This is a genomic window from Paenibacillus apis (assembly GCF_018333295.1).
Lineage (GTDB): Bacteria > Bacillota > Bacilli > Paenibacillales > Paenibacillaceae > Fontibacillus > Fontibacillus antibioticophila.
The window spans coordinates 288,357-346,027 of the sequence record NZ_BORS01000003.1; the positions used below are offsets into that span (position 1 = coordinate 288,357).

Consider the following 57,671-nt stretch of genomic DNA (forward strand, 5'->3'; position numbering starts at 1 on the left):
CCATTGTCGTCTCCCGGATCTGTGATATGGAGCATAAAGGAGCAACCTGGAAAATGCTTGTTGCTACCAATGTGAGCCGCAGCCATCTCTACGCAGCGAAGTATATTTGCGCGAATAGTCTTCTCCTATACGGCATCCTTGCCCAGGGCGCACTTATGATTGTGTTCGGTTTGATAAAGGACTTTCCCGGCGCCCTCCCTATCGAATTGCTGAGCCGCTTCATTGGTGGCAGCCTGCTGACGACTCTCGCTATTACGGCTCTTCAGCAATGGATTTCTATGGCCATCAAGAATCAAGCCTTTGCACTGTGCCTGGGGATGCTGGGCGGCTTCATCGGCATGACCGCCGGTCTGTTCCCGGATGCTGTCAGACATATTTTTATCTGGTCTTATTATTTGGATCTCAGCCCGGTTACTTATCTATACGCTGAGCCTTCGGGCAGCTATATGGCACAGCTTGTAAGCCCTGGCATCGTAGTGGCTGCGCTAATCATGACCATCTTGTTCTATATCGCCGGAAGCATCCATGTCACCCGGCAGGAAATTTGAGGAGGGAATCTGATGAGACGAAGTATCTCTGCTGAATTGCTCAAATTGCGGCATTCCCGGATAGGCCTGGTACTCGCTGTACTTCCTGCCATAAGCCTGCTGATCGGATGTGCAAATTATTATGTGAACCAAGGAGTCCTGCAAAACGGCTGGTACAGCTTGTGGACCCAGGTCAGCCTGTTTTACGGGGAGTTTTTTCTGCCTATCCTGATCGCCATCTGCTGTTCCTATATATGCAGACTGGAGCATCAGAACCGAAATTGGAATATGGTGTTGTCCTCTCCTGTAAGAGTCGCTAGTGTGTATTTTGCCAAATTAATTGTCGTTAGCATTCTAATCTTGCTCGCACAAGCACTGTTCATGGGACTATACTGGCTTGCAGGTACCCTGTTCTCCTTACCCGGTCCTTTCCCGCTAGAGACTATAGGCTGGACGTTACGCGGGTGGTATGCTTCTATATCCATTTGCGCTCTGCAATTGGGGCTGTCGCTGCGGATCCGTAGCTTCGCTACGCCTATCGGCATTAGTCTGTGCGCAGTTTTTATCGGGCTGGGTATGTATGTTGTCAAAGCGGGTGTATTTTTCCCGTTCTCGCTGCTCACCATCGGCATGAGCGTGCTGAGTCAAGATAAGCTGAGTAGCGTACAAAATATTCTGTTTTGGTTGATGAATATGGCTTTCATAATTCTTTTTGCGACCATGTCTATTCGACGGCTAAAGAACAAAGATATTGTCACATCCTGATTGCGCTTAGGAGGAACTTTGGATGAAAAAAATATTGCTAGTGTTAGGGCTCATTATCGTGATTGCAGCATGCTTGTGGATGATCTTCTTCACCCCGGAGAAGCTAACACCTGGAAATCCTGCGGGAAAAACCGTCTATTATTCGATGATAATCGGCCCCGGCGTACATGATGGTAATGAACGTTACAATTATGAGATAACCGCCTATAATGATAAAGGACAAGAAAAGAAGCTTGATTTTTCGGCTGGGAAGCAACTGAAAGAAGGAGCTTATATCCAGTTGTACTACACCCTGATTCGAGGCGTCACACACTGGGAAGAGATTTCCTTCGAGGATCTTCCGGAGGCGGTGCGGCAGCAGTATCAAAAATAAACTGTCTGAACATCGGCAAAAGTTCACTGTAAAGTTATATACCTGTGGGGACCGCTGGGATAGGATTAACAATCGAGGAAAAGAAGCAAAAATCCACAACCGGGATCGGTTGTGGATTTTCTGTGTGGAGGCGAGGGAAGTCGAACCCCTGTCCGAAGGCAACGCCACATGGGTTTCTACGGGTTAGTGACAGTTTTGATGTCACCCGAGAGACTCCCTGTCACAAGATTCCCTTTGGGTCAGCCTGATTGTCTTCTCAATATTATAACTGTATAATTATTATAACGATTGAATATGATGATAAGGAGGAAACCTAATGAACAGGATGATGGAGATGGAACGGAAAGTGACCAAATTTGGCAACAGCCTCGGTATAACCATGACGGATGCTTTGAAGCAAATTGGACTGGATCAAGGTGACACCGTCACCATTGATGTTAGTCCAGCCACAGGAGAAATCATTATTAAGAAGTCAACAAAAGTCTCCTTGCCTGAAGGAATAAGTGCGGACTTCATGGATACATTGACGGATGTCATTGAAGAATACGATCAAACGCTTCGAGGACTTAAAGACAGATGACATCCATTCGTTATTTATCCGTCCAAGAAGTTATAGCAATCAATGTTGCCATGATTCAACGATATAGCCCGGGGGAACACATTGGAGTTAAGGAACCTGGATTGCTCGAATCGGCTGTCCATCGACCTCAATCTTCCGCTTTTGGCGAAGATGCTTATCCTACTATTTTCGAAAAAGCCGCAGCTTTGTTTGAATCCCTCGGCCAAAACCATCCTTTTCACAACGCAAACAAACGGACCGCTTTTACAGCACTGGTTGTATTCCTACGTTTTAATGGCCTGCACTTCAAGATGGACATAAAGAAAGCCGAAGATTTTACTGTAGATATGGTTAATCATCGTTTTGATTTTCAAGAGATGGTTTCGATTATTGAGGCTCACTGCATCACGGTCCCTAATTCATAAAGTACAAAACACTATCCTTTTGCGGATGGTGTTCATAATGGTGAGCCTTATTGAAGTGTATCTAATCATTCTCGTCAATGCGGCTATCACTTCCTGATGAATTCAAAAGAATATTATCTCTTAAATCAAATCCCCTATATCTGAGCATCATACCAGCTTCAATAGATAATATTCTAAATTCATCTGTATCTGTACCTGTAATAATCAAATGCTTCTAAACTATACATTTTTTCTAGTGCCCCTACGAATCCTCCACCCGAATCCCCACCACTTTCTCGGCTAATCCACATCGATACCCCGGAGCCATCTGCAGGACCTCGCCATGCAGGCGGAGCTCCTGCTCCGAGAGGTATATAGGATGTTTTAACAAAAAGTCACCCTTTCAGGTGATTTTTTGTGTCTATGATTTCATTACGCGAGGGTTCCCCATCATAACTTGATAATTCACTTAGCATCTTCTCGTACTTATTAAGATTCCTTTGTGCTTCATACTTACTGTATTGTAGTACTTCCCTCTTTGATAGGTATAACAATGTCCACCATTTACTCCTGTCGCGAGGTTCCCATATTATCGCAAGCTCTACGGGACTAGCTGTGTTTAGCTCCTCATCATAGGCATCCAATTCAAGCCTGGCATCCACGATCAAATTTTCTAGTAAAACTCTTTTGACCCAGACATCATGAACATAGGGCAGCAAATGATTGATATGTCGTTCAACTTCGAGTTCCTTTTCTTCCGAATTTGGACCATAGCCATAAATGGGGCCAACGATCTTTTGGCCTTCCAAGTAAATTTTCACTTTAAACAAATCGTCTGCGTATTCATCATAGAATATGGCTCCACCTGGAATGGAGTCTATAGTAATCTCCATCAATGCTGCCATCCTATACGAAAGATACCGACTAGGGACCAAAGATAATTTGGGGTGCAACGAGGTGTTCTTTCTCATTTGTATTACCAACCTTTTGTACTTATAATTGTATCATAATTAAATTACAATTTGTATTCGTTTTATAACATAAATTGTGTTATGTTATAATCCCTCACTTTCTTTCTATACTGATACGTGAGGTGATTCATATGAGTAATGACGAGTTCATCATAACTCCAAGGGAAGACAAGACTGTAACGATGTCGATCCGCATTGAAAAAATTCTTCAAGAACAATTAGATGAGCTTGCCCGAAAGAGCAACCGTTCCCGAAACGAAATCATAAACATGGCATTGGAATATGCCCTTAAGAATGTAAAGTTTATTGATTCTACAAATGATTAATCTATATATAAAAAAGGTGCCTTGTTAGGCACCTTAACTTATCTATTCCATTTTCAGAGTTTATCTGAAACTGACCGTTTTTTTCATGAAATAATACGTTCATGCTTCTTTTGGTGAACTGATACTTTTACTTTTTCAAAACATCCATTAACTCTCCTCTTGTTAAATTAGCCTCGAAGTCCCATTTTCTTTATCTAAATTTAATGGACATCTGACGCCATATCATTAATTCCAATACTGTCCATTTATTACTCAATCGACCCCCGGTTCAAGGGAAAGCATTTCAGTAGCTTTCCTGCGAAAGTGCGTGGATTGAACTCCACTCTGAACAATGGTTTGGATTCTCGCCTGAACAACGGCAAGCATTGGAATTTGCTTCGATGCGGAAAAAGGTCTTTACGAAAGATTTCGCTGATTTTATTGGCAGAACTGCAAAGTTAATCTTGGAAACACTCGTTGAGGAAGGATATTTAGAGCGAATCGGATCGAAACCAACCGATCCAAGACTACATTATATCCTGAGCTCTAAAGATACTTGAAAGCAGCTCTCCTCTCGATTGCCTCTAACAGCAAAGGGCCCTCGCCCAATTCCTTGGTCGAGGGCCCTTTCTGCGTCTCTTATGGAGGCGAGGGGAGTCGAACCCCTGTCCGAAGGCAACGCCACATAGGCTTCTACGGGTGTAGTGACAGATTTGATGTCACCCTAGAGACTCCCTGTCACAAGATTCCCTTTGGGTCAGCCTGATTGTCTTCTTCCGTCGACCCCAGGCGGAGACCGATCGGCGTATCCCACTATAGGTTAGCCCCTACATCCGGCACATGGGCGATGCAAGAGAGGAGCACGCTCACAGGTTATTAAGCTGCGAAAGCGTAGTTGTTTTGTTGTTTGCCATTTAATAGGCTTTAGCGTTGATAAAGCGGCCGCGTCCCCACTACCCGCTACCCATGCTCGATCTACCCCCGTCGAATCCAAAAACGCCCCCGTAATAAAAGGTGGTTCCCGGTTAACGGTCAAGCCAAGCATGAATGCTGTGTTCTTTCCTTAACCTTCATGTAGTATACCACATATGACGCGGAATTTGCCTGGTGAATCACTGGCAGCCGTGCCAAGCGGTAGAAATAATTGTAGCAAGGCGCAAGCCGAAAAGCAAATTCACCCCTATAAAAAGCCGAGAAAATCTCAATAACTGTATAAATATTCCTTCATTCTGCTGTTCATTCATGGTAAGATCATAGCATTCCATTTTCCTATTGGAATAATACGTTAATAATGGGGGTAAATTATGATTTCCAGCACCAAGAAGCATAAGCTGCCGAGGCTTTTGCTATCCTGCGTAATCCTGCTCAGCTTGTTTGCGATGCCTTTCGCCGCGGCGGCTGAAGCTGTGGAGCCTGAATTGAACTGGATTGAGGGATCCGGTCAGAAGGTTCGGTTGTCCAATATCGCCGAGCTGACATTACCGGAAAATTACTTTTTCCTTGATGAGGACGATACGATTGCGTTCATCGAAGGCTTTCAGGATCTTCCTTCATACAGGGAAATCGGATATGTAGAGCCTGCGTATGAGGATACGATGTGGAGCGTGTACTTCGAATATGATGAGACCGGTCATATCGAAGACGAGGAGAAATCCGACATCGACGCCAAGGCCCTGCTCAAGAGCTATAAAGACGGGCAAGAAGCGGCAAACGAGGAGCTGCCGGAATACAATCATCTCTTCGTGGATGGATGGTTCCAGGAGCCGGCCTATGACGACTCGCTTCGCAGTCTGACTTGGGCCCTGCTGTTGCACGATATTGATGGAGAGCCGCTGATCAACTACAATGTGCGTGTCCTTACCCGTGTCGGATACATATCCGCTATTCTTGTCTCTGACCCGGAGAACCTGGCCGCGGACCGCAGCATGTTTGAGAGCGAGATCCTCCCTAATCTGACGGTAACCTCCGGCAATACCTACGCTGATTTCGATCCTTCCAAGGACAAGAAATCTTCCTTAGGTCTGACGGGGCTCATTCTGGGCGGAGCAGGCGCTGCTGTAGCCAAGAAAACAGGCCTCATCGCACTGATCACCCTGATCATCAAAAAGTTCTGGTTCCTGATTTTTGCACCCTTCCTCTGGTTCGGGAAGCTGTTCAAGAAGAAGAACAAGGACACAGGGCCGGTGCAAGACACCCTGCCTGCCGATCACTCTGGTTCCGGCCCGGATATGGCTCCGAATGTGCAGAACTATCAGCAGCCATCAGCCGAGCAGCCGGATCAGAATCGCTTCCGCTCCAAATTCGAGGCGGAGAACGATCCGAACAACAAGCCGCCAACCTCGATGTAACGGCTGCTGCCTGCAGCTCTTCAATAAATGTTTCAACACACAATAGCTTGAAAAAATAATAAAACCGGGGGCCGCTGCATGGACTCCCGGTTTTGTTGTATACAATTATCGGCCTTATTTTACCGTTTGAGAGAGTCCCTCCTCCCTCTCTTCTGACACTCGAACCCACAGCGAACAAGCAAAGGCCGCCATTAAAATACCGGCGAAGACAAGGAGCAGCAGTGCAGTCTGCCCGCTTCCGAGCAAAGTTGCGGCTAGTATCGGACCCACGCTGGCCCCGGCAAACAAGACAAAGGTATAGACTGAGGTCGCCACGCCCCGATTCTCGTTGCCAAGTTCCCCGATCAGGGATATTAGCGCCGGCACCACCACGGCAATTCCTGCCACAAATACCACGCTCATCGTCACATACAGCACCAGATGCTGCACCAAGGACATGACGGTCAAAGCCCCCAGCGAACCCGCTAATCCGGCGCGAAGCACCTGAAGCCTGCCCCATTTTCGGCACATCCCGCCTGCATAGAAGGACAAAACCATCCCAACCATCCCGAGAGAGCGAATCCCCAAGATATCCATATCACCAAGCGAATACGGAGCCTGACTCAGAAGTGACCCCAACACACTGTACATCCCCACAAAGCTAAGCAAAATAGTCAAAGTAATGCCGTAGCACAGCAGCAGGTTCCGCCGCGATAGCACAACATACCAGCGCGGAGTTCCTTTCATTTGCCCCTGCCGTGCCAAGCCTGGCTGTACGGGAGAGGACGGCAGCCATAACGCCAGAAGCAGCAGCACCAGCAGATACAATACAGCTAGGCCTTTGAATACCCAAGGCCAGCCGACCAGCGAAGCCAATGAGCTGGCCCATACCTGCCCGAAGATTCCGGCCATTAGAAATCCCGAGCTGATGAAGCCGATGGCCGTCACTCTCTGCTCCGGAGGGAAAGTCTCCCCTGCATACGTCAGAGCCACCGGCGAGAACGTGGCCGCCGCCGCTCCCTGCAAGGCTCTAAGCAGCACCAGCAGCTCAAAGCTGGTTGCGTAGCCAACACAGGCTGTAGCAACAGTTAATACGGCCAAACCTATGACCATCGTGCGTTTGCGCCCTACTCTGCTGGATAAGGGGCCATAGACCAGACAACCTGTAGCGAAGAACAAAGAAAATGCACTTCCCGACAAAGCCGCCTTGCCCGCCCCAATATGGAATTGATCAACAAATACTGGAAGCAGCGGCACCGTTACATATAGAGAAGATAAAATAAACAAGGCCGCTCCAAACAGTAAAAGTCGGATCATTAAATAATTCGTGTGCACCCACGGAAGGCTGCTTAGTCTAGTTTCCATCCTGTCTCCTGTCTTCACAAAGAAGTCTTGCCCTAGCAGCAAGCCCCTTGCAACCTCATATTATCCTTACTTTTACTCCTATAACATCAATCATCAGATGTTTCCTTGCCATTTAGAATACGCCCATTTCAAAACTTATGTCAAGTTTATATGTTAGGTTACCTTACATAAAAATAAAAAAATAGCTTGATTTTTTGAAAACAGCCCCCTATACTGTGAAACATCACATGAAAACGAGTTGAAAAATCGCCAAAGGTGATAAAACCTGACATGAGAGGAGGCCGACAATGGCATATCCGGAGTTCAAAGCCATTCCACGTCGCAAATTGGTAGATGAAGTGCTGGATCAAATGCAACGGCTCATCCAGTCCGGCCAATACAAAAGCGGGGACAAGCTACCTCCTGAACCCGAGCTCATGAAGCTACTGGCGGTGGGGAGATCCACCATCCGAGAGGCCGTAAAAGTATTAACCCATGCCGGACTGCTGGAAGTGCGCCAAGGAGATGGGACCTATATCCGGTCGGCATCCTCCGATCTTACAGGCGTAAGTCAGGCGATTACTCCGAAGAACAATACTCAGGTCATGGAGGCTCGCCGGATTTTAGAAATTGAGCTTGCTGGCCTGGCTGCCTTAAGAAGAACTACTTCCGACCTCGCTCTGATGCGATCCGCCCTGGATCTAAGACAAGAAGCCCTGGAGAAAGGCCACTACGCCGAGTATGTAGAAGCAGATATCTCTTTTCATATCGCAGTGGCTGAGGCTGGGAAGAACGAGGTCTTGCTCGAAATGTACAAGGTCGTAGCGGAAAGCCTGAAGGAAATGCTTAGCCAACTCCTTCTGGATACCCGGCAATATGAAGACAATACGGCTTATCACGAAGCTATGTACCGCTCTATCGTGAACAAGAGCAGCGAGGAAGCCAAGCAATTCGCCGCACAGAACATTGATGTTGTAAACATCGGATGACCTCGCCTTTTCCCAAACATCTGATGATATGTTGAATATTTATCCATTTATATTTTAAAGGGGGACTAACCATGAATCACGAACACGAAGACAACCAAACCCTGCAGGTCGGTATCGAGGAGAAGCTTTCCTTCGGCGCCAACGTCACTTATGGATTTCAGCATTTATTAGCCCTAACCGGCATCTTCCTGTTCCCGGTCCTGATTGGTCAGGCACTGGGCCTTGATTTTGAAGTCGTCGGTTATCTGATTCAAGCCTGCTTTCTGACGACGGGACTGGTGACGATCCTGCAATCGGGCAAAATGCTGCGACTCCCGGTGGTTCAAGGTCCTACCGCTGCCTTCTTTGTAGCTATCCTTTCGGCTAGCGCCAGCGTCGGACTGGGTACAGCGTTCGGCTCCATGGCTGTAGCAGGCATCATCTTTATGCTGCTGGCCATTCCCATTCGCAGATTTGGTCTCATCGGCCACATCAATAAATTCATTGCCCCGCCGATCGTTTACGGCACCCTGCTGGTCATCATCGGTGCTCAGCTTGCAGACATCGGCCTCAAGAACTGGTTCGGCAGCGCCAACATCGGCATGAACTTTACTGCCTCCCTCATTACCGTGGTCTGTGTGCTCGTCTGCATGATCTTTGGGGGTAACACCATTATCCGCCGAGGCGCCCTGCTTTGGGGAATCATTGTAGGCACCCTCTTCTTCTCTATCTTCGGTTCGGTCGACTTCTCAGCCGTTGCTTCCGCTGGATGGTTCCGCCTGCCACAGATTTTCCCCTTTGGATTCGGCATCTCCATTCCCGTCGTCATCCTAATGCTGCTAGCCTTCCTGCAAGCCTCCGCCGAAGCGGTCGGCATGTATACGCTCCTCACCAAATGGGGCAAGCAAGAGCTCGATAGCTCCCGCGTCAACCGCGGCCTGTTCGGGGAATTCCTCGGCTGTACCATAGGCGCCGTGTTTGGCGGGCTTGGAACAACCTCTTACCCTGAAAACATCGGTATCATCCGCGTTTCAGGCATCGGCAGCCGTTATGTCACCATGACCGCCGGGGTGATGGCCGTCATTTTAGGACTCATCCCTAAGGTAGGTTTGTTCATCGCCTCACTTCCCGGAGCCGTCCTGTCCGCCGCCTCCACCATCCTGTTCGGAATCATTGCCATTAGCGGAATCCAGATGGTGAGTAAAGTCAAATGGGATGAATTGAATCTGGCTGTGGCCGGTTCTTCCTTCATCATCTCCCTTGGCACCATGTATCTCCCGGCTGAACTGACTGCCGGACTCCCGCTCGCCATTCAGAGTATCGTCACTCAACCTATGCTCGTCGGCGTTATTATGCTGATCGTGCTGAATACAACGATCAACGTGTGGATTCGTCCTATGTTGGAACGTCGCGAAGCGACACTGAAGCCACAAGACCCTATGCCAACGGAAGCCGCCTAACCAGGCAACCCGTAATCAACCAACCTATTAAGGAGAGTGTTACCGATGAGCATCAAGAATAAAGTCAGATGGGATATTGACCCGAAGCGTACGGCCGTCATTGTCGTGGATATGCAAAATGTGTTTTGCAAGGAGGATGAAGCGCTATACGTACCTCGTACCGCAGGCATTATTGAGAACATTCAGGAGCTTAACGCAGCCGCCCGAGCAGCCGGTATGCCGGTAGTCTATCTTCGCCACATCGTCCGTGGTGACGGAAGCGACACAGGGCGATTCCTGGATATGTACCCGAATGCCAATGAAATTCTCAAGCGGGGTATCCCTGGAGTTGAAATTATCGATGAACTGGCTCCGGAGCCGCAGGACATTATTGTAGACAAGCTATTTTATAGCGGCTTCCACGATACGGATCTGGACACCATATTGCGGGCCAACGATGTGAACACGATCATTATCTGCGGGACCGTCACCAACGTATGCTGCGAGACTACCGTGCGGGATGGAGCCCACCGGGAGTACAAGATTATTTTCCTGAGTGATGCCAATGCCCCGATGGATTACCCGGACATGGGCTGGGGAGCAATCTCTGCGGATGAGATTCAACGCACAACACTCAGCGTGATTGCCTACGAATTTGGCCAAGTTAGTCCAACGAGCGAAATTGTTGATGAGATCAAAGCCAAGACAGCACTATAATCTTCTAGTGCGAGTTCAAAAAGTTGGGGTTTACAGGACCGAGAAGGTTGGATGAAGCTGGGACTGAGTAGCGGAGCGTAGACAGATCTACGTGAGCAACTGAAATGTTTCTGCAAGAAACATACTACGGAAGCATACGCTAGGCCCAGCTGAATTCAAGATTCGATGTCGAATTTACTCCATGAACAACTCCGTCCTGTGAAGACGACTTTTGAACAACCTCTTCTATAGAAATGAACTGTGAACGAACCCATTACTCAATAACATTTTCAACACTTTAGCTTGAAAAATAATAAAACCGGGGGCCGCTGCATGGACTCCCGGTTTTGTTGTATACAATTATCTGGCCACCTTCTGCTTCTCCCGCAATACGCGCTGGATATCGCGCTGAGCATCGCGCTTTGCGGCGGCATCTCGCTTGTCGTACTGCTTTTTCCCCTTACCAAGGCCAAGAAGCAGCTTGGCATAGCCGTTGCGGATGTAAATCTTCAGCGGCACAATGGAATATCCCTCCTGCTTGGCCAAGCCGAGCAGCTTACTGATCTGTGCTTTATGCATCAGCAGCTTGCGCGTCCGGGTCGGATCGGTCGGATTGTGCCGATTCCCCTGCTCGAACGGACTGATATGCATATTGTGTATGTGAATCTCGCCATTACGAATGGTAGCAAAGGCATCGCCGATATTCACCCGGGCGTTACGGATCGATTTGATCTCCGTCCCCGTCAGCACCATGCCCGCTTCATAGGTATCCTCGATAAAGTAGTCATGGGAAGCCTTCTTATTCTGGGCCAGCACCTTGCCGTTGCCATCATTTTTCTTCGCCATGTCATCCTCCTTCTCCCGAGTGCCCCGAGCCTCGAAACCTTAGTCTATCTATATAAATTGAACTATTGAATTTTACGTTTTGAGGGCAACGTGTGAAGTGTGCTTACGATCGCTGTTGTTCGCGGATTTCTCTAATTGAACTAAGTTATTATAAGGTAGAAATCCACTCACAAAGGCGAACGCTTTCGCTTCTTCAGCACACTTCACACTTATGCCCTTTCTACGTAGTTTATATAGTTCTACTTAGTCTTTCACAGAGCTTAATTGTATCAACTCGACTGGGCAAAAGCAAGAAAGCTCTTTCTGCTGTCCCTTCTGCAATCGGGTTTGCCGGGCAATGGATTTTGTTCACCGGATAATCCCGATCAGGCCCAAACGGAAATTCCCTCCCCAGGAAGCGGAATCGTGACTGCGTATGACCTCCAACTCGCAGAGATGCTCGCCCATCGGCAAATCCTCTGCCAGTATGCTCAAGCGCAGCCAACCGTCCTTTCCCGCCCAGTCAGGGCGATCCCGCTGCTCCTCCATCCACTCGCCGCCATCGAAGCGATATCTGAATTCAGCAGAGGACTTGCCGAAGTCAAAGGCTAACACTGCGCCGCGTCCCGTAAATTGAAAATGCAGCTTGGCTCCCATGGTGCTCGTCTCCAACACTTGATCAAACCACTCATAATAGAGCCACCGCTTGGTAACCCAGTGACCCTCTAGCCTTACCTCATTCAGGGGTAACAGAGACACATCCTGCCAGTGGCGGGCGCACAGCGGTTCAGGCAACTCATGTTTTACCTCTGCAAACGGTATTGAATTCACAGCAATGCTATCCCTGCCCTCATTGATATGAGCTGATTCAAACCCATTGCCCAGCTGCTGCTCCAGAAAAGCTATCACACTCTGCGCATAACTGTAGCTGCCCCTTAAGGTGGGGTGCAGTCCATCTGGCAGCCAGTCCTCCCAGGACATCATTCCGCGTTGCACCTCCTCAAAGGCATGCAGACCCATCCAGACTGAATTAAGCCGATAGCGGTCAGCAAGCTGCTCAAGCTCAGCCACGGAAGCAGGAATCTGTCCGGACAGCACTCCTTCATACATTTTTTGGCAGATGGTATGCACCAGAACAATATCCCGCACAGGCTCATCCATGGTCTGCTTTCCTTCACCTTTGGCAGATTCACCTGCCAGCAGCTTGCGAATCAGCCCTTCTCTTGTTGCCATTCGCCGCTCGGTAGGCAAGTCATTATCATTAACAGCGTATTCGACAAAAATCAGATCACAGCCCCGATCAAGCAGATCCCGCTTGGCGCGCAGTACTGCCAGATCACTCCCTGTGGCGCCGATCGCTGCATTCTCAACGCAAATCCTGACTCCCTTGAATCGGTCCACCATCCATGCGGTCACTGGTTCAGGCCAATTATGTCTTGGCCTCCCGTCCGTGATAGAGCCTCCTATGAAGCCGATCGTCAGTTTCCCTTCCCTCAGCCGCTGCCCTGTACGGTTCAGTCTGCTGCGATGTTGACATACCTGCTGCCCTGTCCTCATCTTTTAACCTTCTTTCTATTTGATGCTTTCATCACAACGCCAGCTTCACTCGTCCTGATCTTGTTCTGCGTGCGCACCTCCCAACAAGGCGGTCTCGTGTCCCGCGCAGCCTGCCTTATTCCAAGTGCTTCAGCATATATGCAATATCCTGCTGTTCATAACCGGCTGGAGCCTGCAGGCTCAGTTGTCCCTCCGTATCCGGCTGAACCGTCTGTTTCGTCATTACTTGACCCTTCCAGGGATCGTACCAGGTAACTTCCGCCGCAAGCATTCCCCAATTCTCAAATACAATCTGCTGCTCCGACAACACTTCCTCTTCCGAGATTGCCCATCCATAAGAGGTGGACTCTCCTTGCATCATGAACCCTTCCAGCAGCTTGACCTGCTGCACGGGCGGATTTGAAGCAGTCAGCCTTACATTGCGCACGCTGACACGGACTGGCGCGGCCTCTGCGTCTGAGTCAAGATCAAAAATTTTGACCCCCATGCGCCCCATCTTCTGCAAATGATCCTTACTGACCTCCCCGTCCTGCCAATAGGAGCCAGACAAGTTTGAACCTAAAGGAACCTTCAGATTAATCCACTTGCCATGTTCAAGAGCTGCTGCCTGGTCATCTGCAGCTTCACGCCATTGTCCATCTGGATGAAGCACGATTTTGGCTTTCAGCCTATTCACCGAAGAAGGCTCGATCTCCGATTCTCCTTCTACCTTAAGCTCAAGCTCCAAATAGTCGTACCCCGACCAGTTAGGATCTGCCGGAATTCCCTCCAGCACCCCTTGTGCGTAAGAATCCGTTGCAAAGCGCATTTGTGTCTCAATCGTCAGATCACTTCCCTCACCAGATGAGTTCAGCGGATAGACGATCCCCTTCTCGTCCTTGTTGGCCTCTGCCCAGTCCGGGAGAAGCCAGCTGGAATACGTGTCGAATTGCAGCAGATTCACAGAGGAGAGCTTGTTCTTCTCTCCCCACTTCGTCACAGCCAGGCGAGGGGACCGATTCTCCGTATAATCCATCTGCTCGGCGAAGCGCGCAGCGTATTTCATAGACTCCAGCATGCCTTCATCCATATGCTCTTCCATCCACCAGGTTGGAAAGCCCGCCAGGCCATTGCTGTACGCAGCCCAAATCGCCTGATGAAATACTTTACGATCCGTGATATTGCCTGTCTCTCCAATCCAGATCGGCTTCCGGTATGACTCGAATCGCAGTTGAACATCCTCTGCATAAGCAGAATAATGAAGATCATAGTAATTTTCGCGGTCCGCAATATCTACGGTTTGATAGGCATAGTCCCAGTAATCCTCGCGATTCCCCGCCATGGATGCCATGGTAGGATGACGGTAAGGATCATTTTCTTTGAAATAGCCATCTACCCGCTTCAACCAGTCATCTGCCTCAGCAGGATTGCCAAGCATGTGGCCGTCTGTGCCATTCACCTCGACAATTAAATCCCAGATGCCAAGCGACGGGCTATGACCCCATCGGGCAATCATATAGCGGTACAGCTTCTCTTGATAATTCCACATTTCCTCGCTGTTATAAAAATCTACCGCTTCTCCTAATTTTGAGTAAGCACTTTGACTCCACGTCGCCGGCCAGTTGATCTTATGAGCCAGGGAATCGTGCGGCCAGACCGCGAAGTTCATCTGCATATCCCGTGCTTCCAGCCAATCCAGCACCTCGTCGATTCGATCAGCCTTATTCATATCATATCGTCCCGGTCCGGTCTGGAAGGACTCCAACTGCTCACGGCCTCCGCCATTGCCTGCACCATCATAATTTCCATTCCAATACGTGATAATATTGACTCCAGCCTCGGAGAGCTGATCCAGTCTGTCCTCTGTCACCTGCCAAGGATAGGCCACGGGAACAGCAACGAATGCCGTCCCGTCACGATATTGAAGAAAACGGCCGCCCTCCTCTGGAACGGTTAGCCCCCCGCGGATCTTAAAGGAGGGTTCCACTGTAAACCCAAGTTGCTTATACTCCGATCTTCCTTGTTGTGTAACAAGGTGCGCTTGATAAGCCCAGGCACCTGGTTCATCAGGGGCAAATCGAATAAGCCAGCGTTCCCCGTCATAAAAGCCGTTAATATTCCACTCTGCCCCGGAGGGAGAGGTAAACACAGCACCCAGGTCTACCTCACCAGGATCATACGGGTTCTGAAATGTTCCTGTCAGCTCCAACACGATTTCATACTTTTCATATTGACCTACCGACTCATTATCGGCATATATGCGTTTAATACCTGTATCTGACTGTTCCGCAATCGGCTGATTCGCGTTCACTTCAGCACCTCCATTCTTCATCTCCGAGACGATCAGCAAGGCTGCCCCCAGAATAATGACGCCAATAACTCCGCATATAATCCAGAGCTTTATCTTGCTCCCAAATACCGACATCACACCACCCGCTTCCTTCAAGCGGCGGAAACCACGCAGAAATCGATTAAGACGGATTTCCTCGCATTTTCTTAGCCGACAATACCGCTGCGTTCAACACTTTCAACAAAATAACGCTGAACAAACATATAGAGCACAATAAGCGGTGTAATGACAAGTAAAATACCCGTATCCACGATCATTGCAATATAGTTCGGATCAATCTTGACGTTCGGATCATAGCCGCCCGGCAGCATCGACTGAATTACCGTGTTGGCATTCGCTGAAATCGATGCGATCATTGTCGGCATCAGATTCATCTGGCTCATATAGAGCGAGGTATAGAATGAATCGTTATATTGCCAGACGAATGAGAACAACAGCACCGTTACGAGCGGCGGTACAGCATTCGGGAGCATAATGCGGAAAAAGGTTTTGAAGCCGCCAGCGCCGTCAATCAATGCTGATTCCTCGATCTCCTTAGGCAAGTTGCGAAAAAATTGACGAAAAATATAAATGAATAGTCCTGCCTTGATGCCATTCGCCGTCAATGCTGAGATCGTCGTTGGCCAATAGGTGTTGATCAGATTGACCCCGTCCTTGCCAGTAAGTAAATGAATAAGACCCAGGAAATCAAAACTGCGGAAATGAAGATACATCGGCACCATCAGCGTGTTGGCAGGAATCAGAATTGTGAGCACAGCCAGGGAGAACAAAATGTTTTTCCCAGGAAAATCAAATCTCGCAAACCCGTACCCTGCCAATGCACACGACATCGTAGATAACAGCATCGTTATTGTAACGAACAGCAGCGTATTGCCGAGTGTCGGGAAGTAGTCCAGCACCTTGACCGCAATCTTGATATTCTCCCAGGTAAAATGCTGGGGAATCAAGAAAATCGTCGGGTTATAAATATCCTGCTTATCCATCACGGCGACAGATATTTTCCGGATAATTGGATATAAAATAATAAAGCAGATGCCGATCACAATCGCGTATCTGAACAAAGACCAGAGTGCATTCTGCAGCTTGCTTCGCAACCGATGTCCCTGATTTCCTGTCACCATGGACTGTGTATCGGATACCCATTTTTGCAATTGCATAACTGTTCTCCTCTCTGGAACACCACCATTTTAGTTGTAATAGAATACCCTGCGCGAAACCGTGATTCCAACAACAATCAGCATGATGCCGATGACTAGCGTATACAGCCAGGACATAGCCGCACTCAGTCCGAAATCCTGGGTCGTAAATGCCGTCGTGTAAATGGTGCGTGTAATTGGGCTGGTTGTAAAGGAATCGATAATGGTATAAATCATATTTGTCAGGATCAGCGGACTGACCATAGGAAACGTGATTTTCCAGAAGGTCTCATAGGCGGTCGCTCCCTCGATCTTGGCAACTTCGTACATGGTCCCTGGAATGCCTTGCAGGGCCGCCAGGAAAATGATAATCTGCACCCCGGAGCTGCTGACAATATCGTAGATACGCATGATCGCTTCGGTTAAATAGTCAATGAACCCCGTCGGAATACCCAGATCCAGCAGCATCATCACAATAAAGTCGCTGTTAAAGCTGGACGCGGCATTGCCCATCTCATTAATGGCATTGCTATCTCCAATCAGATTGATCAGGCCGGAAGCCTCGGCTGCCGCAATCGCATTGGAGGCCAGAATAACCGGCAGGAAGAAGATCGCTCTCGCTGCCAATCTCCCTCTGAATTTCTGATTAAGCAGGGTTGCCGAGAACAGACTGAAGAACAGGATCAACGGCACATTCACGATCATGTCCACAATCGATTCCGTCAAAAGACGATTAAAGGTAGGGTTGATCATTAATGCATTTTTGAAGTTGCCCCAGCCGATTGCCGCAAGCTCATAGCCGCCCTCCACAATGGTCAGCTTGCTGAAGCTGAAGCGAACCGATTGCAGAAGCGGATACAGGAATAAGAATATAAAACCGATCAGCCACGGGGAAATAAATGCAATGCCCAGCAGGGACCTTCTTCTTGCCAATGTCCAATGAAAGTTCTTCACCGCATGTTCCCCCCTGCTACATAATCTTTTGCTTCAATGACATGTCCGTCTGTCTGTACCTCATAATCGTTATAGTTAACGATCGTGTACGCTCCATTTTCGTATACCGTCTTATATACACCCTCCTGCAGCATCTGATGGTCAACCATATTCACGGATTGCAGCGGGCCGAGCACCTCATTGGCTTGCTTATACATTTCAGCTGCTGTCTCCAGCCAGGAGGTATATTGGGTAGAGTACAGATAATCAAACGCAGTGAACTTCACTTCCGATGAATCCGCCTCTGTGAACACAAAGTACGGTGCGGCACCGTATTCAATAACTTTAAGCAGAGCCCGTTCCTTGTCTTGATCAGCCTGCAGATTCACTGGCTCTCCCGCATAACCGATATACCCGTGCAGCACCATCTGATAGAATGGAACCTCTTCATCCAAAATATTAAATCCGCTATAACCGTCAGGCGCCCTGACTACATAATCGGCATAAGGCAACGCATAGCTATTGCCGCCTTCAATAATCAGACGCTCCTGCTGATGATGAAGCTTCGCAAGCTCTCCTTCAACAATCTCTTTAGCCAACTGCCGATGAACCGGACGGCTTACCCGATAGTCTCCATTTAGCTCATCCCCTAGGTCACGCAAGGCAATACCGCTTACCTTCAGCTTGTCAGCACCCTTCAGAAATTGATCGATAAAATAGGGGAGCTTGGCCGGAGATAGCAGATAATAACTGCCATACAGCCCTGAGCTCATTCGGTTCACATCTCTGCGGTAAGGGGACTGCTCCGCCACTTCACGGGTAATAAAACGCGCCGCGTCCTGAGATGGAGAGAAGCTGAGCGTATCATGATACACTTTCTGGAAGGCTACATCCGCATACAGCCCGCCGCCTTGTTCCTCCAGCCAAGAGGTGAGCTCCGCCAGCTCCTTCTTGCTTCCGACCTCTCCCTGTAAAGCCGCAGCGGATGGCTTGTGATTCATGCCTCCCTTGGACCAGCCTAACAGGCGCATTTGCAGATTGGATATGCCCGCGGCATTCAATTCCTCACCGATCTGCCTTGCTTCCTCTAATGTCGTTAATGCCGTAATATCACTATACGGGACTCCTAGGAAGGAGGACTGTCGTGTAATAGCACCTACTACATCCACGTGAAAAGGCAGATCCGGGCTGTCCGATGAAGCCTCTTCCACGGCAGCATCCATCGTACCCGATTCATTGCCTGCAAGCAGCTTCTCCTGATATCGCTTGGCCATGCCGGCGTAGCTTGCCTCGTCACCCTGCAGGAATAGATATTCCACCTGCACGTCGCCTTCATACTTATCATTAGAGGTAAGGCGGACCTGTGTCAGCTTATTGCCTGACATCATCATCAGATCATCCTCGGCTCGAATTTCGAAGCTGGAATAGACATGATTAAAAGCGTTCAGTTTGCCGCCGATATCCGCATTCACACTGGAAATTGCATCCCCGTCCTCAATGACAGCGAACCATGCCGCCGCTCCATTCTTCAGACCATATACCGGCAAACGGGCACTCTGCGCCACCTGGAGCCGATTGCGGCTGCTCTGGGTATGATCTCCTCCGTACATCGCCTGCGAATACCGATCATCGGTCACTTTGCCGTTATTGAGATAAATCAGAGCTCCCGAGCCATCCGGAACTAACATATAGCCTGAAGCCTCCGGACCTGCTGCTCCGAAATATTCCAAGAGATGAATCCTGTGCAGCGGATAAGCCGGGTTCTCCTCTACCTTGGACATGGGAATTCTCACTTGAAGCCCGTTACCGCTCAACCGATACTCCAGCGGCACGACAAAAGCAGGCTTCGAGGACATCGTGCTGTATTCCACCTCGTTCTGCTCATTATCAATCGCCAGTTGCTCCTCGTCATATCCCGCCTTTTCGAAGGCCGCCAGCATTTTGTTCAATACGAGCTCCTTGGATACCTGTTCATCCAGCCTCTCCAGCAGATTCGGGTTATCCTTCACCTTGTAATACCGGAGCGATACATATCTGGCTGTCTCTTCATCCAGCTTGCTTAGCACCGCTTCTTCCAGACGATCCACGGTAATATATTTGGGCAATTGATCCAGCTTGTTGGAGGTGTCCCCCAGCGTGTAGATCACTCTTACCCCGTTATCAATGGCCTCTGCGGTGAACTGTCCGTTCGCGGCACTGTCCGGATAACTGCGGAACTGGAACAAATTCGTCCGGGCATCCCTGTACTCCAGACTGAATTGAGACGATAGGGATTCCTGCTCATAAAGGCTTGCTGTAGTATCCTCCCCCCGATTCAGCGGATTGGAATACCAGATGCTGCCGCTCTCGTGATCCTTGACAGCAATCTCTGCCGTTTCCGGTGAGTAATACAAACCCAGACTGCCCTGAACCGCCGTCAGCTTCATGCCTGCCACCCCTCCTGCCTGATCTGGCAGGAAGGTCAATTCCTTGCCTTCTTCATAGGATTTGGCTGACGGAGTCTGCTGCAGCTTTGGAGAGATTGGAGCGCCGGAATACAGAACGACAAAGAGTATCATCGCAGCACCGGTCAGCGCAGCTATACCTCCCCATAACACACCCTTTTTGTTCTTCATATTCTACTCATCCCTTCTACTTCCGGAAGATCAATTCAGTATAGATGTTGGCCGCGAAATCTATAATTTGCTGAAACAGGGAATAAAGCAGCATCATTAGGAAAATCACAACCGCTGCCATCAGAATCGTAAGGAACATCGTCACCAGTGTCTTGCTTACCTTGTATTGATGCACCGTCATCATCCCTACAATTAACAGGCATACACTCCAGATCAATGCGATTGAATTCAGCAAATAATAGAACGCTGACTCTTCCTGCGTAAGCACATTGCTAAGCAGGGTTGTCGGATAGTAGATAAGCACAATCGGAACAAGAGAATAAGCCGTTGCCATCATAATGTCCTTAAGCTTTCCTTCCCCCTCCACCAGGGTACATACGGACCAGTTGGAGATGCTCCAGAGAAAGAAGGCGAACAGAATCTGAGTGATATCACTCAGGCTGTTCAAAGTTCTCGGATCAATAAAGTTCACCAGAAATCCCGCATATTGTTTCTGCAGAATGAACGCGCCAATCACAAGCGCAACAATTAACGCAACTACTCGAAGTTTGCCTTTGTTCTCATATTTCATATCCCAGAAGCCGTCAAAGGGATGCACTATAACATGCAGGGGAAAAGTTAAATCCTCCTTCTTCATGAACTCAACCCCCCTTGTCTTCTTTTTCTAACTATCTTCAGGGCTAGGGTACCCGCCGCGAGCAGCGCAAGAACGGTTAGAACCGTGCTGAATGACTGCTGCATCAAGTCCTTCCTGTGTCTCTTGAAGGCAACGGAGTAGTAGTCGCGATCCATTCCGAGCTTGAAATACTTCATAGCCGCCTTGTTGTTCTTCTCCAGCAGCATCGCCTTTCCAATCCCGATGTAGGCAATATCATAATTACTGTTAAGCTTAAGGACTTCTTGCCATACAGCCACTGCCTCGTCCTCATCCCCGGCCGCATGCAGCTTCACAGCTTCATTCACTTTTCTGCCGAATTCAGTCGTTCTGAACAAGGTAATTTGACCATTCGTTCGATCCAGCAGGATCAGCCGATCCCTCCATTCATCGATGGCCGTCACGGATTTAAAGGTTCCTGCCTGATTCCCTTTTCCTCCAAAAATGTACAGCAGGTTGCCCTCTCCGTCATAGGTGAACACCCTGCCGCGCAAGGAATCGATCATACTGAACATATCTCCGTCGCGCACCTTCACATCAATAATCTTGGACGGTCCGGCCTCTGTGCCCATACCAGCCATTCTGAAATAGTTGATATCGCCCTTCACATCAAAATAGCCATAGCGTTTCAGAACATCATGACCCGACGGACTAAGACGTTTGATCGGTTCCTTGGATTCCACATCTATATTCGTGGCATACAGGAAGCCCTTCGCGTCAATATCCAGATTAGAGAATTCTGTCGGTACAAACAGCGCCATCTTGGCTCGCTGCTCCTTGGTTGAAATCATCTTCCACATATAGTCGGCGGCGCTAGGATTGACATTGATCGTCCCGATGTACCCTATGAAGCGGCCCTCGTTATCAAACTGCATAAGCCCCTCATATACACCCCTGGCTACAATATAGACCCGATCCGCGTTGTCCACCGCCAGCTTGGTGGGATTAAATACGAAGTCGGCAGCAAGCAGGTCAGATTCAGGATTCTGAATGATGGCATGAAGCTCGCCCTCTTTCGACAGTACAACAACGCGGTGGTTATCCGTGTCTGCGATATAAATCTCACCATCTCCGGTAATAAACATTCCTTGCGGATTATTAAAGTGCTCCTGCTTGCCCTCCAGCATGAAAGAGGAGATAACACCGGCAGAGCGTCCCTGATCATCCACGATAACAATCCGGTTATTGCCGCTGTCCAGGACGTATACGTATTGCTCCTGACTAACTACAAGGTCAGAGGGGGTCTTGAAATCTCCAACCCCAAGGCTGCGTCCCGACCACACCTGATCCGGCAAATAGGCAGCTGGAGCAGGCACCGGCTCCTCCCAGTAGTTATAGTTGTAGCTCTCATAAGGAACGTTAGCCGAGGCAGGGACAACAGGGCTCATAACCAACAGGGCAGCCAGTATGGCGAACATCACTTTCGTTCTTAATCTCATTGTTCTCATCCGACCCTACTCCTTCATCCCGGACGTAGCCATCGTCTCGATAATCTGGCTTTGCGAGAAAATAAATACCGTGATCGGCACACTCATCAGCATCAGCGCCACCGCCGCTCCTACACCGGCACGGGCAATTCCGCCGAGCACGATCTGATTAGCTGCGTAGTTCAAGGTCTTTAATGCTTCGCTATAAATAAACGAGCTGTTATCAGCGCCCCACAGCATCTGGAACAGCAGAATAATTAATGTCATCCATGCTGGCTTCACATTCGGCATAACAATGGACCAGAAAATGCGATATTCGCTCGCACCGTCTATTTTGGCGGCCTCCAGCAAAGCGTCCGGAATTTGCTCCATAAATTGCTTCATCAAATAGAGTCCAAGCGAATAGGCAAATGCGGGAATAATGATCGCCCAATACGTATTGACCAAGCCGAGCCACGACATGATCATATAGTTAGGAATCGCCGTGACCGCTGGTGTGAACATCAGGGATAATACAACCACCTGAAACATGGGGCCTCTGCCTGGAAAATTATGCTTGGCCAAGGGGTACGCTGCAGCGGAGGCCAGCAGCACATGCCCGATAATTCCCATCCCGGTTATAAATACCGTATTGAAAATGTATCTGCTGAACGGAACCCACGAATCTCCCAGCAGCTGAAACAGATCCGCGAAGTTATCCATCGTCGGATTTCGTACAAACAGCCTCGGCGGAAAGAGAAAGATTTCATCGAGCGGCTTGAAGGCGTTATTAATAGCATAGACAAGCGGCAGGGCCATGAAGGCGCCGACGACGGCAAGGAAGCCGAACATCGCTATGTTGCCGCCCAGAGAGCGATTTATTTTTCGATTCCGTCTCGGCAGCTTTAGCTTCAATGGAAGCTCCATCCCTATTCACCTACCTTCCGCAGCATTTTCTGTACGAATAGGTTCGTACTCAGCATCAATATAAACAGGACCGTTGCAATCGCCGATGCAAAGCCCATCTCAAAGCGAATCGTGCCAAAGTCGATCAAATGCGTGACGATCGTCTCTCCGGCATAGTTCACACTCGGGAAACCCGCGAGATTAATCGAGACATCAGCTACGGCAAATGCCGTTGTCAACTGAATCACTGCACCGAACATCAACTGCGGACGCATCGAAGGCAAGGTAATGTACCACAGCTCCTGCCACCGATTGCGAATCCCGTCTACCGCACCCGCTTCGAACAAGGTTCTGTCCACGGTCTGGAGGCCGGCAATAAAAGCCAGGAAGCCTGTTCCCAGACTGAGCCACAATTGAACGATGATAATAATGGGCATAATATATGCTTCTGTCTTGAGCCACAAAATCGGTTCAATAATGATGCCTATCTTCATCAGCAGCCCGTTAATAATGCCATACCTGTCGCCCGAGAACATGATCTGCCAGATGAAGAAGATGTTCCCCGAGATGGACGGCGCATAGAATACCAGTGTCATAAATGCACGCAGCTTTGGTGACAGCTCATTAATCAGCCAAGCAAAAATGAAACACGCAATATAGCTGATCGGACCCGTGATCGTCGCCAGAAGCAGCGTATTTTTGACAGCAATCAGAAAGATATCATCCTCAAGAAATAAACGGGTATAATTCTGCCAGCCCACAAATTTTGGCATTTCAAGCATATTAAAGTGAGTGAAGCTGATCAGAATCGACATCAATACCGGCAGTACAGTAAACATGGTGAATAAAATAGCATAGGGTGCCAGCAAAATATAAGAGTGCCGATGTATAACCAGCGCACGCTTGAATCTGGAATATAAGGATGTCTTAGGCTCCTTGGAAGGATAAAGGACATCCCCTTTTTTCTCATTCATTAGCGGTGAATGTGCCATAGATATCCCCCATCATTGTCCACTGGAATTAGATAGCCCGAATTCTTTACGCTTCAAGGTAATCTCATCCTGGATGTATTCTACGTAGTCCATGATCGCTTCCCGGGCCGGCACATCTTCATTTACCGCCTGATAAAAGGCATTGACCAGATGTCTTCCCGTGAAGTAACCCCCCGGAACCTCGGGAATCCCCCGCACGTCCTCCAATTGCTCCGTTAAACTCTGATAATCTCGAATCGGCCAAGGCAACTGCTCCAGCGCGTTGATATTAGCCGTTGGATAACGGGCCGCGGCCCCCATAAGTCCTTCCATCTCCCTGCCGAATCTCGTCTGGATCTCTTCGCTGGTCCACCATTTCATGAACTCCCAGCCCGCTTCCTCATCCTCAATCCCCTTGAGCATAATGAGACCCGTGCCCGAGGCAGGCGTATCGCGGTGAATAGCTCCATCTTCGCCCACCGTGCCCGGAATCGGCACGAACTCCCATAGTCCATTGATCTCAGGCGCAAAGACGGATAACTGGTTGTACATGGTGTAGTCGGCGATGCCTATGGGCATTTCGCCTGTACGGAAGCGATTGGCAAAGTCAAATTCCTTATCCAGCTTGTAGTCGGTGTAAAATTCAGTCCAGGTCTTGAATACCTCAATACCGGTCTTGGAATCCAGATCGGACTCCTGCCCCTGATTACGGTAAAATTGCCCGTTATTCTGGAACAACAGCGAGCCGTAGATCGGATTCGGCGGAATATTCTGGCCGGCATATTGCGGCTGCAGTGTTAAGGGCAAGCCGAATTGCATATGGCTTTTGCTCAACACGGACAGCATGCTGTAGACATCGTCCCAGGTAATGGGGATCTCCAGGTTCAATTCCTCCAGAATATCCTTGCGATAGAACATCATATTGAAGATTTGCTGCTCCGGCAGAGCGTATACCCCTTCGCCATAGCCATAAGGAACCATGGCGCTCTCCCTGAAACGCTGCGCAACCTCATCAAAGTCATCAAATTTGGATAAATCCTTCACTGCATTACGCATCGCATAGTTCACAGGGATATCGTTGCCGACACCCATGGCAATATCCGGACCTTGTCCTGCCAGTGTAGCCTGGAGCAAGGTATGCATCGGAACGAGCTCCAGGTTCACCTGAATGCCTGACTCCGGAGTGAATAACTCATCAATCATCGCCTTTAGTGTCTGGGACTGATCTCGACCCGAGCCCACCCAGACTGTGATGGTACGAGCGTCGCTGCTCTCGTCGCTCACATCGCCGATTCGGTTATAGTCGATGAAGAACGAGTTGAAGAAAGTCGCCATTTCATGCTTCGCCTTCGCAAGCCAGGAGTTGTTTGACTCCGGAAGCTTCTGATCCGGCGACACAATGTAAAGGGCATCCAGTTGCAGCGGCTGCTCTCGGGCTGTTAGCATCCATGTCCCCAGCCCCCCGGCATTTGTCTTCAGCGAGGTTAACTGCTGCGGAATTTTATCCGGCCGATCGACCATCTCGTCCAATTGATCTCTCATTGTGAGAAGGAGCGCTTCTTGGCTTCCTGTGTTATTAGAAATCTGCTTCAGGCTGTCAATAACTTGATCAAGACGATCCCGTTCTGTCTGTAATTTCTTGATGAGATCAGGGATTTTCTTCTCCAGTTGGTAATCGCGATAGTTATCCGGACTTGAACTCGTGATCATCAGAATTTGCCGGTAGAGTGCATTAATATTGAGCAAGCTTTGCTCTACATCGTTAATCATGGGAGCCATGCTGGCTAGATTAACCTCCAGGGATATTTCGTGGCGCCCTTTGGTGAGGTAAAACAAGTAAGGCTCTCCCTCTCCCTCTTGTTCGCCCAATACCTCCATACGCCAGTTGCTCTTGTATTTGAACTTGACCTCGCTCACTTCCTGAAAGGGCGTGACGCCGTCAATCTTCAGTTTTCTTGCAGAATAGGTTCCTCTTACGAAGCTCTGCTTCGTATGCATGCCGATGTGATAGTATCCACTTTCAGGAATCTCGATCTCCCAGGTAATCCATTGGCCAGGCAAGCGCCAGTTATTGCCGCCAATCGTATTCATCTTCACTACGGCCGCACTATAAGGCGATATCGCAGAACTGGAGCGGTCTGTCAGCGGATAGAGCGTCGGGGAAGATTTGTAAGTCGCATCCTCCGCCTGAATTTCGAGCATGACTCCGCTGGTATTCTCTGCTCCTGCAGCTTGCCAATCTGCGAGCACCTCTTGATAGGAAGAAGGTGTAGCCTCCTGAAACCACTTCAAACTCTTGAGCATAACAGGCTCGCGTTGGGATACGAACGTAAGCTGGTGCCGCCCAGCCGACAAGTATATCCGATACGGATCCGGATACTTGCCATCCGTGTCAGCCATAGTCAAGGTTCGCCACATCGGCTTCTCAATTTGCTGCGGTCTAAGATCATTGCCTTGATTATCTACCTTGATCTCATCGTATCGATTGCCCCATACGCGAGGCAATTTTAAATAATTCGCTTCAAAAAAGGGCAGCTTGCCATCCAGCAGGATGGTGCGTTGGATATCTGTGCTCTTGCCGGCAACAGGATAATATTCTACGGAAAGGTTATACAGTCCCGATTCAGCCACATCAAATTCCCAAGAAATCTCCCCCTCTTCGTCAGTAAGCACTGACCTGCCGCTCATGCCTTCGTAATCATTCTTAATCACCGGCACCATTCCGTCAGCAGACACATATTCCGCCGCCTCAATAATGATCTCTGCATCAGGGGTCTTTGCTCCCTCAAAATTCTGCAAGTAAGCGGCATACAGAACTCGATTGCTAAATTGGTCTGCAGCAGGCAGCTGTTCCAATAGCTCCTGTGTCTTGCCTGCCTCTCCGGCAGCTTGCACCAGTACGCCTTTGGTAGAAGATAACGGGGATATAACGAGCAATGCCGTCAGTGCAGCAATCCCCCATGTTCTGATCTTCATTCTCAATGTCAGTCCCCCAGTCCTTAACCTAACATGACCTGCCGGCAACCATATTCCCGGTTCATATGCATGCGTCCTGACCACAGGCTGCCCGACAGCAATGAGGAATCCCGCCCTTACATAGGCAGGATTCCTCATCACAACACAATCATTGGTTGCCTAAAGCATCCACTGCTGCCTGCGCTTGCTGTTTGTATTTTTCCACCGTCGATGTCACTGAAGCATTCTTGGAGATAATCTCTTCAACCACAGCGTAGTAAGGGAAATCCGGATAGGCATCTTCCAATACCGGCATGCCCTTGTTAGAAATGTGCTGCAACAGCATATTGATATCTTCCTCGTGCTTGTAGATTCCTTCCAGCCATACCTGCCCCGGGAAATCTTCTAACGGAGGGATGGTGAACATTTCTTCGTAGATCTTGTATACCAACTGCGGATCTTTTACACCTTTCGGAATGAACAGCCCCTGCCCGGCAGAATCTGCGTATGCATATTCATCGCTGCCATTCGGTCCTTTTGGAATTGGAACGATCCCGAAGTCGAATTGCAGGTCGCTGACCATCCACTCCGCCGCAATAAACATCGCTACATCGCCGTCTTTAAAGGTTTCGGTCTCAGTCCATTCCATGCTGTTGCCCGTCTTCACCTTAACAACCTTATCTACGTTATATAGCTTGTTAACAAATTCCATAGCCTCGATCATCTTGGGATCACTAAGCATTTCTTTCCCGGCAACCTCATCAACAGCCTTGGCAGCGTTACTCGCAGCAAAATGACGAACAATATCCAGTCCCCAGCCGGAGAAGCCCCAATAGTCATTCTTGCCATCGTTGTTCGTATCTTTGGTAGCCTGCTTGGCAAGCTCCTCAAATTTCTCCCAGCTCCATTCTCCGTTACTGTACAATTCCTTCGGATCAGGCAAACCAAGCTGCTTGAAAATTTCACGGTTGTACATCAGCGAAGTACCGGTGTTGCCCGGACGATTAAAGGAGTAATAATCGCCGGCCAGCGGCGCATTTTTCTTCACCACGTCCTGTGCATTATTGATATTGCTGTCCGCATCTGTGAACTCCTGGATCTTGAGGAGCTGCTCCTTCAAAATGGCAGGCAGCGCAGATTTGTTCTCCAGCATCACAATATCGGCAAACGGCTCACCGGCCAGCGTGGTTGTCGTGAACTTATCCATATAGTTCTCAAAGGGCACATTCACGAACTCTATGTTGACGTTGTATTTTTCCTTTACAGTCTCAATCTTCTCCAGCTCCGCCTTACTGGAAGCCGAATCGCCTAATGGAGTCATATCCCACCATGCAGAGATACGAATGGTTCGTCCTCCCATATCGATGACCTCTTCTTGCTCTTGCGGCTGCTCTTCCGCTTGCTGGTTGTTTGCAGCATTCATATTTGAGCTCGTATTGTTAGTCTTATTGTTGGCTTCGCCGCCAGAACATGCACCCAATATAACGGTCATCAGAATAATCAGACTTAATGACAGCGCTTTCTTTTTCTTGATTAACATAGACATCCTCCCGTTTTTCTTTGAGTATTTTTTGATTCCAAATTGAAGTTTTAAAATGGGAATAACAACTTAAATAGAATGCATAACAAACAAAAACAAAAACAAACAAATAAAAAATAAACCATGAAAGTAAGCGCATACATTATATCTTTTAAAAAACCGAAGTCTTCCACTCACTCCCCTTCTTCAAAATACCCCTCACTGGACAATACATCGTGTTAAAAGCTTACTCTGTATAAAATTTATATGACGTATATAGGGATATATTACTACTGCCTGGAGAAAAGTCAATATACTGTTTGGCTAATTTAAATAATTTTCAATAACAAATACATAACAAAAAAATCGAAAATTAAATTACCTTATATCTCAAAACCAACAAAAACAAAAAAACAGTGGAATTCTACTCCACTGTTTTTGGCTTTATTATCCTGATATTAAAGAATTGACTCTCTTACAATCACTTCACCCGTCAGCATTAGCTTGCTGTAACATTGCTCCCGATTGCGAACTCTGTAAAGCAGCATTTCAACTGCTCTCTCCCCCATAACTTCCTTGGGAACATGAACCGAGGTCAGTCCAGGTTCTATCCGCTCTTTAAAGACGGTATCATCAAAACCAGTTACAGCACAATCCTCAGGAATTCTGAGTCCGCGCTGCTTCAGCGCATCATACACTCTCAAGGCTACAGCATCATTGGCACATACAAAGACTTGAGGCAGCTCTTTGTCTGGGATTGCCATCACACTATCGTATTCATCAAGCACTTCAGGACACATCAATTGCGTATTCTGCCGATGTTCAATATTATATTCGTTCAGACTATCCTTAAAAGCACGCCAACGCTCTTCAAAACTAAAGGAATAGTTAACTTTGCCTACAAATTGAAACGTTTGGTATCCTCTGCCGATCAGCTTAACCACAAGCTGCTTCATCATAAAATAATTATCTACAAAAATACCATCACAGTGCAAAGCTGGGTCAATGTGATCTATCATCACTAACGGAAGCTTCATGCTCTGCACTTCCAGTAACATCTGTGTAGAGACCATGCCTACCGAAATAACTCCTAAAATCATCTCGGGGTTTAATAAACTTGCCAGGCTATCTTTGGACACCTGTGTTAATGTAACGATAGTCAGCCCATTTTCGTCCAGCTTTTGTGAAATAGAATCGAAAATAACTCCCCAAAACGTATTTTCCGTATTTTGATAACGTATGTTTGGAAACAGAACCAGCACCGTCTCCGGGCGATGCGTCGCCGATGCTGACAATTGAGGACTATGTATAGCAGGCTTCACATTACGGAAGAATCCCAGATCCCCGGCAATTTTGATAATATATTCCCTTGTCTGCTCACTTACACCTGACTTACCAGAAAGGGCTCGTGATACAGCAAATTTCGATACCCCTGCCATGTCTGCGATCTGTTGCATCGTGACCTTTCTACGCACGCTAAACTCCCCCGTCAATTCTTCGTGTATTGCCATGAGGCTTGCTCCATATATTGCATAGAATAACATAACAACATAACAAATGCACAACAATCATATTATTATCCCTATGTTAACTCGTCACCCCGCTCGCATCCGCTCAAGCCTTCCCCCGCGGCAGCTTATCCGCATAACGCTTGCGCAGCTCGCCCAGCGCCTCCAGCCTGGAGATCACCTGCTCCCGGTTCAGCAGCCCGATGCTCAGAATCATTTGCTCGATCAGCAGCAGCGGCGTAACCATCGAATGGAACTCCCCCATCTCTCCCCGGCTCACATAGAAGGCCGCATCCACCTTTGCCCCGTACCGGAACTCCTCGCGATCCGTAATCATCACCGCCGCACAGCCGGCCCGTCCGATACAATCCAGCACCACCTCGGTTTCAGGCAGCAGCCGGGTAAAATGAAACAGCACCACCACATCGTCCTCCTGCACCTGGGCAAGCGACTCCAGCACCTCATGCCCGCTGGCTGCCATCATCCGCACCGACAATCCGAAGCGGGACAGCCGATAGGTCAGCAGCTCGCCCAAGGCCACCGCCGGTCCCGGCGCATACACATAGACCCGCCGCGCTCCCGCCATCAGCGAAGCGGCGCGCTGAAGCTCCTCCGGCTCGGTCTGCTCCGCCGTCTCTCTTAAATGCACCATCGCCTGCTCCAGCATCTTCATCGGCAGACTCGCCTTATCAAGCCGGGAGATCGTCGCCTCCATTTTCAGCGCTGGTGTCGTATCCAATGCCGTCCGCAGCTTCTGCCTGAATTCCTTGCCGTTCTCATAACCCGCAGCCCGCCAGAACCTCGACACCGTCGCAATGCTGATGCCCAGCCGGTCGGCAATCTCCTGCTCCGTCATGAACAGCACCTCGTCCGGGTGGCGCTCGATGAAACTAACGATCTTCAAATGTCCCGAAGAGAATCCCTTTCGATCCTTAAACATCCCCTTCACCCGCTCCTGCAGCATTTACAGCCCCACTCCCTTCATCCGATCCATTGGCCCTATTCTAGCACCCTACTGTTATGTAAATTATATTACATCATTTTCACCATGTAAAAATTATTACACACCCATGACAAAAACAACCTTTTCTGTTAACACTCCGCCCTTACACTGAAACCAATTCCACCTGAAGGAGGCGTTCCTGTTATGAATTCAGTCATGAACCGCAAGTCGGTCTACACCTTAACCTCATCCCAAAAAATGATGATCTTCGTCCTCTCCATGTCCCTCTACGGACTGTCCAACATGTTCACCGAGCTGATCCCTTCCCTGCAATTGGGGCCGATCGAGCTGTCTGTCGAGTACTTTGCCTTCATCCCGCTCACCCTGTGCATGCTGTTCCATCCCTTCTATGCCGCCATCGGCGCCGCACTCGGCGAAGTCATCTTCGGCGAGCTCATGCTCGGACAATTCGGCGGGCTCGGCGAGGTCGAGAAATTCCTGACCTTCTCCTTTGCCATGTACGTCGCGGGCCGGCTGGTCCGCAATCCCCAGAACCGCGCCCAGGTCGGCATCGCTGCCATCACCGGCGTCATCATCCACCAGCTGTGCAGCACCCTCGTTGACATCGGCAAAGTCTGGATCGGTGTCGAGGAATTCGAAGCCGTGCCCGGTCTGGCCGAGAGCGTCGTGATCGTCGAAGGCGTGAGCTTCCTGAATGATGTCCTGTTCTCGGGAATCCTGTTTGCCCTGCTTCCTACCCTGTATCTGGTACCCCGTCTCTATGGAAAAATAGAACCCCTGCTCGGCATCAAGCCCCGGAAAAAAGATACCAAGTACGAGGCGGCAGGCATCATCTCCCCCAAGCTGGTCCTGACCGGGATCCTGCTTGCCTTACTTGCCTTCGGCGCCGAATCCTTGTCCGAGACGGACTGGAACCTCGCCGAATGGGACAGCGGCTGGGCCGATCAGGCCGGCAACACCGCGATCTGGCTGAGCCTTGGCATTGCCGCCGTCATCGCCGTGATCGTCCTCCTGCTCATGCGTTCCCGCAAGACACGGCAAGGAAACGCCGATACCGGAGCCGGCGGAGGCGTGCCTCATGCCTAATATGCCTGCTCCCTTGCCGCAGGAGCCTGACAACCAAGACCAGCCGCTCATACAGATCTCGAGTGTCTCCTTCACCTATCCCGGCTCAGAGCAGCCGGTGCTGAACGGAGCCAGCCTGGCCCTGAAGCCCGGCAGCTTCACCGCGATCATCGGCGGCAACGGCAGCGGCAAGTCCACCCTGTGCAAGCTGTTCAACGGACTCATCCCGCATTACTATTCGGGCGATTTTGAAGGCGAAGTCCGCGTAGCCGGTCTGTCCGCCCAGGACAGCACCGTCGCCGAGCTCTCTCGCAAGGTCGGCTACGTGTACCAGGACTTCGAGAATCAACTCGTCCGGCCAACCGTGCTGGATGAAGCCTGCTTCGCGCCGCTGAACTACGGGCTGCCCGATTACCGGGCACGGGCTACCCGGGCCTTGGAGCTATGCGGCCTCACCCCGCTGGCGACCCGCTTCATCTGGGAGCTGAGCGGCGGGCAAAAGCATCTGCTCGCCCTCGCCGGCGCCCTGTCGCTGGAGCCGGACATTCTCATCGTCGATGAACCCGTATCCCAGCTCGATCCCCAGCATGCCCGCCAGGTCTATGAGGTGCTGCGGCGCCTGCACCGCATCTATGGCAAGACCATCATCGTGATCGAGCACCATGCCGAGTTCATCGCCGATTACTGCCATGATGTCTGCCTGATCGAGCAAGGACGCGTAGTGTGGCAGCTTCCCGTTCACGAGGCCTTGAACCGGCTGGATGACTTGCACCGCCTGGGCATCCAGCCGCCGGAGGTTACGCAGACCGCCGCCGCGCTCACCGCTCTGCAATGCGCAACCCTGCTTGGAGGCGAACAGAACCAGCAAGATGCGGTTGACTCGCTGCGCGCCGACCGATCCAACCAACAGGACGTGACAACCTATCCGATTACGACCGAGGAGGCGCAGCGGTACTTTGCGCGTATGCTCTCGGCTCCAATTGAACTCTTCGGGCGGCACAAGCAACAGGATTCACCACCGCCACAGGCATCACTTCCAGCCGCTGAATCTCGCACCGTGATCTCGCTCAAGCAGGCAGCGCTAACCTACCGGACGATCCGCAAGACCGATCACCCCGTCCTGCGCGGCGTCAGCCTGGATATCGCCGAAGGCGAGCGGATCGCGCTCGTCGGCAACAACGGAGCGGGCAAATCCTCGCTGCTGCGCCTGATCGCCGGCATCGCCAAGCCGACCGCCGGCACGGTCAGCGTTCTCGGGCAGGATACCCGCACTGTCTCGCTGGAGCAGCTGTCCCGCGACGTCGCCTTCGTGTTCCAGAATCCCGAGGACATGTTCATCGAGGACAGCGTCTACAAAGAAATTGCCCACTGCCTGAACAAGCGCAGCTACGAGGGCGCTGAGGCAACCGTCGAGCGCATGCTCCGCGCCTTCCGTCTGGAGGAGCTGCGCGAGCGTGACGCGCGGCTCCTCAGCGGCGGGCAGCAGCGCCGCGTTTCCTTGGCGATTGGCGCCGCGACTACTCCAGCCGTCATGCTGCTGGATGAACCAACCGCCAATCTTGACCTTGCCACGCGCGAGGAGCTGATCAGCACGCTCCAGGAACTGGAGCAGCATGTGCGCACCGTGCTCATCGCTACCCATGACATGCAGCTGGTCAGCCGCTGGGCTACGCGCGTCATCGTGCTGCATGAGGGCAGTGTCGCCGCCGACGGAACGGCGGCCGAGGTGTTCGCCGACACCGCGCTGATCCAGCGTGCCGGACTTGCGTTAACGCAGACGATGGAGCTTTCCGCCGGCCTTAATCTGCGGCCCCATTGCTCCGATCCTGCTGAGCTGGCCGCCCGCATTCATCGCATTCTTTTAGCAAAGGAGTCCCTGCCCCATGGAGCTCGTCCGCAACTGGTTTAGTAAATTTTCCTTAGACCGTATTCAGCTTGAGCTGATGAACACTGCCTATGGCAGCGGCCATGCCTCTCTGTCCCGGCTTGATCCCCGCGGGCTGCTGATCTGGTACCTGTTCTTCGCCATCGTGCCGTGGTTCGTGAACAGCCTGACTGTTCTGGCCGGCATGTGTCTGTTCATGATCGTGACCACCATTCTGTCCCGGGTCACCCCTTTTATCATTCTGGTGCTCTGCCTGGGATTGATCGGCCAGGTCGGATGGCTGTTCATCATTTCGCTGTTCTTCGGCGGTGACATCTCCTCCGCCCTCCCGCTGCTCAAGCTTACATTGAAGCTGTCTGTCGTATCGCTGGCCAGCATCACCGTCTTCTCCGGCTTAGACCCCGAGAAGATCAGCGACGGCCTGCTTGCTCTCGGCATTCCGGCTGCCTTTTCATTCAGCCTGTCTTACGGCTACCGGATCCTGCCCGTGCTGTTCGAGGAATTCCGCAATGTCCTGCTGTCCTACCGGCTGCGCGGCAAAGCACCTTCACGCCCAGGACTGCTTCACTGGCGAATCGGCGTCTACTATTTAAAGCTGCTCGTCTATGCGTTCTTCCCGCTCATGCTGGCGACAGCCAAACGCTCCCGCACCACCGTGGAAGCATTGGAGACGCGCGGCTTCTCCTACGGACTCAACCATCCTGTGGCCAAAAAACTTAAGCTATCTCATTTACGCTTTCAAATGCGCGATATCCTGTTTCTGACCGGCTCCGCCGCTTACCTGACCCTGCTGTTCTGGATCGGATAAATACGAGGATAAGCGGCACGCGGCACGAGCCCTACACCATTTTGCGACCCTACTACGAAGGAGTGTTACCGATGCGAATCGATTTGCATACCCATGCCAAGCTGTCCAAGGCTACTATATTCTCCCGGGATTATTACACCGAGATGTTGGCCGAAGCCGCCGGGAACGGCCTGGATGCCGTGGCGCTCACCGAGCATTTCAACACCTACCGCTTCCATGAAGTCTATGAGAACCTGGACCGCATGTACCCCTACAACGGTGAATATTACGAGGCCGGCGCTCTAAAAATCTTCCCGGGCATGGAGGTGGATATCCGCGAGAAGGGCCACATCCTGCTGATCGGACGCAAGGCTGATATTTTAGAAATTCACCAGGCCCTGACCCCTTTTATGCAAAAAAATAACTTCATTCCGTTCAAGCAACTGCTCACCCTGGCCGAGGGCTATCCTTTACTCAAAATCGGTGCGCATCCCTTCCGCGAGTCAACACCGCTGCACCATCTGGACCCGGCGGACCTGCGCCGCCTGGATGCCTTTGACCTCAATGCCAAGGACATGTACGAGTACGGCAATGAACTCAACCGCACGCGCGTGGAGCGCTTCGCGGCCGAGCTCGGCAAGCCGGTCACAGCGGGCAGCGACACCCATCAATGCCTGCAGTACGGCAGCATCTACAATGAACTGGATCAGCCCTGCAACAGCATTGCTGAACTGAAGCAGGCGATCCTCAGCGGCGCCTACAAAATCGCCGTAGCCGACAGCCTGCCTCTCCAGGTGAAGGCCTCCGTCATGCTCAAAAAGCTGCTCAAACGCCTTCTCGTACTGGAAGCCCTGCCGGAGTAATCGAGCAACGAACTGAACAATTAACTGAGCAACTGAATGAACAACTGAATGAACAACTAAATTACGGAGTAGCCCATATTCATCTCCCCCGCAACAAAAAAAGGCACAGCCTCCACATCCGGAGCTGTGCCCTTTGTACGTTGTCTCAAAGGCGTGTATATGACAAACCCGTGTAAATGACAAACTATGATTTTGTACGGTTTATCGTACAAAAAACTTCGAAAACTCGCAGAACGAGCTAATTTGTACGAAAAAACATACAATCCTCTCGCTAATCCCCCAGATACACCAATCTTTATACGAAAAATCGTACAACTGCCCCGATATTACAACCGAATGCATAATTCTTGTACGAAATTCCGCATAAAACACCGCCGCACTAGCTTCAATCTAGCTTTAGCTCTCATGAGTTCCGCTTCATTCATACCTTATTTTGGAACCCTACGACACGTCACGTTCCTTACTGCTTGCTCCCTACTACCTATACTACTTCTTGTCCCTACTGTCTTGTCCCTACTGTCTTGTCCCTACTGCTTACCTTGCCACACATGTTACTGCTTGTATGTTACTGCTTTTATGTTACTGCTTTTATGTTACCGTTCATAACTTACTGCTTATACTTTACTGCTTATACTTTACTGCTTATACTTTACTGTTATACCTTACTGCTTATACCTTACGCCCTGTGCCTTACAGCTCATTTCTTACCGTTATACCCTATAGGCACTGTATCTGGCGCTTACTTTTTCTTCTTGCGGACAAAGGCGGCTGTAGCGTTCCCGCCCTTGCTCTTGCTTTTGCCCTTGCCGCCGCCCTTCTTCTTGCGGGGCTTATCGCCGCTCTCGCCGGATCCAGCCGGACCGCCGATAAAAATCCCGCTCTCCGACGTCTTCTTCTTCCGTCGGGGTTCGCCCGAGCCCGAGCCTGACCCGTCGCGCTCACCGCCGCCGGAGCGGTAGCCTCCGCTGTCGCGGCTCAGCGAGGCCGGGCCGGCAGCGTAGCCGCCCTTGCCGGAGCCAAACCCGAAGCTCACTGCCGGCGCGGCACCGCCGCTGCCGGACGATTCGCTTCGGCGGGCGCTGCGGCCTGTCCCGCTGGCGCCAGCTCCGCTCTTTACGCCGCGGCCCTTCTTGCCGCCTTTGCCGCCGCGTTCACGTTCCCGCTCGCGGCCGCGTCCGCCGCCTTCGCCGCGCTTCCAGGCCAGCCCGTCGCCGCTCCCTTCGTCGCGGCTCCGCGGCTTCATGTCGACCAACTCAAAATCAATCGTATGGTCGTCCATATTCACCCGGGCAACGCGGATCTTCACCTCGTCGCCAATCCGGAAGATCCGCGACGACCGCTCACCGATCAAGGCCATATGCTGTTCATGGAAGTGGTAGTAATCGTCTGTCAGCCCGCTCAGACGAATCAACCCCTCCACCGTGTTCTCCAGCTCAATGAACATTCCGAAGCTCGTCACACTACTGATAATGCCCGGGAACTCCGCCCCGACCTTATCCAGCATGTATTCCGCCTTCTTGAGCTGTTCCGTATCGCGCTCCGCCTCCACGGCGACCCGCTCCCGCTCGGAGGACTGCTGAGCGATGTCCTGCATCCGGCTGGCCAGATACTCCAGCCGCCCCTCTGACAGTCCATCCCCTGCTTCAATGACCTCGCGGATCACGCGGTGAATGACCAGATCCGGGTACCGCCGGATCGGGGAAGTGAAGTGCGTGTAGAACTCCGCCGCCAGCCCGAAGTGGCCGGTACTCTCGGCATCGTACTTGGCTTGTCTCATCGAACGGAGCATCATCGTGCTGATCACGGTCTGCTCCTTCGTGCCCTGAATATCCTCCAGCAGCGACTGGAGCGCCCGCGGATGCACCTTGTTGCCTTTACCCTTCACCGTGTAGCCGAAGTTGGCAACAAACGCCATAAAGTTCATCAGCTTCTCTTGATCCGGGTCCTCGTGAATCCGGTAGATGAACGGCACCTTCAGCCAGTGGAAATGCTCCGCCACCGTCTCATTGGCCGCCAGCATGAACTCCTCGATAATCTGTTCCGCAATCGAACGCTCCCGTTTGATAATATCAATCGGCTTGCCTTCCTCGTCCACAATCACCTTGGATTCCTGGAAGTCAAAGTCCACCGCACCGCGCTTCATTCGCTTGCCGCGCAAGCGAAGCGCGACGTCGCGCATCAGCTTGAAGGTATCCACCAGCTCACTGTACTGCTCCGTTACTTCCGGATCTTCATCCTCAAGGATTTTGCGGACATTGGTATACGTCATCCGTTCCTTGGTTCGAATCACACTGGTAAAAATATCATGCTTCACTACCTTCATCTGCTCATCAAATTCCATCTCGCAGGACAGGGTGAACCGGTCCACCTTCGGATTAAGCGAGCAAATCCCGTTCGACAGCCGGTGCGGCAGCATCGGGATAACCCGGTCTACCAGATAGACACTGCAGCCCCGATTGTAGGCTTCCTGGTCCAGCCGTGAATTCTCCGTTACATAGTAGCCGACATCGGCAATATGGACACCAAGCTGGACATGCCCGTTCGGCAACAGCTCTACATGCACCGCATCATCCAGATCCTTCGCGTCCTCGCCATCAATGGTCACAATCACCTTGTCCCGCAAATCGCGCCGCCCCGACGAGACAATCTCGGCCTCGTCGATTCGCTCCGGCGCAGCTTGCGCCTCAGCCATAACGTCCTCAGGGAACGCCTCCGGCAGCTGATGCTTGCGGATGATCGAGAGAATATCGACCCCCGGATCATCCTTATGGCCGAGGATCTCAATCACTCGACCCTCTGCCGCCGACCGGCCCTCCGGATAGTTGACGATATGAGCGACGACCTTCTCGCCGTCGACCGCGCCGCCGAACCCTTCCTGCGGCACAAAAATATCCCGGTTAATCCGCTTATCATCCGGAATCACAAAGCCATACGTCTCATGGTGCTGGAATACCCCGACGATCTGCGTAACCGCCCGGTTCACGATCCGCACCACTTCGCCCTCCAGCTTGCCGCCGCTGCTGCTGCGCGTGCTGACACGCACCAGCACCGTATCTCCATTCATAGCGCTTAGCAGGTCATTCGCATGAATGTACACATCCGGATGCTCCCGGTCCTCCGGAATCAGGAACGCAAACCCTTTGGCATGCGCCTGCAGCCGGCCTTTGACCAGATCCATCCGCTCAGGCACACCGTACCGGTTGGTGCGGGTCAGAATGATTTTCCCGTCTTGTTCCAAGGCATTAAGTAGTTTTAGGAAGTCCTTGAATTCTGCCGCCGTCTGGATTTGAAAATGCTCCTCCAGCTCCTGATATGTCATCGGCTTGTACGCCGTCTCCCGCATAAATGCGAGCAATTCTGTCTCTTTAACCATTTAATCACCTCGGCCGGCCTGTCTGCCGGCAATCAAATTATTTCCATGATTTACCCTTCATGTATATACCCTAGTATACACGAAATCAACCCGCAGCATCCCTATTCCGGCACGAGTCCAACAAATACAAAAAAGTCCCGCTCCCCAAGGAACGAGACTTCTAATCGTTATATCCAATGATAAATTGCCATTACAGACCCTGTACAATCGCAACGACGATTGCCAGAATGAAGAATCCGACAGCCAGTCCGACGGTTACCCGTTCCAGGACCAGTTCCATGCCGCGCGCTTTCGACTTGCCGAAAAGATGCTCAGCACCGCCGGAGATGGCACCGGAAAGACCCGCGCTCTTCCCCTTTTGCAGCAGAACCACCGCAATCAGACCGATAGAGAAAATAATGAGCAGCACTTCCAAAAAGATATCCATTCAATCCACCTCCTAAGTGAGAACACTTCACACATTACAAAAACAGCAATTTTATTTTATCACAACGAAAAATGAATAACAAGCTATTCCTCTAGCTATTCCTCTAGCTATTCCTCTAGCTTCTCCCGCTGTAAAAATAGCCGTGTCCGTTCACGCTGCGGATTTCCGAAGAGCTGCTCCGGCGTACCGGCTTCAGCAATCTCGCCTTTATCCATGAAAAAGACCCGATCGGACACCTCGCGGGCAAAGCCCATCTCGTGCGTAACGATGATCATGGTCATGTTCTCCTGGGCAAGCTGCTTAATCACCCGCAGTACCTCGCCGGTCAGCTCGGGATCGAGCGCGGACGTCGGTTCGTCGAAGAGCAGAATATCCGGCTGCATCATCAGCGCGCGGGCAATCGCCACACGCTGCTTCTGACCGCCCGACAGGTTGGCAGGGTACACGTCCGCTTTCTCCAGCAGCCCCACCTTATCCAGCAGCTCCATGCTCCGTTTGCGGATTCCTGCGGCGGTATCCTTTTTCAGCGTCTTCGGCGCCAACTCCAGATTCGCCCGTACGGTCAAGTGCGGAAACAGATTAAAGTGCTGGAACACCATTCCCATCCGGTCAGTGATCGTGCGAATGTCCTTCCCGGAAGCATAGCGGCCATCCTCGACCAAGCCCTGCCCCAGAAGGCGAATCGTACCGCCTGTGACTTCCTCCAAATGAATCAGGCTCCTCAGCATCGTGCTCTTGCCTGAGCCCGAAGGGCCGATCACAGCGACCACCTCGCCCGCCTGAATGTCGAAGGAGACCCCCTTCAACACCTCCAGCTCGTCGAACGATTTTTTCAATTGTTTCACTTCAATAATATGGGTCATGTCGAGACAGTCCTTTTATGAGGATGAGCTTCACTTGAATGAATAACGCTTCTCCAGCGCCTTGAAAGCAATCGTCAGAACCAGCGTCATCAGCAGATACACAATCGCCGCCAGGAAGAACGGAACAAGCCGCATATCCCGATTCACCGCCGTCTGGGCAAAATAAAGCAGCTCAGGCACAGCGACCGCATACAGCAAGGCCGTGTCCTTTACTAGCGTGATGGCCTCGTTCGCCGTGGTCGGCAAGACCACCCGGATCATTTGCGGCACAATCACCTTCGTCATCGTCTGCCACTTGCTAAGCCCCAGTACCTGCGCCGCCTCCTGCTGTCCCTTGTCGATCGAGAGCAGCCCGCCCCGGAAAATCTCCGCGAAGTAAGCCGCGTAGTTCAGCACAAAGGCAATGGCCGCCGATATAAAACGATCAAAGACCAAGTACTCCCCGATAACCGGGAGCAGCGGCAGGCCGAAGCAGAAGAACAGCACCTGCAGCAGCAGCGGCGTACCGCGCATCACGTACACATACGTATGCGCCAGCCAGGCCAGCGGCTTCACCCGGCTGCGCATCAGCAGCGTCACGCCGAAGCCCAGCGGCACCGACAGCACGATCACGGCCAGAAACATCAGGATCGTAGTCTGTGCGCCCTTCAGCATCGGCGGCAATACAGTAAAAATATAATCCCAGCTCATGGACAACCCCTCTATTCTACCCACTCTATCCGCTCTACCAATCTACTTGCTCTACTTGCTCTATCCGCTGTGCTCCGATCTATTTCAGCACTTTATCCTCGCCAAACCATTTCGTCGAAATCTCGGCTGCCGTTCCGTCCGCGTTCAGCTCGTCCAGCGCCTTTTGCAGCTCGTCCAATAGAGCTTCATTGCCCTTCTTGACCCCTATGCCGTATTGCTCAGGAGCGAGCGACTCGTCCAGCAGCTTGAAGGTGCCTTCTTCCTTGGACATATAATACCGCGCAACAACCTCGTCGATGATCACCGCATCCAGCCGCTTCGTTTTCAAATCTGTCAGCGCCAGAACGTTATCCTTGAACTCGGAGGTGTTCACCTTCTCATGCAGCGGGCTTGCCGCCAGGGCATCCGCCGCAGACGACAGGGCCTGAAGTCCGATCTCCTTGCCCTCCAGCTCTGCCAACGTTGTAATTGGCGATTCCGCCAAAGTGAGGGCCACCTGACTATTCTCCAAATATGGCTTGGTGAACAGAACCTTTTCCTTCCGCTCATCCGTAATCGTATATCCGTTCCAGATCAGGTCAATCCGTCCGCTGTTCAGCTCGGACTCCTTGGAAGACCAGTCAATCGGCTGAAAGGTAACTTCCTTTCCCATCTTCTCCGCCGCTGCCCGTGCATAATCAATGTCAAAGCCTACAATCTCGTTCTTCTCATCACGGAAGCCCATCGGAGCAAATTTATCGTCAATCCCGATCACAATGGCATCTCCGTTTTTATTCGCTGAACCGGAGCATCCCGCCAGCGCTGCCATAACCAAGCAAAGCAACAGCAATCCCAATCCTAATCTCTTTTTCATCGTTAACCCCTCCATCTTTATTTCAGCAAAAAACCTAAATAAAAAACGCTTTAGTTCGTTACCACGTTATCAGAGTTACATCATATCACAGTCTGAAAAAAGAGTCGATAGATTGCTAGATAAGTTGAGCCGATATCGGCGCACGTTGTGAGCAACATGTGAAGTGCTCCTTCAGACAAAAAAACTACGCTGCCAGCGGTTAGGTGATGCCTAACCACAGGGGCGCAGTTCCAGAATTTAATGTGTAATTTACCGTACATGGAAGGTTGTTTTTTTCGAGATGACAGGTCGTGAATCTCTTGCCACCGCACCTGCCGCCGCACCTGTCCGGCTCGGTACACGAGCTCGTACATCATGAGCTGAGACAGCGATGCCTGCCGCCGCTATAAGCAGAAAGCCAAGGTAAATGATCAGCCCGTTCCAACCAAAATGACTAAGGAAGAAACCGCCAGACATCCCGATCAGGCTGGAGCCGCCATAGTAGAACAATAGATAGATGGAAGAAGCCTGCGCCTTGATATTTTTCGAGGCAAGGATCCCCACCCAGCCGCTAGCTACCGAGTGTCCGGCAAAAAAGCCGAAGGCCACCAGGGCAACGCCGGCGATTTTGACCCATAGTCCACCGACCATCGTCAGAATCATGCCGGCGAGCAGCACACCCATCGCCAGAGCAATGACGCTTCTCCGGGAATAGCGGTCCGTCAGCTTGCCGAACAGAACCGAGCTGGCGGTTCCGGCCAGGTTGACCACGAACAGGAAGCCGAATATGGTCTGACTGAGGTTATAAGGAGCCTCCAACAATAGATAGCCGATGTAGTCAAGAATGGAAATATATACGCCCATCAGCAGGAAGCCGGTTAGATAGATACGAAGCAAATCCCGATTCAGGAACGCTTGCTTCATGCTCGATAGCCACTGCACAGCGGATTCCCGTTTGCGGGTGAAGTTGCCCGACTCCGGAAGATTCCGCCAGAACCATAGGCTTAGCACCAAGTTAACTACTCCCAGCAGAATTAAGGCCGTCTTCCAGTTGGTCAAATCCGTCATCGCTCCGACCACAACTCGTCCGATCAAACCGCCGAGCGAGGTCCCCGCTACATATACCCCAACCACCTTGCCAATGGATTCCGGCGAGAATTCCTCATTCAGGTAAGCCATCGCAATCGAAGGGAAGCCGGCAATACTGACGCCTTGCAGCAAACGCAGTACAAGGAAAATGTAGTAGTTATCGACAAAAGCCGAAGCGATTGCAAAGCCGGAGGACAGCAGCAGCGACAGACTCATCATGCCCTTTCTCCCCCATAGGTTGGACAATCGGGAGACGAACAACAGCGCAACCGCCAGCGCCATCGTCGTAATCGATATGGAGGCACTTGCAAGTGCTGGAGATACGCCGTACTCCTCTGTGAACAGGCTGATCAGCGGCTGCGGACTGTACATCGTCGCAAAAGTAACAACACTCCCCAACAGCATGCCAATCGCTGCCCGATGATGCTGCTTGCTGCCTATTTTTATGTAACTCATGGTTGAAAGACTCCTTCGTAGGTTTCTCTTCTCGTTCTCCTGCTTGCTCTATGTTTCTGTCTTGTTTCTATCTCTGTCTCTTTAGCTCTCTACCTCTCTAGCTCTATCTTTCTACGACCCTTAAATCCTTCTTTCATTTATAGCGCGATGCTTATCGCAACTATTTTCACAAAGCCAACATCCTCAAGTTTAAATCGGATATAATAATATCGTCCAATGAATAATTTACATTGTTTTCATAACCTTAATGTAATAAGAGGAAGAAGGGATCTCAATGGAGTGGCAGCAGCTTGAATACTTTCAGACTACCGCTCAATTAGAGCATATTACTCGGGCCGCAGAAGCCCTCTCCATCTCGCAGCCTGCCTTGAGCCGTTCCATTGCAAGATTGGAGCAGGAGCTGGGCGTGTCTTTATTCGAGCGTAACGGGCGGGCTATCGTGTTAAACCGCTACGGCAAGCTGTTCCTGTTACGAGTGAACCGGATCATGAAGGAATATCAGGAAGGCATGCGGGAGATTGCAGAGCTTACCAGCCCGCAGTACGGAGAAGTGTCACTGGGATTTCTGCATACGCTGGGGCCTCAGCTTGTCCCTGAGCTAATTCGCCAGTTCCGGGCCGAATATCCGCATATTCAGTTCCAGCTTCATCAGAGCAACACTCAGACCCTGCTGGACCGGATGATGGACGGCGACATCGACCTCTGTCTGACCTCACTGCGTGAGCGGGATACCCCGCAGCAGATTCGCTGGGCATACCTGCGGAGCGAAGAATTGTTCGTGGCGGTTCCTGTCGGACATCCCTTGGCGGAGCGGGGCGCGGTGCGGCTTGACGAGGTTGGTAATGAACCGATTGTCTCTTTTAAAATGGGATACGGCCTGCGCAAAATCACAGATGACCTGTTCCAGCAAGCCGGGATCCAGCCCAAAGTGACCTTTGAAGGCGAGGAGGTCCATACCATTGCCGGACTGGTCGCCTCCGGGCTTGGTGTTGCCGTCATTCCCGATTTTCAGGGGATCGACCGCTCGCAAGTATCGCTTCTTCCGGTGGAATGGCCGCTCTGCCGCCGCAACATCGGCATGGCATGGATAGAGGGGCATTACCTCTCCCCTGCCGCTGAGCAGTTCCGGCAGTTTATTTTGCGACAATTCGATACGGTGGTTTTGTAGCTGATACGGTCGCGGGTACGATGGATTTGGAGTTTGGTACAGGGTAACTTTGGAGCTCGGTGGGACCGCTTATCTAGTCCGAGAAGATTTGTCTGAATTTCCACACAAATTACTATACATATCATCCTGTCGAGGCATATTTGCACAAAAAACTATATCACTTTTTTATTTTTCAGTATATTATTTACATTTGTATAATGATTTTTCAAATATAGTTGACCGATGTTCAATTTTATCATACATTATTTTTATGGACATCCTAATATATGGAATTTAGAGTGGAGGTCTTTAATTGCGACGGTCAATTCATGAAATATTAGAACAATATATGCAAGAAGAGCAGTTGTCTATATCTAAGTTCTCACAGCTATCTGCTATTAACACAGGTACTTTGAGCCGGATTTTAAAAGGAGTAAGTCCAGTTTCCCTAAGACAATTACAAGGAATTACGAACGGCATGGGGTTGTCAGAGGATAGCTTCTTCAAAGAATATATTGAGGAATGTTTTACATCATCCAGCAATCTACGTCGAATTCGACCATTTATTTTGCGTTGTGCTGAGCTAGAGCGGTTGGATTGTATAGAAGAGGTTGTTGGACGGGTATTGGAGGATCGTCAGTACAATGCCACCTTATTTGAGATTGCCGAGCAACTTTTTAAGCAAGAAAAACTAAAGGCAGCAGCTTTGATTTATAGACAGGTTGCTGAGTCTGAGCGGTATCAGCACTCTGAGCGTCTTGCACTTTGTCGATACCGCTTGTTTAACCTTCAATTAGGTGAAGATATAGAAGAGAACCTAGTTGCAGCTACACAGTTTGAGCCTTATACGAATAGACTTCCTGAAATGGAGCAGTTAGAGGCCCTAAAGCAGCTCATGCATATTTTTGGTATGGTCCATAAATGGTTCAAGGTAGAGGCATTAGCAGTTCAACTACAGCAGCTGGCATCCTCCTTGTATCATTTACAAGGTGAGTCACGTCGTATAGAAGAATCCTTAATTCAAGCAGCACAGCCGCTATATTATTACATTCTTTATGCATACCTGGCCCGCGCCACAGTCCATGAACATTATGGTGACTATAACAAGGCGTTGGAATTTGTATCGCTTTATGCAAATGGTGAAAGTTGGATTCGGGAGAAAGACGAGATCGCAGAGCGTATCATTGCTCAATTCAAAGAGTGGGCTAACATCAATTCACTGCTCTACCGTCTAATGTCTGGTGAGTTAGAGGTAATCGAAGAATATATTTCTCACGTTGCAGCACATGAGGACGAGATATTTATTGCAATGTGTCATATTATTCAGGTAGCAAACATGCACAGGGTTAATATAGACGATATTCTAGAAAAATTCTCATTATACATACCATATAAGGCTGAGGACATCATTGCCGGAGCATACCAACAAGACATTATAAAGGAGGCTCATGCTCGATTCTATAAAGATCTTGCTGTGTACTTTTTTAATCAAAAACAGAATTTCACAAAGGCTTTAGAGTATCTCTTGGCAAGTTTGGAACTGTCCATTAAGATAAATAGTGAGAAGAATATCTTGGTTTGCTTCACCTTATTTGAGAAATATCGAGAACACGCTAACGCTGATGCAACACAAAAATTCAAATCACTATCCAATGAGGTGCATGAAATTAATGAGAAAAAAAATCTATTACTTTTGGTTTCTGTGTAGCATTATCTTTTTCGCTGAAGCACCTATTTTAATTCAAGTAATGGGCCATGGATGGGGGACATAGTTACTTTTTAACCAAGTAAATCTGAATCAAGTTCAATATTTTACAAAGGGGCTCCTACATTGTGGGAGTCCCTTTTTATAGGTTAGGTTATGCCACTCATAGGAAATACAATATTTTAACATAATTCCCTAGAATATTACATAGGGGAGGATGTTTATATGGAATTGCAAAGCCTACAAGAACGCATTGAAGCAGCCAGAAAAAAACTTCATGTACTGACAGAAAAGCATAATGGTCAATTATGCCATCCATATGTCATTCGTCAATCTGTACGGTTGGACAAGCTCATTAACGAATATAATCAATTGTGTAACAACAGAAAATATTAATATTGAAATCTACACTGCTATACGTAAATGGGAAGACCTTCGTCTAATATTTATCGAAAATATAAAAAAAATGTTAGAGCTATATAGAACGAGAAAATGATGATAAAATAATCTATTCTAAACATTCCATGCTTTAAACAGCCAGATTTCGTTAGGAAAAGGTATTTGGGAACTTCGAGACCGCAAAAAAAGACCTGATCACGGTTACCCGGATCAGGTCTCTTCTATATAATACGATTAACGCTTCAAGTTGTAGAACGACTTCAAGCCGTTGTATTGAGCCAGTTCACCCAGTTGGTCCTCGATGCGGAGCAATTGGTTGTACTTCGCAATACGGTCTGTACGGGAAGGGGCACCGGTCTTGATTTGACCTGCGTTCGTCGCAACTGCGATGTCAGCGATGGTGCTGTCTTCGGATTCACCGGAGCGGTGGGAGATAACTGCAGTGTAACCTGCACGCTTAGCCATTTCGATGGCGTCGAAGGTTTCAGTCAACGTACCGATTTGGTTCACCTTGATCAGGATCGAGTTACCGATACCGTCGTTGATGCCTTTTTCAAGACGCTCCGTGTTGGTTACGAACAGGTCGTCACCAACCAATTGGATCTTGCTGCCCAGCTTCTCGGTAAGAAGCTTCCAGCCTTCCCAGTCGTCTTCGGAGCAGCCGTCTTCGATAGTGATGATTGGGTACTTGTCAACCCAAGAGGACAACAGGTCAACGAATTCAGCAGGCGTGAAGGATTTGCCTTCGCCTTCCAGATGGTATTTACCGTCTTTGAAGAACTCGGTGGAAGCTACGTCCATACCCAGGAATACGTCAACACCTGGCTTGTAGCCTGCTTTTTCAATAGCTTCCATGATGGAAGACAAGGCATCTTCGTTGGAAGTGAAGTTAGGAGCAAAGCCGCCTTCGTCGCCTACAGCTGTGTTCAGGCCTTTTGCCTTCAGAACAGACTTCAGGTTGTGGAAGATTTCAGCGCCTACGCGAAGAGCTTCCTTGAATGTAGGAGCGCCTACAGGCAGAACCATGAATTCTTGCACGTCAACGTTGTTGTCAGCGTGTGCGCCGCCGTTAACGATGTTCATCATTGGAACTGGAAGTTGTTTTGCGTTGAATCCACCAAGGTATACATAGAGTGGCAGGTCAAGAGCGTCAGCAGCAGCACGGGCAACAGCCATCGATACAGCCAGGATAGCGTTAGCGCCGAGCTTGCCTTTGTTAGGTGTTCCGTCCAAAGCGATCATCAGCTTGTCGATACCGAGTTGATCCAGCGCGTCCATGCCGATTACTTCTGGAGCGATGATTTCATTTACGTTCTCAACAGCCTTCAGAACGCCTTTGCCCAAGTAACGGGATTTGTCGTCGTCGCGAAGCTCTACAGCTTCGTGTGCGCCAGTGGAAGCGCCCGAAGGTACGATCGCACGGCCAAGTGCGCCGGACTCAAGATAAACTTCAACTTCTACAGTAGGGTTACCGCGGGAGTCAAGGACTTCGCGTGCGTATACGTCAGAAATAATAGTCATTGTATATTCTCCTTTGTTGTTTGAAATTAGGATTTGCGGCTAGCGATCATGGACTGGCCTGTCATCTCGGCAGGCTGCGGCAGACCCATCAGGTCAAGCAGCGTTGGAGCCACGTCAGCCAGAATACCGCTCTCACGCAGAATTACATTCTCGTCAGTTACGATAAATGGAACCGGGTTCGTGGTATGCGCGGTAAACGGACGGCCTTGCTCATCAAATACCATATCCGCATTTCCGTGGTCAGCGATAATGACGACAACGCCGCCCTTCGCTTTCACGGCATCCACAACCTTGCCTACGCATTCATCCGTCACTTCAACCGCCTTCTTGGTTGGCTCCAGCATGCCAGAGTGTCCCACCATATCCGGGTTTGCAAAGTTCAGAATGATCGCGTCGTGCTTGTCAGCCTCGATTTCCTTCACGCAAGCTTCGGCTACTTCATAGGCGCTCATCTCAGGCTTCAGGTCATAGGTTGCAACCTTCGGCGAGTTGATCAGGATACGAGTCTCGCCTGGAAGCTCAACATCGCGTCCGCCGCTGAAGAAGAAGGTAACGTGCGGATATTTCTCGGTCTCGGCAATGCGCAGCTGCTTCTTGCCTTGTTGGACAAGCACTTCACCGAAGGTGTTATCCAGGTCCTTCGGCGCATAAGCTACAAATCCATCTACTGTCTCTGCGAACAGTGTCAGGCAGACGAAATGCAGATTTTGCGGGAAGCGTGGTCCACGGTCAAAGCCTTGGAAATCCTTGTTCGTGAAGACGTTGGACAACTGAATCGCACGGTCAGGACGGAAGTTCAGGAAGATTACGGAATCCTCCGATTCTACCAGACCGATCGGTTGATCATGTCCGTCCACGATAACTGTTGGCATCACGAATTCGTCAAACACCGACTTCTCGTACGACTCAGTTACAGCCGTAATCGGGTCAGTATATTTCGGGCCTTCGCCATACACCATCGCACGATAAGACTTCTCTACGCGTTCCCACCGCTTGTCGCGGTCCATCGCATAGTAGCGGCCTTGCACGGTCGCGATCTTGCCTACGCCGACCTCTTCAATCTTCTTGATCAAGCGTTCAATGAAGCCCTTCGCACTATCCGGAGCCACGTCCCGTCCATCCAGGAAAGCGTGGATATACACATCATGCATATCCTCCTTCTTGGCCAGATCAAGCATCGCGAACATATGGTCAATGTGGCTGTGCACGCCGCCATCGGACAGCAGTCCGTACAGGTGCAGCTTCTTGCCCTTCGCTTTGGCGCTGCGCACGGCAGCTACCAATGTCTCGTTCTGGAAGAACTCGCCGTCACGGATCGACTTGGAGATCCGGGTCAGGTCCTGATACACGATACGGCCTGCGCCGATGTTCAGGTGACCAACCTCCGAGTTGCCCATTTGGCCTTCCGGCAAGCCTACAGCTTCTCCGGAAGCAGTCAGTGTCGTGTTCGGATACTCTTTCAGGTAGCGGTCATAGTTCGGCTTGTAAGCCTGTGCAACCGCATTGCCTTCCACCGTATTCCGAAGTCCGAAGCCGTCCATGATGATCAATGCTACTGGTTTTGGAGCGCTCATCTTACTTTGCCCCCTCAACCAATTGAATATAAGATGCCGGCTGCAGACTTGCGCCGCCCACAAGAGCGCCGTCGATATCGCTTTGGCCCATATATTCCTTCACATTTTCCGGCTTCACGCTGCCGCCGTATTGGATACGAATCTTTGCAGCTACGTCCGCGCCGTACAAGCCTTCTACCAGACTGCGGATGTAAGAGATAACCTCGTTCGCATCCTCGGAAGTCGAGGATTTGCCCGTGCCGATCGCCCAGATTGGCTCATAAGCGATAACAACCTCTGCTGCTTGCTCAGCGGACAGTCCCTTCAGAGCCGCTTCGGTCTGAACCTTCACGACGTCCTTCGTTTGTCCGGCTTCACGCTCCTCCAGCTTCTCGCCTACGCAAGGAATTGGAGTCAGGCCATGCTTGAACGCAGCATGAACCTTTTTATTGACAATCTCGTCTGTCTCTGCAAAATAAGCCCGGCGCTCGGAATGCCCGATAATGACATAATCTACGCCCAGTTCCTTCAGCATTCCCCCGCTGATTTCGCCGGTGAATGCACCTTCATCTTCAAAATGCAGGTTCTGCGCGCCGATCTTGATCGACGTGCCTTTGGCAAGCTCTACCAAAGCCGGCAGGTTGGTGAATGGAGCACAAATGACGCTCTCTACGCCCTCAACCTCCGCTTTACCTTTAATAGCCTCGAAGAAGGTCTTTGCTTCGGAAACGGTCTTGAACATTTTCCAGTTCCCGGCAATGATCGGTGTTCTCATGCAGCTCACTCCTTCTTATTAAGTCCACTAACCAGTCTTACTTATCGTTCAGAGCAACAACGCCCGGAAGCGCCTTGCCTTCCATGAATTCCAGGGAAGCGCCGCCGCCTGTGGAGATATGGTCCATTTTCGAAGCCAGATTGAACTTCTCAGTTGCCGCTGCGGAGTCGCCGCCGCCAATGATGGTGTATCCTGATGTCGTAGCGCAAGCTTCAGCAACTTCTTTGGTACCATTTGCGAAAGTGTCGATTTCAAATACGCCCATCGGTCCGTTCCAAACGACAAGCTTGGAATCCTTGATGATCTCGGCATATTTCGCGCGAGTCTTAGGTCCGATGTCGAGGCCTTCCCAGTCTGCAGGAATGCTGTCGATTTCAACGGCTTTATGGTTGGCATCTGCGCTGAAATCGTCAGCGACGATGACGTCAACTGGCAATACGAAGTTCTTGCCGAGCTTCTTCGCCTTCTCAATGAAGCCGAGCGCAACATCCAGCTTGCTGTCATCCAGCAGGGATTTGCCGATTTCATGGCCTTGTGCCTTGAAGAAGGTGTAAGCCAATCCGCCGCCAATCAGCACGTTGTCTGCAATGTTAAGCAGGTTGTCGATCACGTCGATCTTGTCTTTTACCTTGGAGCCGCCGATAATCGCCGTGAATGGACGTTCAGGGTTCGACAACGCCTTGCCCAGAACGGACAGTTCCTTCTCCATCAACAGACCGGATACAGCCGGCAAATGATGAGCAATGCCTTCTGTCGAAGCATGCGCACGGTGAGCAGCACCGAAAGCGTCGTTCACGAACAGATCTGCAAGCTCAGCAAATTGCTTAGCCAGCTCAGAATCGTTCTTCTCTTCGCCCGGATAGAAGCGAACATTCTCAAGAACAAGGACGTCTCCGTTGTTCATTGCGTTCACTTGCGCTTTAACTGCTTCGCCTACAGCTTCGTCAGCCTTAGCCACTTCTTTGCCGAGCAATTCGCCAAGACGCTTCGCAGGCAGGGTAAGACGCATATCCTCGTTCACTTGTCCCTTTGGACGGCCCAAGTGGCTCGCCAGAATAACCTTCGCGCCGTTTTCGATCAAATATTTAACCGTTGGCAGCGTCTCGCGAATCCGGGTATCGTCCGTGATTTGGCCGTCTTGCATCGGCACGTTGAAATCGACGCGGACAAATACGCGTTTACCGCTTACTTCCACGTCACGTACACTCTTCTTGTTCATCTTCACGTTCCTCCTAAGCCATCTAATTTCTCTCGTAAGGATACAGCTTGAAGCTTCTATTTATCTATAAAAAACGGTGTGTGTGAATGTCGCTACTAATTAAGTTGAACTAAAGATTGTACACTAGGGGCAACGTGTGAAGTATTCCTACGATCGCTGTTGTTCGCCGATTTCTCTGATTGGACCAAGTTCTGACAAGGCAGAAATCGGCTCACAAAGGCGACCGCTATCCGAGCCTATGCTCCCGAAGTAGCTTTCTTTCAGAAAGCTTTCACTTCAGAACACTTCACACTTATGCCCTTTCTGTGTATTTTTCTAGTTCAACTTATATAGATTGTGCAGTGTAAAAAACATGAACCAAAGAGGAGTCCTCTACACAGGGTTCTCCTCTTTGGCGTTTATCTTTGATGCTGGGTCTTACTTAACTTTCTTTGCAAAGTATTCCAAAGTACGAACCAATTGAGCTGTGTAGGACATTTCGTTGTCATACCAAGCTACAGTCTTAACCAACTGCTTGTCGCCAACAGTCAATACTTTAGTTTGCGTTGCGTCGAACAGGGAACCGAAAGTCATACCCTTGATGTCGGAGGATACGATTTCGTCTTCTGTGTAGCCATAAGTTTCTGGATCGGAAGCAGCCTTCATCGCTGCGTTAACTTCTTCAGCAGTTACTTTCTTTTCAAGAACAGTTACGAGCTCAGTCAGGGAACCAGTTGCAACTGGTACGCGTTGAGCCGCGCCGTCCAATTTGCCTTGCAATTCAGGAATAACCAGGCCGATTGCCTTAGCAGCGCCTGTAGTGTTAGGGATGATGTTCTCAGCTGCTGCGCGCGCACGACGGAAGTCGCCTTTTGCGTGAGGAGCGTCAAGGGTGTTTTGGTCGCCTGTGTAAGCGTGGATCGTAGTCATCAAGCCTTCAACGATACCGAACTTGTCTTGAAGCGTCTTAGCCATAGGAGCCAAGCAGTTAGTTGTGCAAGAAGCACCGGAAATAACCGTTTCCGAACCGTCAAGGATTTCATGGTTAACGTTGTAAACAACAGTCTTCATGTCGCCTGTAGCAGGAGCGGAGATAACAACCTTTTTCGCTCCGCCTTTCAAGTGAAGCTCAGCTTTTTCCTTCGTTGTGAAGAAGCCTGTGCACTCCAGAACGATATCAACGCCAAGCTCGCCCCAAGGAAGCTCTTCAGGGTTGCGGTTTGCAAGAACCTTAACTTCTTTGCCGTTCACTTTGAAGAAGCCGTCATGAACTTCAACTTCGCCGTCGAACTTGCCTTGTGTTGTATCATATTTCAACAAATGAGCCAACATTTTTGCATCTGTCAGGTCATTGATTGCTACTACTTCGATGCCTTCCACATTTTGAATGCGGCGGAAAGCCAAACGACCGATACGTCCAAAACCGTTAATACCAACTTTTACACTCATGAATAGATCCTCCCAATGTTCTTTTTTTATTAGTCAAGACAGGCTGTTTAACCCGCCATGAATAAACGTTTCTAAATCTAAGATGTTGTCTAAATAGTTATTAATCCAGCAGTTTTACAATTTCTTCGGCGGCGGCCTCATCGATGACGAGAATATCCTCCTGACCGAATTGAAGCACCGCATGGATGGCTCTGGCTTTGCTCTTGCCACCCGCAATCCCGATCACGGTCTCCGTCCGCATAATATCCTCCAGCCGGAGGCCCAGAGTCAGCATCTTGTGGACCACAACGCCCTCGCCGTTAAAATAATAACCGAATGATTCCGCAAGCGCACCTTCGTCCTGTAATTCCTTGACCGTGCTTCCATCCAGCTTGCGTCGGCGTGCCATCTCCATCGCATCTCCGATACCGTGAATGATGATTCTTGCTTCCCGGATCATCTCTACGATATCATGGATGTTCGGATCATGGACAAGCGATTCATAGGCTTCCTTGCCTAGCAAATCAGGCACATGCAGCAATCGGTAGCCTGCACCCACCCGCTTCGCCATTCCGGAAGCGATCGTATTCGCCTGAATCTCCAAGCTCTCTCCCAATCCGCCGCGTGCCGGTACGAACCAGCATTGCTTCAATGAGAGGTTGGCCGGCGGGCTAAGCTGCTCCGCCACTTCGGCGATCGTAGAGCCGCCTGTTACCGCAACGACGTCTTGAGGATTCATGGTTGCAAGCAGCGCCTTGGCGCCGGCTCTGCCGAGCTCCTTCTTGGCTAATAGCGAAGCCTCGCTATCACCTGGCACTATAATGACCTTGCGAAGGCCAAAGGCATCCCTGATTCTCTCCTCCAGATTGGATAGTCCGAAGATATCCTTCACGATCGGCTCCAGGTCGTCCAGCAGTTTTCTGCCCGAATCACTGATTCTCATGCCCACATTCTCGATTTCAATCAGGCCCTGAGCCTTCAGAAGATCCGTCTCGGCCCTAAGCACACGTTCTGTCATGTTCAGCGATACCGCAAGCGTTCTGCGGCCGATCACATCCGATAACAGGATCTGATGAAGAATGGTATACCTTTTCTTGAGAATCTCCATGAGATCAGGAAGAAGCTGCTTCTGCACTTCCAAAATAGTTCGCATGCTTTCCACTCCTGCAAGCTTCGACTTTCTCTCTCCTTCTCCTTGGTCTTAAAATGTCCCGGGTTAACTTTTTAAGTCCCACTGATATTTTAACTAATTTCTATCCCGGTTGCAAGCCTGTCGACCGTATAATTTACCTCCGTCTATCCGCTTATGCATGCCGAGGCAGGAACCGCCCTGATCCCGAAAAATAAACAGCGCTCCCTCTGGCTAAAAATCAGACGTCTCTACCCGTCTATTCTCACCAAAAGGAGCGCATTCATGCTATATAGGCGACAACACTAAATTTTTTAACGAATTAATACAGATAAGGCACTCTTGGATTCCAGGCGGAGGCTCGCTTGCTTCTCACCCTGCAGCTGCAATGTAATATGACTTGCGCCCTCTCCATCATTAAACAGTACCACTCCGATCGAATCATCCGTATTCCTGAAGGCCACTGAGCGCACCTCAGGCCGATCCGCTTCTGCGGAGATTCTTACGGCCTGGGGAGCTGCAACCTTGCTGAAATGAGCCAGGGCATAATAGTCGAGCGTGTACTCCAATCCGCGGGTCTCCTGATTGACGGTCACGATTCCCCTGCAGGTGCTCTTTCCGAATCCGGGCACGGTCGGACCATTCTTCTCATCGAGCGCCATATTCCATAGCACCAGGGATTGGCTATGATTACGGAGAATCTCGATCCCCGTCCGCATCACATTGGAGAAGGCCGGCTCGAAGGCCGGAATCCATTCCCCGCCGGAGCCTTCGGTGAAATGGACCTCCTTGCCGGGATAAGCCTCCTTCACCTGACTTTGCGCGGCAGGCGGTCCGCCATACCAATGCCAGGCCACGCCATCCACGGCATCTCCGGCTTCATCCAGCACAAGCAGCGGGTAATCCGGGCGGTCCCAGTTATGATCATAGGCCAGAATCTTGGTCTGGATCCCATGCTTCACAAAGGCCGGCTTCAGGTGATCCCTAATAAACTCAACCTGAACCTCCGGAAGCATCAGCATGCTTGGATAATGCTTCGGCATATAAAGAGGCTCGTTCTGCGGTGTGACGGCATAGACCGGCAGGCCATGCTCGGCATAGGCCTTGATATATTTGACGAAATACTCGGCATAGGCCGCATAGTATTCCGGCTTCAATTCGCCCGCCAGCATGGAGCCGGTCGTCTTCATCCAGCCCGGCGCGCTCCACGGCGAGCCGAACAGCTTGATCTCGGGATTCAGGCGCAGCGCTTCCTGCACCAGCGGAATGACGTCGGCTTCGTCATGAGCGATGGAGAACTGCTTCTGCTCCGGATCGGTCTCTCCATCCGGAAGGTCATTATAGCTGTAAATGAATCGGGCATAGTCAGAGGCCCCCATCGGGTTGCGAAGCACGGACAGGCCGATGCCTTCCTCCCGGTCGAACAGCTTCTTCATCAGATCCATTCTGACATCCTCCGGAAGCACCTGATGAATCAGGTAGGCTGCCGAATCGGTAAACGAAGCGCCGAAGCCGTCCAGGGTCTGATAGCTTACAGACTCGTCCAGTGCTACCGTAACCACGGGGTCGTCCTCGACAGGCTTGAGCTGCTCCGCGGTCTTTTGGACGAATAGTGAGTCCTCTCCAGAGGAGTAATAGAGTGTGAGATCTCGCATGATGGTCCCTCCAATTTGAAGTAGAAAATACGATTTAAAGATAGTGCGTGTAACTGGCAGACGTGTGGGGTGTTCTTGCGATCGCTGTTGTCCGCGGATTCCTTTGATCTAAGTAAAATCAAATTTTTGTAGGAATCCACTCCCAAAGGCGAACATTCCATTTCTTCAGAACACCCCTCACTTTTGCCTGGCTGCACTATGTTTTAAATACTACTTATCTACTTAGTAATGAAGGGGCCCTCCCGGAGATCGGGGGATCGGCCGGAGAAAGCCCCTTCGCAGATTAATCAGTATTGCTATATAAGTGTATGTTCAAAAAGTCGGCTTTTCAGTACCGATAAGGTTGCGAGAACCTGACGAAGAAGGAACGGAGTGTAGGCAAAACCTACATGAGTGAAATACTTCCAAAGGGAGCATACCTCGTAAGCATCCGCTTGGACTTCTAGGGTGAACGCAAGATTCGATGTCGAATCAGCTACCTGAAACACTTCGTGATCAGTATAAAGAGTTCTGAAGAAGCGGGAGCGTTCGCCTTTGAGAGCGGAGTTCTTCCTTCTCATGGCTTAGTTCAATCAGAGAAATCCGCGAACAACAGCGATCGTAAGAACACTTTATACGTAGGCATCTAGTGTGCATTATTGGTTCAATTTATATCGTTATTTAATGCCCAGCTTTTCTTTGTTTGCTTGCATTTTTTCGGTACGGACCTTCACAATGGCTTCCCATCCGTTTTCGTCAAGGAACTTCTTGTAGGCGTCCAGCGTCTTATCGAACTCTGCCTCGCTCTTGGAGCGGATCAGGCTGACCATCGCAGTGTTCCAGGTTGTGTTAATTGCCGTCAGGGAACGCGCTTCTGCTGTACCCTGATCAGGGTTGATGTTCTCCAAGATGAAATGTGGAACCAGCTTGCCTTTACCCCATTCTTGCATTTGCTTGATCGATTCAGGGAAGGCGTCGGCGCTCAGCGCTTTATGACGGTCATGACCGAAGAACATGAATTCGCCCATGCGGTATTCCTTTTTGAACTGGTCTGCATTGTTCAATTGCAGTTCTTTTACTTCCGGTGTGAATTGAACCGTACCGTCGGCATTCTTGGTGTAGGTTTCGCCCTCGATGCCGTAGTTCATCAGCATTTGGCCTTCTTCGCTCAGCAGGTACGTGAAGATTTGGATTGCTTTTGCCGGATCTTTACAGTTCTTCGTGATAAAGCTGATCATCCATCCCGTGATACCGGATTGGTTCAGCTTAGGCTCGTTGCCAACGGTGCTCTTAGGACCGTCGATAGCCATGTAAGCCTTGTCCGGGTTAGCCGTCATGAAAATTTGCAGATTGCCGCCTTGCTGCGGCGTCCCATCGAGCAGCATGGTTGCATATTTGCCGGCTTTTACTTTTTCCTCAAAAGCAGGACCATCGTCAGCAAAGCTGTCATCACTGATGCCGCCCTCCTGGTAGGACTCATTCAATGTCTTTAACCAAGCCAGATAGTCTTCGTCCAGGTTGCGGTTGTAGAACTCGCCGTTTTCGGTTTCGAGCGGAACACCCAGGAAGTCCTGGAACACATCGCCCAGGGAGCCTGTGCCTTCACCGATGGAGTTGAAGCCGAATGGAATCAGATCCGGGAATTGGCTCTTGATTTGTCCCATCACGCTCTTGAACTCTTCAGGCGTGCTGATGCTTGGCTGGCCAAGGGCTTCATAGACGTCTTTGCGGATAATGAAAGCGGTCTTCGCAGGAATGGTACCGTTATCATAATCGGCTTGTGTATTGGAGTAGTTCGGATAGCCATACGTGTTGCCATCATCGAGCTTGAACCAGTTCAGCGTATCGGCTGCTGCTGCTTTATTGAAATAAGGGTCGTACTTCTCAGCAAGCTC

At 50.3% G+C, this 57,671-nt stretch carries 47 protein-coding genes and 1 other RNA gene (2 of these 48 cut by a window edge); 17 read left to right on the plus strand and 31 right to left on the minus strand.

Annotation, left to right across the window (positions count from 1 at the left end; genetic code table 11):
- The 5 genes from KI362_RS05870 to KI362_RS05890 all read left to right on the plus strand — a co-directional run.
- Nucleotides 1–548, plus strand: the 3' portion of a protein-coding gene (locus KI362_RS05870; protein ID WP_301625591.1) for an ABC transporter permease. 205 nt of this gene lie to the left of the window's left edge; 548 of the gene's 753 nt are visible here — the last part of the coding sequence; its start codon lies off the left edge, out of view; the stop codon is at nucleotides 546–548.
- Between the two features lie 12 nt (nucleotides 549–560).
- A complete protein-coding gene (locus tag KI362_RS05875) occupies nucleotides 561–1,292 on the plus strand; it encodes an ABC transporter permease (protein WP_301625592.1) in 732 nt (243 codons plus the stop codon).
- A gap of 22 nt (nucleotides 1,293–1,314) precedes the next feature.
- Entirely contained in the window at nucleotides 1,315–1,665 is a 351-nt protein-coding gene (locus KI362_RS05880; RefSeq protein ID WP_301625593.1) for a YxeA family protein, read from the plus strand.
- A 316-nt stretch (nucleotides 1,666–1,981) separates the two neighbouring features.
- Nucleotides 1,982–2,245, plus strand: coding sequence for an AbrB/MazE/SpoVT family DNA-binding domain-containing protein (locus KI362_RS05885; RefSeq protein ID WP_212940457.1), 264 nt, complete (start codon nucleotides 1,982–1,984; stop codon nucleotides 2,243–2,245).
- Nucleotides 2,242–2,649: a type II toxin-antitoxin system death-on-curing family toxin gene (locus tag KI362_RS05890; protein WP_301625594.1), complete on the plus strand. Its 408-nt coding sequence runs from the start codon at nucleotides 2,242–2,244 to the stop codon at nucleotides 2,647–2,649. Before KI362_RS05885 ends, KI362_RS05890 begins: the two co-directional genes overlap by 4 nt.
- 374 nt (nucleotides 2,650–3,023) lie before the next feature.
- On the opposite strand, the gene KI362_RS05895 is transcribed toward KI362_RS05890, so the two are convergent.
- Nucleotides 3,024–3,521 carry a hypothetical protein gene (locus tag KI362_RS05895; protein ID WP_301625595.1) on the minus strand — a complete coding sequence of 166 codons (498 nt, stop codon included), beginning with the start codon at nucleotides 3,519–3,521 and terminating at the stop codon, nucleotides 3,024–3,026.
- 209 nt (nucleotides 3,522–3,730) lie between these two features.
- On the opposite strand from KI362_RS05895, the gene KI362_RS05900 reads away from it, so the two are divergent.
- Nucleotides 3,731–3,925 (plus strand): ribbon-helix-helix protein, CopG family, encoded by a 195-nt coding sequence (locus tag KI362_RS05900; protein ID WP_016313935.1) that lies wholly within the window; start codon nucleotides 3,731–3,733, stop codon nucleotides 3,923–3,925.
- A gap of 618 nt (nucleotides 3,926–4,543) precedes the next feature.
- Here the strand turns inward: KI362_RS05900 and ssrA are convergent.
- Nucleotides 4,544–4,908, minus strand: a transfer-messenger RNA (tmRNA) gene (ssrA, locus tag KI362_RS05905).
- A gap of 300 nt (nucleotides 4,909–5,208) precedes the next feature.
- On the opposite strand from ssrA, the gene KI362_RS05910 reads away from it, so the two are divergent.
- Nucleotides 5,209–6,252, plus strand: coding sequence for a DUF2167 domain-containing protein (locus KI362_RS05910; RefSeq protein WP_301625598.1), 1,044 nt, complete (start codon nucleotides 5,209–5,211; stop codon nucleotides 6,250–6,252).
- 114 nt (nucleotides 6,253–6,366) lie between these two features.
- On the opposite strand, the gene KI362_RS05915 is transcribed toward KI362_RS05910, so the two are convergent.
- The gene (locus tag KI362_RS05915; RefSeq protein ID WP_301625600.1) at nucleotides 6,367–7,596 is read right to left on the minus strand and encodes an MFS transporter; all 1,230 of its coding nucleotides are present in this window, start codon (nucleotides 7,594–7,596) and stop codon (nucleotides 6,367–6,369) included.
- 287 nt (nucleotides 7,597–7,883) lie between these two features.
- Between KI362_RS05915 and KI362_RS05920 the strand changes: the two genes are divergently transcribed.
- The 3 genes from KI362_RS05920 to KI362_RS05930 all read left to right on the plus strand — a co-directional run bounded on the left by KI362_RS05920 (nucleotide 7,884) and on the right by KI362_RS05930 (nucleotide 10,699).
- On the plus strand, nucleotides 7,884–8,564 hold the full coding sequence (locus KI362_RS05920; RefSeq protein ID WP_212940450.1) for a FadR/GntR family transcriptional regulator: 681 nt from the start codon (nucleotides 7,884–7,886) through the stop codon (nucleotides 8,562–8,564).
- Between the two features lie 71 nt (nucleotides 8,565–8,635).
- Nucleotides 8,636–10,003 (plus strand): uracil-xanthine permease family protein, encoded by a 1,368-nt coding sequence (locus KI362_RS05925; protein ID WP_044480640.1) that lies wholly within the window; start codon nucleotides 8,636–8,638, stop codon nucleotides 10,001–10,003.
- Nucleotides 10,004–10,048: 45 nt separating this feature from the next.
- Nucleotides 10,049–10,699 (plus strand): isochorismatase family protein, encoded by a 651-nt coding sequence (locus tag KI362_RS05930; RefSeq protein WP_212940448.1) that lies wholly within the window; start codon nucleotides 10,049–10,051, stop codon nucleotides 10,697–10,699.
- A gap of 339 nt (nucleotides 10,700–11,038) precedes the next feature.
- Here KI362_RS05930 and smpB read toward each other — a convergent pair whose 3' ends face one another.
- From smpB to KI362_RS06000, 14 genes are all read right to left on the minus strand, one after another.
- Nucleotides 11,039–11,524, minus strand: coding sequence for an SsrA-binding protein SmpB (gene smpB / locus KI362_RS05935; protein WP_044480643.1), 486 nt, complete (start codon nucleotides 11,522–11,524; stop codon nucleotides 11,039–11,041).
- Between the two features lie 348 nt (nucleotides 11,525–11,872).
- The gene (locus KI362_RS05940) at nucleotides 11,873–13,060 is read right to left on the minus strand and encodes an SGNH/GDSL hydrolase family protein (RefSeq protein WP_301625605.1); all 1,188 of its coding nucleotides are present in this window, start codon (nucleotides 13,058–13,060) and stop codon (nucleotides 11,873–11,875) included.
- A gap of 115 nt (nucleotides 13,061–13,175) precedes the next feature.
- Complete coding sequence (locus KI362_RS05945) at nucleotides 13,176–15,464, minus strand: DUF5060 domain-containing protein (protein ID WP_301625607.1); 2,289 nt, start codon at nucleotides 15,462–15,464, stop codon at nucleotides 13,176–13,178.
- 71 nt (nucleotides 15,465–15,535) lie between these two features.
- Nucleotides 15,536–16,546: a carbohydrate ABC transporter permease gene (locus KI362_RS05950; RefSeq protein ID WP_301625609.1), complete on the minus strand. Its 1,011-nt coding sequence runs from the start codon at nucleotides 16,544–16,546 to the stop codon at nucleotides 15,536–15,538.
- Nucleotides 16,547–16,576: 30 nt separating this feature from the next.
- Nucleotides 16,577–17,479, minus strand: a complete 903-nt coding sequence (locus tag KI362_RS05955) for a carbohydrate ABC transporter permease (RefSeq protein WP_301625610.1) — start codon at nucleotides 17,477–17,479, stop codon at nucleotides 16,577–16,579.
- A complete protein-coding gene (locus KI362_RS05960; RefSeq protein ID WP_301625612.1) occupies nucleotides 17,476–20,073 on the minus strand; it encodes a DUF5696 domain-containing protein in 2,598 nt (865 codons plus the stop codon). Before KI362_RS05960 ends, KI362_RS05955 begins: the two co-directional genes overlap by 4 nt.
- A gap of 16 nt (nucleotides 20,074–20,089) precedes the next feature.
- On the minus strand, nucleotides 20,090–20,710 hold the full coding sequence (locus tag KI362_RS05965) for a Yip1 family protein (protein WP_301625614.1): 621 nt from the start codon (nucleotides 20,708–20,710) through the stop codon (nucleotides 20,090–20,092).
- The gene (locus tag KI362_RS05970; protein WP_301625615.1) at nucleotides 20,707–22,176 is read right to left on the minus strand and encodes an NHL repeat-containing protein; all 1,470 of its coding nucleotides are present in this window, start codon (nucleotides 22,174–22,176) and stop codon (nucleotides 20,707–20,709) included. Before KI362_RS05970 ends, KI362_RS05965 begins: the two co-directional genes overlap by 4 nt.
- 6 nt (nucleotides 22,177–22,182) lie before the next feature.
- Entirely contained in the window at nucleotides 22,183–23,061 is an 879-nt protein-coding gene (locus tag KI362_RS05975; protein ID WP_301625616.1) for a carbohydrate ABC transporter permease, read from the minus strand.
- Between the two features lie 2 nt (nucleotides 23,062–23,063).
- Nucleotides 23,064–24,014: a carbohydrate ABC transporter permease gene (locus KI362_RS05980; RefSeq protein WP_301625618.1), complete on the minus strand. Its 951-nt coding sequence runs from the start codon at nucleotides 24,012–24,014 to the stop codon at nucleotides 23,064–23,066.
- A 30-nt stretch (nucleotides 24,015–24,044) separates the two neighbouring features.
- Nucleotides 24,045–26,987 (minus strand): extracellular solute-binding protein, encoded by a 2,943-nt coding sequence (locus tag KI362_RS05985; protein ID WP_301625620.1) that lies wholly within the window; start codon nucleotides 26,985–26,987, stop codon nucleotides 24,045–24,047.
- A gap of 148 nt (nucleotides 26,988–27,135) precedes the next feature.
- Nucleotides 27,136–28,506, minus strand: coding sequence for an ABC transporter substrate-binding protein (locus KI362_RS05990; protein ID WP_301625622.1), 1,371 nt, complete (start codon nucleotides 28,504–28,506; stop codon nucleotides 27,136–27,138).
- A 437-nt stretch (nucleotides 28,507–28,943) separates the two neighbouring features.
- Nucleotides 28,944–29,996, minus strand: coding sequence for a substrate-binding domain-containing protein (locus KI362_RS05995; protein WP_301625623.1), 1,053 nt, complete (start codon nucleotides 29,994–29,996; stop codon nucleotides 28,944–28,946).
- A gap of 103 nt (nucleotides 29,997–30,099) precedes the next feature.
- Complete coding sequence (locus tag KI362_RS06000; RefSeq protein WP_301625624.1) at nucleotides 30,100–30,957, minus strand: MurR/RpiR family transcriptional regulator; 858 nt, start codon at nucleotides 30,955–30,957, stop codon at nucleotides 30,100–30,102.
- Between the two features lie 183 nt (nucleotides 30,958–31,140).
- Between KI362_RS06000 and KI362_RS06005 the strand changes: the two genes are divergently transcribed.
- The 4 genes from KI362_RS06005 to KI362_RS06020 all read left to right on the plus strand — a co-directional run bounded on the left by KI362_RS06005 (nucleotide 31,141) and on the right by KI362_RS06020 (nucleotide 35,557).
- Entirely contained in the window at nucleotides 31,141–32,043 is a 903-nt protein-coding gene (locus tag KI362_RS06005) for a cell division protein FtsQ (RefSeq protein ID WP_301625626.1), read from the plus strand.
- On the plus strand, nucleotides 32,036–33,931 hold the full coding sequence (locus KI362_RS06010) for an ABC transporter ATP-binding protein (protein WP_301625628.1): 1,896 nt from the start codon (nucleotides 32,036–32,038) through the stop codon (nucleotides 33,929–33,931). Before KI362_RS06005 ends, KI362_RS06010 begins: the two co-directional genes overlap by 8 nt.
- On the plus strand, nucleotides 33,906–34,715 hold the full coding sequence (locus KI362_RS06015) for an energy-coupling factor transporter transmembrane component T family protein (protein ID WP_301625630.1): 810 nt from the start codon (nucleotides 33,906–33,908) through the stop codon (nucleotides 34,713–34,715). The genes KI362_RS06010 and KI362_RS06015 overlap by 26 nt, the downstream gene beginning before the upstream one ends.
- Nucleotides 34,716–34,786: 71 nt before the next feature.
- Nucleotides 34,787–35,557, plus strand: a complete 771-nt coding sequence (locus KI362_RS06020) for a PHP-associated domain-containing protein (RefSeq protein WP_212940437.1) — start codon at nucleotides 34,787–34,789, stop codon at nucleotides 35,555–35,557.
- Nucleotides 35,558–36,296: 739 nt separating this feature from the next.
- Here the strand turns inward: KI362_RS06020 and rnr are convergent.
- The 6 genes from rnr to KI362_RS06050 form a co-directional block, all read right to left on the minus strand.
- The gene (rnr, locus tag KI362_RS06025) at nucleotides 36,297–38,930 is read right to left on the minus strand and encodes a ribonuclease R (protein ID WP_301625632.1); all 2,634 of its coding nucleotides are present in this window, start codon (nucleotides 38,928–38,930) and stop codon (nucleotides 36,297–36,299) included.
- Nucleotides 38,931–39,120: 190 nt separating this feature from the next.
- Nucleotides 39,121–39,357 (minus strand): preprotein translocase subunit SecG, encoded by a 237-nt coding sequence (gene secG / locus KI362_RS06030; protein WP_044480648.1) that lies wholly within the window; start codon nucleotides 39,355–39,357, stop codon nucleotides 39,121–39,123.
- Between the two features lie 107 nt (nucleotides 39,358–39,464).
- A complete protein-coding gene (locus KI362_RS06035) occupies nucleotides 39,465–40,220 on the minus strand; it encodes an amino acid ABC transporter ATP-binding protein (protein ID WP_301625635.1) in 756 nt (251 codons plus the stop codon).
- A gap of 30 nt (nucleotides 40,221–40,250) precedes the next feature.
- Nucleotides 40,251–40,910 (minus strand): amino acid ABC transporter permease, encoded by a 660-nt coding sequence (locus KI362_RS06040; protein ID WP_044480651.1) that lies wholly within the window; start codon nucleotides 40,908–40,910, stop codon nucleotides 40,251–40,253.
- Nucleotides 40,911–40,989: 79 nt separating this feature from the next.
- Nucleotides 40,990–41,763 (minus strand): amino acid ABC transporter substrate-binding protein, encoded by a 774-nt coding sequence (locus KI362_RS06045; protein ID WP_301625637.1) that lies wholly within the window; start codon nucleotides 41,761–41,763, stop codon nucleotides 40,990–40,992.
- 249 nt (nucleotides 41,764–42,012) lie between these two features.
- Complete coding sequence (locus tag KI362_RS06050) at nucleotides 42,013–43,287, minus strand: MFS transporter (protein WP_301625639.1); 1,275 nt, start codon at nucleotides 43,285–43,287, stop codon at nucleotides 42,013–42,015.
- A 274-nt stretch (nucleotides 43,288–43,561) separates the two neighbouring features.
- On the opposite strand from KI362_RS06050, the gene KI362_RS06055 reads away from it, so the two are divergent.
- The 3 genes from KI362_RS06055 to KI362_RS06065 all read left to right on the plus strand — a co-directional run bounded on the left by KI362_RS06055 (nucleotide 43,562) and on the right by KI362_RS06065 (nucleotide 46,535).
- A complete protein-coding gene (locus tag KI362_RS06055) occupies nucleotides 43,562–44,455 on the plus strand; it encodes a LysR family transcriptional regulator (RefSeq protein ID WP_301625642.1) in 894 nt (297 codons plus the stop codon).
- Between the two features lie 292 nt (nucleotides 44,456–44,747).
- A complete protein-coding gene (locus KI362_RS06060; RefSeq protein WP_301625644.1) occupies nucleotides 44,748–46,142 on the plus strand; it encodes a transcriptional regulator in 1,395 nt (464 codons plus the stop codon).
- A gap of 222 nt (nucleotides 46,143–46,364) precedes the next feature.
- Complete coding sequence (locus KI362_RS06065; RefSeq protein WP_301625646.1) at nucleotides 46,365–46,535, plus strand: aspartyl-phosphate phosphatase Spo0E family protein; 171 nt, start codon at nucleotides 46,365–46,367, stop codon at nucleotides 46,533–46,535.
- A 237-nt stretch (nucleotides 46,536–46,772) separates the two neighbouring features.
- Here the strand turns inward: KI362_RS06065 and eno are convergent, their stop codons facing one another.
- From eno to KI362_RS06105, 8 genes are all read right to left on the minus strand, one after another.
- Nucleotides 46,773–48,059, minus strand: coding sequence for a phosphopyruvate hydratase (gene eno / locus KI362_RS06070; RefSeq protein WP_044480657.1), 1,287 nt, complete (start codon nucleotides 48,057–48,059; stop codon nucleotides 46,773–46,775).
- Nucleotides 48,060–48,085: 26 nt separating this feature from the next.
- Nucleotides 48,086–49,633, minus strand: coding sequence for a 2,3-bisphosphoglycerate-independent phosphoglycerate mutase (gene gpmI / locus KI362_RS06075; protein WP_301625649.1), 1,548 nt, complete (start codon nucleotides 49,631–49,633; stop codon nucleotides 48,086–48,088).
- Between the two features lies 1 nt (nucleotide 49,634).
- Entirely contained in the window at nucleotides 49,635–50,387 is a 753-nt protein-coding gene (gene tpiA / locus KI362_RS06080; RefSeq protein WP_044480661.1) for a triose-phosphate isomerase, read from the minus strand.
- Between the two features lie 37 nt (nucleotides 50,388–50,424).
- Nucleotides 50,425–51,606: a phosphoglycerate kinase gene (locus KI362_RS06085; RefSeq protein ID WP_301625651.1), complete on the minus strand. Its 1,182-nt coding sequence runs from the start codon at nucleotides 51,604–51,606 to the stop codon at nucleotides 50,425–50,427.
- 417 nt (nucleotides 51,607–52,023) lie between these two features.
- On the minus strand, nucleotides 52,024–53,034 hold the full coding sequence (gap, locus tag KI362_RS06090; protein WP_301625653.1) for a type I glyceraldehyde-3-phosphate dehydrogenase: 1,011 nt from the start codon (nucleotides 53,032–53,034) through the stop codon (nucleotides 52,024–52,026).
- Nucleotides 53,035–53,134: 100 nt separating this feature from the next.
- Nucleotides 53,135–54,166, minus strand: a complete 1,032-nt coding sequence (locus KI362_RS06095) for a sugar-binding transcriptional regulator (protein WP_044480664.1) — start codon at nucleotides 54,164–54,166, stop codon at nucleotides 53,135–53,137.
- A 290-nt stretch (nucleotides 54,167–54,456) separates the two neighbouring features.
- A complete protein-coding gene (locus KI362_RS06100) occupies nucleotides 54,457–55,797 on the minus strand; it encodes a glycoside hydrolase family 30 protein (RefSeq protein WP_301625655.1) in 1,341 nt (446 codons plus the stop codon).
- A gap of 656 nt (nucleotides 55,798–56,453) precedes the next feature.
- On the minus strand, nucleotides 56,454–57,671 hold the 3' portion of the coding sequence (locus KI362_RS06105; RefSeq protein ID WP_301625657.1) for a sugar ABC transporter substrate-binding protein. It continues 426 nt past the right edge of the window; only the last 1,218 of its 1,644 coding nucleotides appear in the window; its start codon lies beyond the right edge, outside the window — the gene reads right to left on this strand; its stop codon occupies nucleotides 56,454–56,456.

Excerpts from the sequence above, each read along its gene's own strand:
- KI362_RS06005 (WP_301625626.1), top strand. The coding sequence starts at position 31,141 with ATGAATTCAGTCATGAACCGCAAGTCGGTCTACACCTTAACCTCATCC.
- rnr (WP_301625632.1), bottom strand. The coding sequence starts at position 38,930 with ATGGTTAAAGAGACAGAATTGCTCGCATTTATGCGGGAGACGGCGTAC.
- KI362_RS05910 (WP_301625598.1), top strand. The coding sequence starts at position 5,209 with ATGATTTCCAGCACCAAGAAGCATAAGCTGCCGAGGCTTTTGCTATCC.
- KI362_RS06100 (WP_301625655.1), bottom strand. The coding sequence starts at position 55,797 with ATGCGAGATCTCACACTCTATTACTCCTCTGGAGAGGACTCACTATTC.
- secG (WP_044480648.1), bottom strand. The coding sequence starts at position 39,357 with ATGGATATCTTTTTGGAAGTGCTGCTCATTATTTTCTCTATCGGTCTG.
- KI362_RS05915 (WP_301625600.1), bottom strand. The coding sequence starts at position 7,596 with ATGGAAACTAGACTAAGCAGCCTTCCGTGGGTGCACACGAATTATTTA.
- KI362_RS06055 (WP_301625642.1), top strand. The coding sequence starts at position 43,562 with ATGGAGTGGCAGCAGCTTGAATACTTTCAGACTACCGCTCAATTAGAG.
- KI362_RS05925 (WP_044480640.1), top strand. The coding sequence starts at position 8,636 with ATGAATCACGAACACGAAGACAACCAAACCCTGCAGGTCGGTATCGAG.
- KI362_RS06000 (WP_301625624.1), bottom strand. The coding sequence starts at position 30,957 with ATGCTGCAGGAGCGGGTGAAGGGGATGTTTAAGGATCGAAAGGGATTC.
- KI362_RS05920 (WP_212940450.1), top strand. The coding sequence starts at position 7,884 with ATGGCATATCCGGAGTTCAAAGCCATTCCACGTCGCAAATTGGTAGAT.
- KI362_RS05880 (WP_301625593.1), top strand. The coding sequence starts at position 1,315 with ATGAAAAAAATATTGCTAGTGTTAGGGCTCATTATCGTGATTGCAGCA.
- KI362_RS06010 (WP_301625628.1), top strand. The coding sequence starts at position 32,036 with ATGCCTAATATGCCTGCTCCCTTGCCGCAGGAGCCTGACAACCAAGAC.
- KI362_RS06095 (WP_044480664.1), bottom strand. The coding sequence starts at position 54,166 with ATGCGAACTATTTTGGAAGTGCAGAAGCAGCTTCTTCCTGATCTCATG.
- KI362_RS06015 (WP_301625630.1), top strand. The coding sequence starts at position 33,906 with ATGGAGCTCGTCCGCAACTGGTTTAGTAAATTTTCCTTAGACCGTATT.
- KI362_RS05970 (WP_301625615.1), bottom strand. The coding sequence starts at position 22,176 with ATGAGAACAATGAGATTAAGAACGAAAGTGATGTTCGCCATACTGGCT.
- KI362_RS06085 (WP_301625651.1), bottom strand. The coding sequence starts at position 51,606 with ATGAACAAGAAGAGTGTACGTGACGTGGAAGTAAGCGGTAAACGCGTA.
- eno (WP_044480657.1), bottom strand. The coding sequence starts at position 48,059 with ATGACTATTATTTCTGACGTATACGCACGCGAAGTCCTTGACTCCCGC.
- KI362_RS05945 (WP_301625607.1), bottom strand. The coding sequence starts at position 15,464 with ATGTCGGTATTTGGGAGCAAGATAAAGCTCTGGATTATATGCGGAGTT.
- KI362_RS06045 (WP_301625637.1), bottom strand. The coding sequence starts at position 41,763 with ATGAAAAAGAGATTAGGATTGGGATTGCTGTTGCTTTGCTTGGTTATG.
- KI362_RS05940 (WP_301625605.1), bottom strand. The coding sequence starts at position 13,060 with ATGAGGACAGGGCAGCAGGTATGTCAACATCGCAGCAGACTGAACCGT.
- KI362_RS05885 (WP_212940457.1), top strand. The coding sequence starts at position 1,982 with ATGAACAGGATGATGGAGATGGAACGGAAAGTGACCAAATTTGGCAAC.
- KI362_RS05975 (WP_301625616.1), bottom strand. The coding sequence starts at position 23,061 with ATGGAGCTTCCATTGAAGCTAAAGCTGCCGAGACGGAATCGAAAAATA.
- KI362_RS05995 (WP_301625623.1), bottom strand. The coding sequence starts at position 29,996 with ATGGCAATACACGAAGAATTGACGGGGGAGTTTAGCGTGCGTAGAAAG.
- KI362_RS05895 (WP_301625595.1), bottom strand. The coding sequence starts at position 3,521 with ATGGAGATTACTATAGACTCCATTCCAGGTGGAGCCATATTCTATGAT.
- KI362_RS05900 (WP_016313935.1), top strand. The coding sequence starts at position 3,731 with ATGAGTAATGACGAGTTCATCATAACTCCAAGGGAAGACAAGACTGTA.
- KI362_RS06050 (WP_301625639.1), bottom strand. The coding sequence starts at position 43,287 with ATGAGTTACATAAAAATAGGCAGCAAGCAGCATCATCGGGCAGCGATT.
- KI362_RS05950 (WP_301625609.1), bottom strand. The coding sequence starts at position 16,546 with ATGCAATTGCAAAAATGGGTATCCGATACACAGTCCATGGTGACAGGA.
- KI362_RS05930 (WP_212940448.1), top strand. The coding sequence starts at position 10,049 with ATGAGCATCAAGAATAAAGTCAGATGGGATATTGACCCGAAGCGTACG.
- KI362_RS05990 (WP_301625622.1), bottom strand. The coding sequence starts at position 28,506 with ATGTTAATCAAGAAAAAGAAAGCGCTGTCATTAAGTCTGATTATTCTG.
- KI362_RS05890 (WP_301625594.1), top strand. The coding sequence starts at position 2,242 with ATGACATCCATTCGTTATTTATCCGTCCAAGAAGTTATAGCAATCAAT.
- KI362_RS05960 (WP_301625612.1), bottom strand. The coding sequence starts at position 20,073 with ATGAAGAACAAAAAGGGTGTGTTATGGGGAGGTATAGCTGCGCTGACC.
- KI362_RS05875 (WP_301625592.1), top strand. The coding sequence starts at position 561 with ATGAGACGAAGTATCTCTGCTGAATTGCTCAAATTGCGGCATTCCCGG.
- KI362_RS06035 (WP_301625635.1), bottom strand. The coding sequence starts at position 40,220 with ATGACCCATATTATTGAAGTGAAACAATTGAAAAAATCGTTCGACGAG.
- tpiA (WP_044480661.1), bottom strand. The coding sequence starts at position 50,387 with ATGAGAACACCGATCATTGCCGGGAACTGGAAAATGTTCAAGACCGTT.
- KI362_RS06040 (WP_044480651.1), bottom strand. The coding sequence starts at position 40,910 with ATGAGCTGGGATTATATTTTTACTGTATTGCCGCCGATGCTGAAGGGC.
- KI362_RS05965 (WP_301625614.1), bottom strand. The coding sequence starts at position 20,710 with ATGAAGAAGGAGGATTTAACTTTTCCCCTGCATGTTATAGTGCATCCC.
- KI362_RS06065 (WP_301625646.1), top strand. The coding sequence starts at position 46,365 with ATGGAATTGCAAAGCCTACAAGAACGCATTGAAGCAGCCAGAAAAAAA.
- KI362_RS05980 (WP_301625618.1), bottom strand. The coding sequence starts at position 24,014 with ATGAATGAGAAAAAAGGGGATGTCCTTTATCCTTCCAAGGAGCCTAAG.
- gpmI (WP_301625649.1), bottom strand. The coding sequence starts at position 49,633 with ATGAGCGCTCCAAAACCAGTAGCATTGATCATCATGGACGGCTTCGGA.
- smpB (WP_044480643.1), bottom strand. The coding sequence starts at position 11,524 with ATGGCGAAGAAAAATGATGGCAACGGCAAGGTGCTGGCCCAGAATAAG.
- KI362_RS06020 (WP_212940437.1), top strand. The coding sequence starts at position 34,787 with ATGCGAATCGATTTGCATACCCATGCCAAGCTGTCCAAGGCTACTATA.
- gap (WP_301625653.1), bottom strand. The coding sequence starts at position 53,034 with ATGAGTGTAAAAGTTGGTATTAACGGTTTTGGACGTATCGGTCGTTTG.
- KI362_RS05985 (WP_301625620.1), bottom strand. The coding sequence starts at position 26,987 with ATGAAGATCAGAACATGGGGGATTGCTGCACTGACGGCATTGCTCGTT.